The following is a 54,140-nucleotide window of genomic DNA, read 5'->3' as shown; positions in this document are numbered from 1 at the left end:
GTTCGTCGTTGAGCATCTCGACGAGCTCGTTGAAGCTGTAGGCGTCGCCGGTGCCGAGGTTGTAGACGCCGGTGAGTTCGTGGTCGGCCGCGAGCTCGAGGCCGCGGACGATGTCGTCGACGTGGGTGAAGTCCCGCGTCTGGGTGCCGTCGCCGTAGAGGGCGGGCGCGTCGCCGCCGGCGAGGTCGTCGGCGAACTGCGCGATCACGTTGGCGTACTCGCCCTTGTGTTCCTCGGCGCCGCCGTACCCCTGGTAGACCGAGAAGAAGCGCATCCCGGCGACGTCCATGTCGTAGTGGTTCGCGAAGTACTCGCCGTAGCGCTCGCGGGCGAGCTTGGAGGCCTCGTAGCCGGTGTTGACCGCGACCGGCATGTCCTCCGGCGAGGGTTCGGTCTGGCTCCCGTAGATGGAGGAGGTCGAGGCGTAGACGACGGTGTCGCAGCCGTCCTGGCGGGCCTGATCGACGACGTTGACGAACCCCTCGACGTTCACGCGGGCGCCCGTCGTGGGATCCTCCTCGTGCATCGCGTACGACGAGAGCGCGGCGAGGTGGAAGACGACGTCGACGTCCGTCGGGAGGTCGTCCTCGAGGACGCTTCGGTTGCGGTAGTCGACATCGTCCTCGAGGTTCTCGGCCGTGCCGAGGTACTCGTCGTCGATCGCGATGACGTCGTTGTCTTCGGCGAGGTGGTTCGCCAAATTGGAGCCGATAAACCCTGCCCCGCCCGTTATCAGGACGCGCTGGTTCTGCATGTCAGCACAACTGGTAGCCACCTACGAGAACGCTACGGTCTTTCCCCGTCCGCGAGTCTCGTTCGTACTGACGGGGGGCCTCGCTACGAGTAGTGCTTCATTAGGACGAAAGAAGATGCGGGGACTGGCGGCGCGCGTTACCAGAGCTGTGCGGTGGGCGTCTCGCAGGACTCGCAGATTACAGCGTTCTTCCCCTTGTAGACTCCCTGCACGAGCTCTCCCTCGTCGCAGAACGTACAGCGTTTGCCCTCGAGCGCGTCGACTACCGGATGCACGGCGACGGTTCCGTCTACGGCTTCTTGCATATTATCATACACATCGCAACTTGACGTGTTAAATCCATGGGTTAACCCGGATAGTATCCGCTTGTTCCCGACTATTTGTTTTATTTACACCTATTGTGATTTTGAAACACCTCGATACGGATATATTCACTTTTCCCGGCCGCGGACCGACTACCTTCCGGACTAGTCGCCCGTAATCATTCTCGTTTGAGGTATTCACTAACTCGTTACTCCCGTTCCGATACTTTTATCAGCATACTTATTGATATGGCTTCCTTCTCACTTCAAAGGGATATATAACCGCCTTTAACGCCTCTATCGAGATGTTACCGCAGTGCCATATTGTCGCGAGAGCGATTAGTGCGCTAGTACTCAACACTAGCCTAGTTATTTTTTGTGAAATATGAATAGCTACTGTTAAGAGGCCGGTTCTGTACTAGACGGAGCATGCGGAGGCGTTGAGACGGACTCACCCATGGCTTCAAAATCACATTCGGACGGTTCGGCTTCGGCGGAGCAGGTCCTCGAGCATCGATCGGCGGACGAACTCCTGGTTAGTCGCGACAGCGACATTAAACCGGAACTGTCCGTCGTGATGCCGACGTTAAACGAGGAGGAGGGAATCGAGACCTGTATCGGCTGGATCAAGTCGGCCGTCGAGGAATTACAGCTACCGACGGAGATCATCATCAGCGACAGTTCGACGGATCGAACGCCCGAGATCGCCCGCGAGATGGGCGCGATCGTCGTCGAACCCGACCAGCCGGGGTACGGCTACGCGTACCGCTACGCCTTCGAGCGCGCTCGGGGCCAGTACATCGCGATGGGCGACGCCGACACGACCTACGACTTCAAGGACATCCCGCGCCTGCTCAGCCACCTCGAGGAGACCGGCGCGGACATGGTGATGGGGAGTCGCCTCGAGGGCGAGATCAGGCCCGGCGCGATGCCGACGCTCCACCAGTACATCGGCAATCCGTTGTTGACGAAGTTCCTGAACCTGTTCTACCGGGCGGGCGTGAGCGACGCCCACAGCGGGTTCCGCGTGTTCCGCCGGCAGGCCCTCGACGAGATGGACCTCGAGACGACCGGAATGGAGTTCGCCTCGGAGATGATCATGGAGGCCGGCGCGAAGGACCTCGTGATCGAGGAGACGCCGATCATCTACCACGAGCGCGAGGGCGAGGAGACCCTCGAGAGCTTCCGGGACGGCTGGCGCCACGTCCGGTTCATGTTGGTCAACGCGCCGGGCTTCCTGTTCTCCGCTCCCGGGATGGTGATGAGCCTGCTCGGGATGGCCATCATGGGCATCGCGTACAGCGGCGCGTCGCTCGGTGAGGCGTCGCTCGGAATTCACTCGATGATCGCCGGCAGCCTGCTGACGATCGTCGGGTATCAGGTCGCGAGTCTCGGCGTGTTCGCCGCCGTCACCAGCGACCCGATTCAGAAGCCCGAGGACCCGATCACGGAACGCGTGATCGGATCGCTGTCGCTCGAGCACGGCGCGACCGCGGGTCTGCTGGTGTTCGGTGCGGGCGGACTGTACGCCGCGGGCCTGGTCTACCAGTGGGTCTCGAACGGGTTCGCCTCGCTCGAGTTCACGATGGGAGCACTGGTCGCCTTTACCGCGATCGTCATCGGCCTCCAGACCGTGTTCTCGTCGTTCTTCCTGAGTTCCGTCGACCGGTAGCGCTCGAGCGCGTCGGTCGATGACTTTTCGCGTTCGTTCTGGTTCTCGCGCGAGTCGGGAGTATGTAGTTTAGTCCGGTAGAACGGCTGAACCGTTGCCAACAGTCGGTCGTACAGCGCCGGTCAGCAAGCCCGGGGTTCGAATTTCCGCATCCCATCGCTGGTGGCAGTCGAATGCGTGAGGTGTACTCGAGGAGGGCGTAAGGTACGTTCGAGATACTAGTTGGATACTCGAGGTACTAGTGTAATCGATTCGACGACCCTACGCCGTCTCACGGGTCGGTTATGCGACGGCTCGCCGGCTCGGTTCCGACGCGTTCACGGATCCCCACCCGTTCGAACCACTCGATCTCCACTCGTCTACCGTGTCGATTCTGCGGCGCTTACCCGAGGTCACGATTCGCTCCGTCCTCGAGTCCGCCCCGTCTTCGTTAGCGAGTGGAAACGGTTTCCTCGAGCGTCATCTCCGGCCCGACGAGCGCGGACTCGACGTCCGTCGCGCGGATCTCCGTCTCCGTATCGATTACCGATCGTTCGATCGTGCAGTCGGCGATCGTGGCGTCGGGGAAGACGACGCAGTCCCGGAGGGTCGCGTCGGTGACCTGCGCGCCCGCCATGACGTGCACGTTCGGGCCGATCGTCGTCCCCTCGAGCGACGCGTCGGGGTGGATCGCGCTGTCGCCGTCGAACCGCCAGGCGACGGCGTCGAGGTAACTCTCGGGCGTCCCGATGTCGTACCAGGCGCCGTCGAACGTGAACGCGTCGACGCGCTCCCGGTCGACGAGCCACTGGACGAACCAGCCCGGCTCGTCGGGATTGTTCTCCCCGTCCAGATACGTCTCGAGTAAGTCGAGGTCCGCCGCGCGGAATCCGTAGCAGGCGACCGACACGAGCGTGCTCGGCGGGTCGTCGGGCTTCTCCTCGAAGGCGACGATCTCGCGGCCGTCGTCCTCGAGCTCGAGCACGCCGTAGGACGTCGCGCGGTCGTAATCGCCGACGTCATAGGCGGCGAGCGTTGGGGTCTGTCGTTTCTGGAAGAAGTCGACGAACTCGCTGACGCCGAAGCTGAGGAGGTTATCGCCCGCGATGACGATCGTGTCGTCCTCGAGGTTTTCGCGGTCGACGAGCTGGGCGAGGGCGCCGATGACGCCGAACTTCTCGTCCTCGTCGGTCGTGTCTTCGATCGAGAGCTGGGGTTTGTGGTACTCGTTGGTCTCGAGGTGGTCCTCGAACGCGTCCGCGAAGCGTTCGTTCGTCGAGACGTAGACGTCGTCGATTCTAGTGTCGGTCTCGAGGTCCTCGAGCACGCCGTCGATCACGGTCGTGTCGCCGACCGGGAGGAACATCTTGGGCCGGTGTTTCGTGATCGGCCAGAGTCGCGTCGCGTAGCCGCCTGCGAGTACGATTGCGTCCATGGGTGGGGATTCTCCATCGCGTGAAATCCATCTCCGATTGGATATACGTTGGTCTCCAGCGATCGTCCTAGTACCGCCGTCAAAGTGACCCGATCGTGTCCTTCTATCGTACCGATTGCAAAACGTTACTAAGCGGTAGAATGATGTCTCATTCGTATGAAAGCAGTCGTACTCGCGGCCGGCGAGGGAACGCGGCTTCGACCGCTCACCGAGGACAAACCCAAGGGAATGGTCGAGGTCGACGAGAAACCGATTCTCACCCACTGTTTCGATCAACTGGTGTCGCTCGGCGCGGACGAGCTGATCGTCGTCGTCGGCTATCTGAAGGAGAAGATCATCGATCACTACGGCGACGAGTACGAAGGCGTCCCGATTACGTATACCCACCAGCGCGAACAAAAGGGGCTCGCCCACGCCTTGTTGAGCGTCGAGGAGCACATCGACGACGACTTCATGCTGATGCTCGGCGACAACGTGTTTCAGGCGAACCTCGGGGATGTCGTGCGCCGGCAACAGGAAGATCGTGCCGACGCCGCGTTCCTGGTCGAAGAAGTCCCGTGGGACGAGGCCGACCGGTATGGTGTCTGTGATACGAATAAATTCGGCGAGATTACCGACGTCGTCGAGAAGCCCGACGATCCGCCGTCGAATCTGGTGATGACCGGGTTCTACACGTTTACGCCGGCCATCTTCCACGCGTGTCATTTAGTACAGCCGTCCAACCGCGGCGAGTACGAGATCAGCGAGGCAATCGACTTACTGATTCAGAGCGGACGGACTATCGATGCGATCGGACTCGAGGGATGGCGGATCGACGTCGGCTATCCAGAGGATCGAGAAGAAGCAGAAGAACGATTATCTGATCTTGAAGTTAGAAGCTGAATTATATACGCTCATCGGTAAAGGGTCTGGTACATGCGGTCTTGCCAATAGCGCTATTGAAAAACGATATATTTTTACTAAAAGGGAAACCAGAACAAATAATGGCATTTTCTGATAACATATCATTTTTAAAGGAAATTGGGCCGGTATCGTCAATAAAAACCGTGTATTACTCACTAAAGCATACTGGGTCACTATATTCACTTGTTATCGGCCCCAAAACAATCGTTGATATCAATAGTGGTACTGAGTTCGATCTTCCAGAAAGCATTATATTTGGGGCAACAAGTACACGGGAATCAAATCCCTTACTTCGGCGCTCATTGCTTTCAACCGGTAGTGGCGCCCAGATAACGTCAACAGGTCCCCATGCAGCACGTATTGGTCCAGGTACTGTCGTTCGTATTGAAGGCGAATTCTCAATGGGAGATTCATTTATGAATGGTGACTGCCGAATAATATGTGAAGATAAAATCACGATTGGGGATGAAGTTGCGATAGCTTGGGATGTAACAATACTTGACACTGATCGGCATAATCTCATAATCAAAGGAGAACGCACACCTGCTACTTCTCCCATAGAAATTAAGGATCATGTCTGGATAGGCCACGGTGCTACAATCAGTAAGGGTGTTACAATCAATGAAGGAGCTGTTATTGCAAGTAACAGTGTAGTCACAAAAGATGTTCCACCAAGAACACTTGTAGGAGGAGTACCTGCTGAGATTATACATGAGAACATTCAATGGGAACCCTGATCAATACCTATTCATATGTTTTATTTGAATATGTCTCATTAAGAGGGAATATTAGGAGAGAAGAGGTTATTATGATAAAATATGGGGTGTGAATAAGAGACGTAGGTAAGCAAGCGATCGTTTAAGCACAAACAATAAAGTACCATCGCTTAAATAATACATGTATGTATTCGCCAGAATCCATATTTCACGGTTTAAAGAATCCATCACTTATTCCAAGAGAGATCCGTCACCAGATCAAAAAGAAAACACCCCATGACTTTGGTATTCAAGGTAGTTATTACACTGGAAATATTGGTGATCGAGCGCTGGCAGAACAATTTAAAAACCAAATACAGAAAGACGGACACAGCGCTAGGATATTTGGCAGGAATACACGGGATAGTAATACCCCTCATAGAGTACTTGGAGGCGGTGGTGTTTTACATGATTGGTATGGAACCGAACACTTGAAGCGGCGGCTTGCTTATGTAAACGGTGGTGAGAAAGGATTTATTATTGGTGTGGGTGTTCCAGGATTCCAGTCATCTGAAGCGCGTGATCTTGTTTCACGAATATTACCAGAACTGGACCTAATTACAGTTCGTGATGAGTGGTCAAAACGCAATATTAAATCGGTATGTGATGTTGATGTATCGGTAACTGCTTGTCCTGTTTTTCTTTACGAAGATCCCGATATGAAGACTGCTGGACAAACTGGAGTTAACTTCCGCCCTTATTTTGGCCAAGAAGATAAACAGGACAGTGTATTATTGGACTATTTTGGCTATGAAGACATAAGAGAGGCCAAAACTACCTATATAGATAATGCACAGAAAATCTGCGAACAAATTCCTAATCCTATATTCATTCCATTCCATTCTACTGACGAGGAATTCGCACGAAAATATCTTGATGTTCCTATCCTTGATTACGATTTCTCTGTCGAAACGACATTGAAGCGTGTGAGCAGAATGGAAAGAATGGTAGCCACCCGGTATCATTCCCTCATATTTGCAGCTATTTGTGGAAAACCTGTGCTCCCAATAGCTTATGAACCAAAAGTGAAGGCTGTTGCCGAACGGTTAGAAGTACCTTCATATAAACCTCATAAAGAGATCCCTCTTCAGTTCTCACAAGTTTCCAATGTGGATAAGTTGAAATCATTGTCGAAAAGCAATTTCAATAAATTGTATCTGAATATGCAGAAGTGACTGGAAGATCAAGTCTGTACTTTCCTCGATATTAAATCCATAAACATATGAACTAGCTAACATTGGTTCTAACTGTGAACGGACCTTTGATGTAGATGAGTATCCTATTCATGTAGTAATAGCGAGAAAAAGGAGAAGGCCATCAGGGAAAGAACAAGAAGCGATACCACTTGTCTATGGACATTGACTTGGAGTGTTGACCTCTGTTATCTGCCTATTGGTATCTAGAGATAGGCATGTCCCGTTCCCGAATCGACAACCACGCGCACACTATACGTTGAATAGACCAATAGGAGTTTATAGAGTGAAAAGCCAACATGTAGTTATGGCATCGCTTGTCGAAATAGACGCTGGCCCTAGATTAATACTCGATCCAGTTGGCGTTGGTCAAATTGTCCCGTCCGCAAGACAAATTCGGTATACTAGCGCTCCGATTGCCGTTAGGCAGATATTGCTAGCTGGATGAATACTCTCAAGATGCAAATGTACTCAGATCGGCTCCGTGTTGTGCCAGCGCTCCTGCTGATCTATGTTTGGGTGCGAGCGTTAACAGCTGAACCAATTAGCACCTATTCACTCTCTCTGTATCAAGGCCTACCTGCTGACCTGCTCGTAGTGCTTGGACTAGCAGGCCTCTCACTGCTCTTAATTGCCCGTGATCACGCATGGTGGATGGCTCTTCTTGTCTCACAATTTCTAGTCGCAGTAACGGTTGTCCCTAGCCTCCAGACGCAATATCTACATTTTACAACAGATTCATATATGCATATTGGTCGGATGAAACGGATTTTAGAAGTTGGCGTAGCCGCTGATCGAAATCTCTACCCACTGTTGCACTGGTTCTCGGCTATGCTTTCGGAGGTTACTGATCTTTCGCCGACAATCACTGCCCTTCTGGTTGTGACGATGATGAGTGCGATTTTGGGGTTACTGCTCGTTCTGTGTATCCGTCGGCTTAATCTTTTGGAATCAGTGTACCGTCTTATGATTTTTGCTGCTGTATTAGCCACCCTCACTCCTGATCTTTTCAATTTCGCTTCCTGGGGACAATTTGGAAGATTATTTACTGTATTAGTTATATTCGTAGTGTTTTTATCTCTCAAATCAGGCGCGAATAACACAGAGTGGTTACTCACATTATTAGTAATACTTACAGCAGCAGTATTTGCACATCCTCTGATTTCTCTTATTACACTATGTATACTTTGTACTATTCTAGCTTATCAATCTATAACAGATAATATCATATATAGAGTTTCTAATCGTCCAATTCTTCTTCTCCCCCCAGCAATTGGAGTCGTATATTGGTTGCTCAACGCACCAACCTTCAACAACACGTTCGCATCAATTATAGGCTCAATATTTCTTTCAGATGGGGGTGACTCATCACGATTAGCTCGCCGAACAGAACAACTGTCTAGTGCTGATATCGCAACTATTGACATCGTGATCGAGTTCGTCGCGCAATATGGTTATGTCGTGTCCTTCCTTGGATCTTTATTAATAATCATTTCTTTAAGGACAATATTCCTGCGAAATCGAGAATCAGGACTCCAACCGCTCGCGATTGCTGCTGTCGCTTTTTGGGCCCTTGGAGCTGCAATGTTTGTCCTTCCAGTTCCGTTTGGGCCAGGTCGGTTTTGGGCCATAGCTATAATCTTAGGTGTATTCGTAGTTGCTCGTGATTTAACCGCATTCATACAGTGGAGTCCACATTCGCAGAAACCAGCTCTTATCGGCACCTTTGCCATATTGATACTAGTTGCTGGGATCGCTGCACCAACTCTCTACGGTTCCGAATTATCCCGATCTCCAAGTGAGCAAATGACGAAAGCTGAGTCTTCGGGGGTTGAATGGTTATTTGAACATGAAGATGATAGTGAGCCAATTCAATCAATCGGCACTCCTGTTCGAAATATTCGGGCCTATGAAGAAACATCAGATTCATTCCGTACTGGAACAAGACCAAAACCACACTTTCAGGGAATTAGAGAAGACTCCTTTGAGGGCTATTTATTGCTTGCTCCACCTGCAGGGCAGACTTATCCTGCGTATTACTCAGACTATCCAGAGACTTGGGACTACACTCCTATTGACTACAACTGGATAGAGAATGGGACTGATACAGCACGGATTTATACCTCAGGAGACACCTCCGTTTATAGGACGACGTGAAACGTTTTCTGATGTACTTTCTAACCCAAAATGTTGGTCACTTCCAATCACCATTGATTGCTTGTTGATAACATTGCTCTGCCTGTTCAGCCACGGTATTCCAATCATATCGTTGGGCTCGAGTCGTCGGCTCCGTATTCGGTCGATCACCGGAGAGTGCGCGCTCTAGAACATGGGTTATGTCGTCAACTGTCGGTGACGCGAGGAATCCTGCGTCATCGATCACTTCGGAAGCGGCGGATTCAGGATGCTCTGCCGCGATGACGGTACAATCCGCAGCCATTGCTTCTGCGAACGTGATGCCAAAGCCTTCGCGGGTAGACGGTGAGGCGAAGATGTCTGCTGCGCGCATGTGTGCGATAACATCATCGTATTCCTTGAGGAAGCCGAGCATTGTCACTCGGTCGGCGTGGTCCAGGTTTTGGGCTTGTCGCTTGAGAGAGTCTCGTTCTGGCCCATCACCGATGATGCCCAGCGTGATGTTCGGCGCGGTCTCGGCGACTTGATCGAACGCCTCAAGAAGGAGATCGACGTTCTTGTCTTGGATGAGTCGACCCGCATACAGAATATCGAAGCCGTCGTTGACGGGTTGTGTTGATTTGATCTGGTCGACATCGATGCCATTGGGGACGATCTCGATCTCGTCTCGCGACGGTCCGATTTCAGTAAGGCGGTCCGCCGTGACGCTCGAAACGGCGATCGAACAGTGAGGGGTTTTAGCGGTTATGTATTCGACACCTTTTCCAAATAGTGCGAGGTGTTCAAGATAATCCTCCCAGTAGTCGAGCCAAACCTCGTGCCAAGTCGTTATCAGGGGGGTATTGGTTCCGAGAGTAGTGAATTTAGAAGCAAGGACAGGGAAATATGGAAATAGAGATGCAACCACAAGGTCATGATCATCAATATGGTGGCGAAGCGTTGGAATGAGACGAGTCGAAAACTCGAGAGCTTCCGTAATCGAGCGGCGCTCTCCGGTATAGAGTTCAGTACTTGGTGCTACTGCACGGAGAATAATTCCATTATTTGTGATTACTTCAGGACCCTCCCAAAAATGTCGTCCATAAATGGTAACGCTATGTCCATTTGCCACAAGACGTTTCCCGATCTCGTGGATCCGTTTTTCAGCACCTCCCTTCACAAATGGGTAAACAACGTTAGAGACAAAGGCAACGTTCATTGGTATCGCTAGAAGAGCGCGAACTAATTGTCTTTTCGTTCTATCCGTAGAACCTAGTTTTATACCACACACGACTATTAGACAAACATATTGACTATCCCAAGCCCTTGATTAGAAATAAGCAAGTGGAAGTTCAAACCCATTCATATTGATCCATGCACCTGTTAATAATAACACGTGAGTGGCCAGGATATGTCTTAGGTGGCATATCTCACCACATATGTAATCTTTATAACGAAGTCGTCGATAAAGGTCATGAAATTACAGTAATTACGGGAACATGTCCACAAAGCTCTCACGAATTAACTGGAAAGAAGCCACCAGCGAATGAAGTTCATACTGTTCAGTTTGGATATAGAAAAGGATATTATGTCCTATTTCCGATTGCACTTCGTAACTACCTCCAATCTTTTGATTTTGATCCATTCGATGCGTGTATCACACATACGGGGGTCCCGTTTGAGCTTCCCCTTCCAACCGTCTCAAAGAGACATGATTGTTACGAAGCGACAAAAGAATACATTCGTAATGGTCTTTCGTTTCTTGAAACAATTGGTGATCGGTTGATGGGTCCCTTCCGAACGATTGTTGATCGTCGTTCGATTGCAGCAGCTGATTGTCTCATATATAACAGCGCTGTCTGCCGTGCTGGATGGGAATCAGCATATAATATCACGACTCCGTCAATCGTCTCACACAACGGTATTGATACTAGTGTTTTTTATCCAGATAGTGGATATAATAAGGAAGACTATATTTTATTCGTGGGAGGGTCTGAAAGGAAGGGGCTCTCACATGTTATTTCTTTCGCGAGACAAACTAAAGAAGACGTTATTATTGTTGGGCCTGATGAGGTTAATTCACCTCACGTTGATGCATTAGGCCGTTTATCAAGCGATGAATTACGGCAAGTTTACACTAACGCTGCCGTAACCATACACCCTGCTGGCTGGGAGGCATTTGGAAACGTAATTTTAGAATCAGTAGCTTGTGGAACCCCTGTTGTCGCAACTAAAAATTGCGGAGCTGTTGAGGTTCTCCCATCATCAGCATGTGTTGTCACTTCTGAAATTGAGCGAGGAGTTATGAAAGCCAAAAACCTTAATTCTGAAGACTGTATTAAAGCTGCTTCAAAGCAAACTTGGGACAAACCTGCTCAGGATATGATTGATATAGTGAGATCAATCACAAATCCAGAATGTTAAAATAGTATTCAATAGGCATTATATTATTTCTGAGAACAAGTTATCAGCTTGTAACTTGAATTCCTCATAGCTATGCTGCAAAGCTAACTCGCGACCTCTTTCTGCAATCGGACGCATTTGCTTGGGATTGCTAACAAGATCTAGCACCTGACGCGCCAATTCTTCATGATCATTGACTGGGAAAAGATAACCAGTCTCACCATGCTGTATATAGTCGTTGATTCCAAACGTGTCAGATCCAACTACTGGTGTTCCAGTCGCTAAAGCTTCTATTCCAGTCGTCACATAGCCTTCCATCTTCGAAGGAAGGACATACAAAAGTGATTCTTCAAATAGGCGCTGCTTTTCGCTTTCCTCAACATAGCCTAAGAAATCAATGTTAGTTAGACCGAGATCTACTGATAGACGACGGAGTTCGTCCATCTTAGGTCCTGAGCCGGCAATCACTAACGAGACATCACGTTCTGTCTTATTTTCAATAATACGCCATGCACGGAGCAAACAGGACACATTTTTCCGTTCACCAAGTCGGCCAAGATACAGAATAGTACTGGATTCAGGCATAAAATTGTATTCAAACTTATCCATATCGATACAAGGGTGAAGGATATGAGTGGAAGAGTAGCCAGTCTTTCTATGAATCCTATCAGCCGTTCCACTTCCAGCACATATAATCTCCGGATTATTTAAATACGGTAATGTTCTATCGATAAACTCTATTACAGTCCCTCGGAGAGGTCCAACATATTCCCTAGCAGCTCCAAAAAAAGCAGTATGCATGAAAACAGCATTGACGGTCTCCTCTGGGTGAGAGAGGTGCATAGGATAATATGGGAAATGAGAAATGTCATCTAAAATAATGTTATAGTTTTCATCCTTAATAGTTTCTCGATATGTAGATACGCCACGAACAGTATTAATGATTGTCTCAAGAGATGATTGGGGATTCCCATAATCGAATTCAATATAACTAATATCTGATTGGTTATCGTACTCATTAGTCAGTGACGCAGGGGAAAGAATATGAACATCCCAACCTGTTTCTGAAAGTGCTCGAGCCAGGTTTTTCATTAACCGTGCTGCACCACCAGAAACATCGTCCTCTCGTAGCGACGTATGCGATCGAAGTAATATTTTATTTGACATTGGATTATATATAGCCAAGGTCCTCGAGTCTTTGTTGAGCGGCTGCATCTAACTGTTCTTCATCTGAGTTTCCCCGTTCAAGAGTTCCATATTCATCAGGTATTTTTTCATGTAGTCTCTCTACTACTTCTGGGTTTGAATCAGCCACATCATTCAGTTCGCCAGGATCAGATTCGATATTATATAGTTCCTTAGTTCCATCTGATCCCACGATATACTTCCATTCTGTTGTCCGAATAGCCCGCAGTGCCCGATCATATTTGTCAACTATAGTGGAATCAGGCGCTCGGTTACGGAGTGTATCAACTGCTGGTTGGGGAACTAAATACTCTGAAATAGCATATGCGCCATCATCATTTTCTTCATGAATAGCTTCTTCAAGACTACTCTGAGAAATTCCGTCCCGCTTTGGGACTTCTGCTCCAGCAGTCTCTAATATTGTTGGGAAAAGATCGCGTGATTCAACAAGATGTGATATTTTCTTCCCACCGGTAAAGATCTCTGGCCCATTTATAACTAGTGGCACATGTACAAGCGTATCATATAAACTGTATTGGTGATCCATCAGATTGTGATCTCCAATGTTTTCTCCATGATCTCCAACAACAACAACGAGAGTCTCCTCAAGGATACCTCTTTCAGAAAGATGATCTAGTAAATTGCCAATACGATGGTCCAAATATTTTATTTCTGACTTATATAGGTCTTCTAGAATCTCAAAGTCTTCTTCATGCATTTCAATCTCACCACTAACATACCCCCATGCATCTTGGTTCACTTCTTTAGCCTCTGAAGGGCTGATATCATCATCTAAAAACTCACAAAATCTGTTTGGGGGGTTATATTCTAAATGTGGTTCAAGATAATTAATAAACATAAAGAAAGGGTCTTCTTTATTACGCTCTTTATTGAGCCATCTCTTGATCTTCCAATTTGTGAGGTATGCTCCATAATCATACTTTTTCCGTAGGAATTTCGCAAAGAGTGAGTTGAGAATTGATGACGGAAGGTGTTTGAATTCCGTAGATGTGAGTATAGAACGGATTTGATTTGCTGGTGTATCATTCTCCCGCATCGCTCTTGCTAGGTCTTCACCAGCTGGTATCAATTCCCACCCTTTGTAAAAATAATCAAACCCTCTATCAAATCCGAATTCAGGACTTATCCAACTGTTATTTGAAAAAGCAACAGTTGTGTATCCATTTTTATTTAGCAATTCCGGTAGACATGGATCATCTGGATCAAAGTTTTTGTTCCCTGCATTCGTATTGTGGTTTGATGTATGCTTTCCAGTGAAGATTGATGCGTGGGAAGGTAACGTCCACGGAGCGTTTGATATGGTAGACGTGAATTCTACACCTGAATTAGCAAGTTCTGCTAAATTCGGTACAACCTCTTCATTTATGGATGGAAGACTGTTTTTCGCTCTCGCTGTATCCATTACAACAAATAGTATATTCGGGCATTCCATTTCATCCATATCATTGGATGTCTCAGTAAAATTCTTATCGGTATAGAAGATCCGATGATCTCCTCTTCTAGTCAAAACCAGAAACTATTTGGCAATAATTCGATATAAATAAGAAGATAGAATTCAGTGTCCTCACAGATGCAGAAATATTTATAACTGAAGAACTACAATTGCCAAAAACGAAGAGTGAAGCAAGATGAATTGGAAGAAGAACCGCTTGTTTGCTAATCAAGTTCTCTACCATTCAGAAATTTAACATACTGGAGGAGCCCTACAAATGGTAAAAAATACAACAGTTAGTGTTGTAATTCCCACATACAAGCGACCAGAGAAACTATTAAGAGCGGTTAGATCTGTAGAGAACCAAACATACAAAGATTGGGAGTTAATCGTTGTCGATGATGATCCCGAATCCGACATCGAAAATGTAATACCGGATATTGATGATATAAAATACATAAAACATAGGGAAAACCAAGGGGCTCCTATAGCTAGAAATACAGGTATATTAAACTCAGAAGGCAAATATATTGCTCTTCTTGACGATGATGATGCATGGAAACCCACAAAATTAGAGGCCCAAATTGACCGGTTTAAAGACGTTGGAAACGAATTCGGTCTTGTCTATACAGGAAGAGATATTGTGCACGATAATGAGGTAGTCAAAACATACATACCATCTCAAGAAGGGGATATCTATGACAAATTATTATATGAGAATATAATACCCAGTGAAACACCACTCATTCGTAGAGAATGTTTTAGTAAGATAGGTCTATTTGACCCAGAATTCAAAAGCTCTCAAGATATAGACCTGTGGATTCGTATTGCGAAAGAATATAAGGTTGCTGCAGTACCTAAATCTCTTGCAATTTCTTATGAGGGGCATGATGAACGGATAAGCAGTAACATGGAACGGAAATACAGCGGTCAAAAACGACTAGTTGAGAAACATTGGTCTGCTCTTGAATCAAATCCACCAGCACTGAGTCAACAATACCGACATTTAGGACTTTTCGCTACCTTGTCGGGGCGTAATTTAGAAGGAGCTTCCTATCTTCTTTCTTCATTACAGAATAATCCACAAGATTATCAAACAATGTTATATTTACTTCTGAGTATAGCTCCAAACCCTTTGAGGACTCATTTATTTAAGTTACGGGCCAAGATCTCTAATAGCATTTAAACAGTTGATCGCACGGAAAATATCCTCCTCATCAAAACAAACATATGGAGCGAAATAGATTGGTTCATCATGGAATTACTCTATGTCGTCAATCAGTTCCCGAAAATTTCTGAGAGCTTTATCATAAACGAATTATATGAACTTGACAAGCGAGGCTATGATATAACTGTATTCGCAAAACAACGGCCAGATGAAGAGGCTACACATGAGGAAATACAAAAGATGGGTATAACAGTTTACTATGGTGAGGAACCAGCTCTCACTTCACTTCCATATGTCTGCTCGAAAGATATATTGAACAAATCATTATTAAGACAAACTCTATTCATTGACAAACCATCTTACCACATATATGCGTTACATCTTGGAAAACAAATAAGTGAAGTGGTTGAAAGAGTTGGTGGGGTTGATTTGATACACGCGCATTTCGCTACCCCAGACCGACTCTCAGCTTCCTACGCGGCTACGTACCATGGAATACCTTGTACTGTTACTGCACATGCACATGAAATTTTCTCACCACCTAGTGTTCAGCGCCTATCACAAGTACTCTCGCGCTTCAATCACGTGATCGTTCCCTCCAAGTATAACAAACGGTACCTTCGTGAGGAAATCGAAGTTAAGACGGATATCTCGGTAATTCCAGCAACGACAGATGTTGAAAAGTTTGAGCCTTCTGACGGGTGTGTGTCTGGGCGTCTGCTTACGGTTGCCCGCCTTGTAGAAAAAAAAGGGTACAAGTATGCTATCGAGGCAGTAGCCGAACTTATCGAACAGGGCTATAATATAGAATATCATATTATCGGTACTGGAGAACGAAAGGAATCCGTTCAAACTCGAATTTGTGAACTCGGAATAGAAGATCACGTGAAGTTTTTGGGCCACGTGTCAGATGATGAATTACGATCAGAATTGCATGATGCAGAACTATTCATTCTCCCGTGTGTCATTGCTTCAAACGGGGACCGTGATGTAGCTCCAGTGGCGCTTAAGGAGGCTATGGCAACCGAAACAGCATGTGTTTCTACATCGGTTTCGGCTATTCCTGAATTGATTACAAGCGGTGAAGATGGCCTTCTTGTTGAACCGAAGAACTCAACCGCACTTGCAGATACAATTGCTGAGCTACTAGATAACCCAGATAGACGACGTGAACTCGCCAAGAATGGGCGTAACACTGTCCGAAATAAGTTTGATATTTCTGATTCTGTGGATGAACTTACTGAAGTTTTCGATAGATTTGGGAAACAAGATTAACATCCGTGACGACCGACTCGAGCGGATCACCGAGATCAGCGGCGGGACCTATTACTGCCTCCCCGAACACGAGGATCCGCTAGACAGAACCGACGACGTGGCACTCGACCACGGGAACTCCTGCCGATCCAGCACTCGCGGGCTCGTGCTTGTTGCCACGGCAGGACGTGGAGACCACCGAGGCGCCACGGAAGTCACACGACTGAGATTGCCGCCTCCGTCGGCTGTCCGTCCGCAGTATCCCACCTGTACATCTCCTACAAATTCACGAAAATCACTAAATCATAGTGGATGCCATTCCCAGATGAGGCGCTCTGGCGTACCAGTAGACCTCGTTATCGGTTACCTGTCTAGTTGTACCTTGTGCAAAAACTTCCTGATCAGTTCAACCGGAATATAGCCCGCTGTAACGTTCAAAGACAAGAATGTCAGAAGTCCGAATGGTGGGAATACGAGTATCGATACCAGCGGCGAGTAACTGAAGGACGAGACAATCGCGTAGAACACAGTAAGGAATATCAGTTGAACTGCGATCAGTCTGACTACCCACCGGAGGGAAACGATCTCAAGTGGGGATCGCTTCCAGAGCAAGGTGTTCCCTGCGAATATCGCGGCATAGGAGACACCAGTCCCGATACCTGCACCGATGATGCCGTACTCAGGTATTAGGAGAACATTCAATACCAAGTTGATACATAATCCTGCGACGGTGATAGCTTCGGATTCCCGAACCCATCCTGTCGCGTGCAGCACCGGCGTTACGACTCGGGTGGTCCCCAAAAAGAACGTCCCGATGAGCAGGATTTGCAATGTCGTAGATGACGCGGAGTAGCTCGGCCCAAAGTAAATACTGAGGAACGGGTCTGCAAGGGTGAATAGACCAATACCAAATAGTGATAATGCTAGAACAGCATATTTAAATCCTTCTTTTAAATTGCTATTTATTGTATCAATATCACCATTTGACCACAAGTGTGCCGTGTGCTGTAAGAACGCAGCCTGAATAACCGATGGGACGAACCAAATCATCTCCGCTGGAACGATAGCACTCTGATAGAGGGCAGCCGAGGACTGACCCTGAAAGAATTCGACGAGAAGAAGATCTACCTTGTACAGCAACATTGCACTCACACCACCGATGAGCTGGTATCCGCCAAACGAGACGATTTCTCGACCATATTCGGAAACGTCACCCCTCGATGGCATCTTGAAGGGGATAGACCTCCGCAAAACTAGCAATCCAAGGATACATAGGAGCACGAAGGAAAATACGTACCCGGTAAATACACCGACCACATCATACCCAATGTACGCCAATAGCAGTGCAACAGAAGTGTATACCAGTTGGCGACCAATATTAAGTGCTTCAGCGACCGACTCTCGCTGTATACCGTAGAAAGCCGCTCTGGCGACGGCATACACATTGCCGAAGAAGACTACCAGAATAATTGCCCAAGTGTATGGTACATACGTTGCAGGTAGGACGCCCAACTTCGACGATAACAGGACAGCAATTCCGGCCAATAGTGCGTAGACTATGCCGATCAGCAACGAAATTGAGACGACTTTCGATACTCTGTGGCTGTCGTCTTTCCCATCTCCAACTACTTTCCTCGTTGCATCGAACAGCCCACCCTTAGATATGAGTGTGATGATGCTAAATCCGGCCAGTACGGTCGCGTATACCCCGTATTGTGATTGTGAGATAACTCGGACGAGAATAGGGGTAAACAGTATACTGATAACCAGCCCAGCGAACTTCCCGAAAAAAATAGAAATAATCGATCGAAGGAGTGATGCCATGATATAGACTATCCCATTTTCAGAACTTAGTTCAAATGGTTCTATGACGGGGTATTATCTACAAAGATACTTATAATACGAATTAACATATCGAAGTTCTCTTTCATGCTTCTCTGAAGCGGATTCACATTAGGTTGATGGCAACTGGTAAGAGCTACGCTTCCTGTGAGAGATTAGTCATCTGGCTCGTTCAGGTCCGCAGAAGCACCGTTTTCGTCCATTGAATGTTCTTCGCGTTCTCCACCAAGTAGCGTGTACCGTTCTTTCGCGTACTCGCGACCGTACGGATGCTTCAAGACCCCCCAATAGAGGAGCGCCCGGTGAAGTCGTAATCCGAGACACTTCCGGAGGCTCATACGGCTACCTCGCCGACCATCCTAATACGAATGATGCCAACTGTTGTATCTGATAGTTATCTCCGACGAACGAAACTCCAAAGCTGACTATAGTTAACTGAGTTATCGTCGAACAGCTAGACTAGTTCCGGTTCTAGTACTAGTACGCTGTTCTCACTGTCGAGAGCTTACCAACCAGACTTCCGCGGGTGGAACTCGAAGGGGTGACGCGCTCGAGGTGCGAGACGATGTAAGCACCACAGCGAAGCGAGGAGCGTGGTTCGAAAGGCGCGAACGCCTTTCATCATCACGAGAGAGCGACACTCTCTCGAACGACAGCGAGTCGCAGCCAACGAGGAATCTTCGATTCCTCGAGCAGTCGGCGCGAAGCGCCGACGACCTCGAGCGTGTCGTGGCTTTCTGAGTCTATTCGTCTGGCTCGAGTTCACTGACGTCGAGTTCGCCTTCGAGATACGCGTAGCCAGTGTCCGTAAGCTGATAGAGACCAGTACCGATGGATTCCAATAGCTCTGCATCAGCGAGCGTGCTACATCGCTTCCCGACGTATTGGCGATCGTAGTTGATGTTCGCCGCGATTACTTTCGGAGTGACCTGAATCGGATGCTCGTCGAAAAAGAGCAGAATTTCGTAATCAACGGGAGACATCCACGGGACCCGCTCAACCATCTCTGCACGGTATGCTACCGGCGGAGCAGAAAAATTAGTACCATCGCGAGGGGATTAGCCCTGTTTGACGAATACACCTAACGCCGTATGTAGTCAAGACTTATGTCAGAGGAGCATATAGTCGTAGCTACGGAAGCTATACGCGACTCTCGCGAGTGCAGAGTCGCAGAATCGCGGACCGGTGTTTGGGCCACCGGATCCGCACGAGCTCCCGTAACCAACCTACGGAAGCCATGTGCAACGACGATTCGCGGGGCAATGAAAGCTCCGACCGACGGGATGCATCGCCGCGCACGACCGACCATACCGACTACCGACCGATCCTCGAGATCCTCTACACCCACACCACGAACCTCCTAGACACAATAAACGACGACCCCGAATTAGACCCGCCCACCCGCAAAACAGCCAGACGCCACTGCCGCGAGCTCCGGGCGGAACTCGAGTGCGTCCACCGAGAACTCCCCGACCCGCCCGAGACCGTCCGCCCGCCGATCGACGACGCCGAAGCCGTCACGATCGTCAGCGATCCCGCCGAAGCGGCACTCGAGGCGGCCCGCCGACAGTCTAGATCCGCTGACCCAGACGACGCCGGAGGGGCGGACGATGACTGACCGGCCCCTCGAGAACGCGACCCTCGAGACGCTCGTCGAGGAACTCCGCGAACTCCGAGCGCGAAACGAGCGACTCGAGGAGCGCGTCGCCGACCTCGAGCGCCAAGTCGACGATCTCGAGGCCGACGTGGACGACCACGACGACGAGCTCGACGCGCACGAGACGCGACTCGACACCCAGTCCGACCAACTCGAGTCCCGACAAACTGAGACCGACCGCCTCGAGGCGATCACCGAAGCCACCCGCAAACGCACGGGCGCGAACAAGGCCCGCATCGAGGAGCTCCAGACGAGAGAACTCGAGAAGGGCGCCCACCTCCACACGGACAACGTCGACGAACACGAGATCGACGTCCCCGATAACAGACTCGAGCGGATCACCAAGACCGACGACGAACCGTACTACCGCCTGCCCGACCACGAGGACCCGCTGAACCGAGACGACGTGGCCCTCGCCCACGGGGACCTCCTCCCGATCCAGCAACTGGCCCGGATGGACGCGGACATGCGCCGCGCGACGGCCGACGCCCTCCCCACCCGACTGGCCGCCAAACTCTGGGAAGCCAGAGCCGATCCCACAGTGGGAGACGATCCCTGGACGACCGGCTGCAAGTCCGTCCGGGAGTACGTCGCCGCCTCCGACCTGAAACACTGGATCCGCAGACGGGAAGAGGGCATCAGCGAGACCTACGCGAAGAAACTCGTCTCCCGCACGATCGACGCGGCCCTCGAACTCTCCAAGAATCGTCTCGCCGTCCGCAAACGCACCCAGCGCAAGAACGGGCTCGAGTACACCGAACGCCGGCTGATCCTCCCGGCCGACGCCGAGATCCCCGGCGAAACGGCATCCTCGAGGAACGTCGAGCGGAGCACCTCGAGTGCCACCGCAACGCGAAACTCGAGCGACCCGACCGCCCCCGGAGACAGCTGACGTCCGCGGACGACCGTGGACGGCCCCCGAACGATCGCCTCGAGAGAGCGCACGTCTCTCACGGACGACACCGATCCACCCGACGCGAGCGGTTGTTCGCTGGGTTCGGTAGTCGCGGGTCCACCGCCTCGAGCAGTCCTCGGCAGTCTCGCGAGCGACGGTCGCGCGTCGGCGACCGTGGACGACTGCTGTCCACGGACGACCGCCACCGACGCCGGTGATCGGGACTGCGCGAGGGCTGCCCGTCCGTGGCCGCGGGTGCGCTGGCCGCCGAAGTCGTTCTCCTTCCGGTCTATCGCATCGGGCGTGCTCTCGCGGTCGTCACTCTCCCGAACGACCGAAGGACGCACTCACGGGCTCATCGATGACGGTCGGGTCGAAAGGAGATCTGAGGCTCCCTCGATCGCTGCTCTCCGAGCGGGCGTCGGTCCGTGCTGCAGTTCCACCCTGAATTCGGCACCGCTGCTGCCGTTCCTCGAGTACGGGGTTCACCGGACGACACTCGCACGCGCTTCCCGGGGCGCAATACTTATGTCGCGTGGTACCATACCACATACTGTGGGCGAAGCCACGAGGAGTCACCGGACGACTCGATTCGAATGTCCGTACGGGACAGGAAGGATCGAGTTAGGGGTACAACCGAAGATCCCGTAACAGGGAAACGAGGTCGACACCCTCGAGGAGACGAACGCGGCCCGTAACTCGGCCACTACGGTGGTCGAGTGAGAAGGCTCAGTAACGGATCTCGCGTAAGCGAGGTTCGTGAACTGCAGATACCCAGGCCGAAGGGCCGTAGAAACGCGCTCCCGTTCGGATCCAAATCGTGGCTATCGCCCGTGTTATTTTACCGCCGAGAATCCCCTCCTGCTGAGGGAGGCGAGCGAAAGCATCGGGGCAGAACGGCGCTCACTCGCGTCGCTCAGTGAGTGGGCCCGCTCCGCTCGCTCGGCAGCGAGTTGCGTCTCCCCCGGGGTCGCCACCAGACTCGCAGATACGCAGTCGACCGGGTGCCCGGTGGCACCAGGAAAGACAGGGGCCTGTTCGTCCGCAACCACTCCGCCGATCGCAGCGTGACTCTCTGACGGACGGCTGATCCCGTATCGCGGGCCCTCGAACCGGGACGACGACTCCCGAAACTGCGTTCGCGGCGGCGTGGACCGGCCGGGTACTGGACGTGACTCGGGGAGGACGGCCGGATATGCCGACTGGCCGGCCATTCCAGTCAGGTGCCTCGTGACGTCCACGTCTCCCGCGGTGTCTCCGGCAGCGTAGTCCGCTAGTATGACCTAATACAACTATATTCAGATAATGGGAAGACTTAACACTGCACGGTAGACAGAGACATACACGGTAACACACCGCAAAGACAGATGGGACCGGACGAGACGCCTTCGAAGCAGACGGAAACGGAACAGACTACTGACGAACCATCGAGAACGCAGCGAGCACGGAAGCAGCCGCAACGCGAACCGGTACCGGCAGTCCCCGACCGGTATGCGGCGCTCAGTCTCGCCGCGGACGAGACGTTCGTCTACGACCAGCGAAATCCGGATGCATGGATTCAATCGGACGCGGCCCGCTCGCTCGAGCACGCGGCGTAACGCACGTGACCCACCGCCTGCTTCCAGGGGCGAGGTGGGCAGCGAGCGGGTAGTGGATGAACGGTATTCGAATGCCAGGAACGCGACCCGTCCGTCGGCGCCGCGAGCCGCCTACTGCTCGGTCCGGTCCGGGACCGCAGCGATCGCGGGATCGTCCATCGCCCGGACGTGCTCGAGGGCCGGCCGGAGGTCGTCACCGATCGGCGTCAGGGTGATCGCCCCCGCCTCGCGGTCGTAGTCGATAATGTGGAGATCGACCAACCGCGGGAACTGGATGTGGTGGAACCCGACCACGGCGTCGGCGTCGAAAGCGTCCTCGAGGTCCTCGACGAACACCGTCCCCCCGCGGGCCGTCAGGAAGTACAACAGCTGCCGCATCCGGTCAGTCGCGAGGAGCTGGAACAGATCACTGAGTGCGATCGGGAGATCGGCCGCCGCCCCACCCGCGGGCAGCGCTGCCGGGGAGCTATCGGTGGGATCAGGCTGTTGATCATCGCGTTCCATAGAAACTCCCAGTCGTCGGACACGGGTAAATGTTGCCTCAATCGCAGCCAGTCGTCACTCAGCGCGGCTCACGCACGGCCAGACCGGACGGCGCCCGAAGACATCCTACCCCCCATCGGGGCGCTCCCGCCCGTGGCCACGCGACCGGCGCCCGCGCTCGCACGGCCGCCTCGAGGGCGGGCACGCACACTGAACCCATTGGCGGGAGCCAGCCGACCGCGCGATCCGGCACCGAGCGGCGACGGCGGTCCCGCTGCCGGCGGCCGGGACGCAGGTGTCGCCCTCCGTGACCGCGTGGCCACAGCGCTCACTCATCGAAGCCAGCGCTGAGAGGGGGACCACGGCCGGCGACCGAGCCCGGTGCAGCCGCCGCCTGCGTGCCCTGGCACTGGTGCTCACACGTCGTCCACCGCGGTGAAACGCGCGCTGCGCAGGCCGGCCGGGCAGCAGTGCCGGGCGGCCGCGATCCCGCGTGCTGGGCGCGGGCTGGGGCCGGCCGCGGCCCGGCAATCGTTAGCGGTCGCGTTCCGGCTCGCGGCCGAGCACGCTCGCGACGGACTCGACGCGATCCGCGGCGTCCTGCTCGCGGCTCTGGTAGTCGTCGATCTCGAGCGAGGTGATGATTCGGTCGCTGTCGACGGCGTTGTGCGCCGCGTGGACGGCCTCGAACACCTCGTCGGCCGACTCGGCCTCGATCACCGTATCGGTCGCGGTCAGTTCGTACGCGATGTCGAACTCGTCGAGCGCGTCGATGGCTCGGGCGATCTCGTCGGAGAGACTCCCGTCGCGGACGGGGATGACTTCGAATCTGGCGATGACTGTCATGGTGAACACCTCGAATGCCGGCCGCGGGGTGGACCCCCGCTGGCACCCGTGGAGTACGTGCACGAGGCGCATAGTTCTTCGCGGGCTGGTGGCCCCGCCGCAGACGGCCGCGCTGCGCGTCGCCAGCTCGCCGACGTGACTGGCGCAGGCGGCCTCGATCCACCGACCGTGAGATCGGCAGTGGCACGCGTTCCAGGTGCCAAACCGGCGCCGGACGCTCGAGCCAGCCGGCCCGGAGCGCCCGACGTGGCGGCCCGCCGCAATCGCGGCCGACGAGCGGTGTCGGTCCCGCGTGAGCGAGGGCCCCCGAGCGTCGAGACCGGCGACTCGAGCGGCGCCACCACGCGGTGACACGCACGGCGGGCGGCAGGGAGTGGCGCCGAACGCAGCCGGTGGAGGGCAGGAGCGACCGGTGACCGCCCGCAACGGCCTGTGGAGGGCACCGCGGCCGGCGCGACGTGCCCCGGTCCGGAGCGCGGTTCCCGAGGTCGGGCCGAGACCGGCGACCGGCACCACCGCGTTCCCGTGACTGCCACACCTGTCCCGCCGCTACGGTGGCTCGCCCCTGTACTACCGCCCGCGACGACTCGCGCGAGACACCGGTAACGACCAAGATTTATTAACATCGCCAATGAGTGGCGTGATAGTGAATGACGAACACTGTACGACTGAGATCACCCCTGCACAACTTCGGGCACTCCTCGCGACGATTCGGCAGGTAGACGAGCAACTCCTCGAGCCCCTCACCCTGAACGACTCGATCGCCGAACTCGAGCAGACCTACGACCTGTATAAGCGGCTCGCGTCCTCGAACGGGGGAGAACTCGGCTGTGGGCACTGACTTCCCAACTCACGGCCCATACCCGGTCTCTCGACGACAGCGAGCGTAAGGGAGGGTCGCCGATCACGATCCCACCGAGGGGCGGCCGGCGGTAGCGCTCCTCCCGACTGAGACGGCACTAGAGCGTCGACCGCGCCCGAGTCACCCCTCGGTTTCGACGACTTCGATGACGTTCCCGTCGGGATCGCGGAAGAACAGGATCTCGAGACCGAGCTCGATCCGTTGGGGCCGGCTGATGGGGTCGGCGTCCGCGGGCAGCGCCTCGTAGAACGCCTGGAGATCCGGCACTGCGAACCCGATGTGGACGGCCCCGTGCTGGTTGATCGCCGTCGGGTGGGCGTCGTCGCCGGCCGGCTCGTATTCGATGAGTTCGATGCGCGTCCCGTCGGTCCCGGCCGTCAAGTGGGCGAAGCGACCGGTCGCGTCGTCGACGTCGATCGCCGTCGCGATCCCCTCGCCGGCGAGCGTGAACTCGTCCGCGACCTCGAGACCGAGCGTCTCGCGATAGAACTCGAGGGCCTGATCCAGCTCCGTGACGACGACGCCAATATGATGTGTGTCACTCACATTCATCATCTGGAGATATGGTCTCCGCGTATAAAATAGTCAGTTACGAGAGAAGCGAACGCGGCCCGATCGTTCCGCCCGCTACTGCCGACTCGCCCGCGGTGTCAGTGGGTGACGAAATCGCACTGGCCGCGCCGATCTCGCTCCGCACCGGTCCCTTGCGTTCACTCGAGTGGCCGACGAGAACAGAAGACATTTGTCGTGGTTAACTAATCTACGCGAGGAGTAGTATGTCGGAGCCGTACGGGCAGTCTGGTCGCATACTCGCCGGTATCGTGCTCGTCGGCCTCCTGATCGGCTGTTCGATCTGGGCGGGCGCGACAGTCGGCGACCTGACGGAGAGCCGGTATCCGGACGAAACCGACGTGACGCCGGAGCCGGCTGCATACGTCGGCGACGAAGTCGCTCTCGGCGGCTACGTTGTCGACACCGACCCCGTCGTGATCGCGACGCGGGCCAGCGGCTACGGGCGGTTCACGCTCGTAGACACCGACGCTCGACTCAGAACCGCTGACGGCCCGCTCGAGCGGGGCGACCGGGTGACCGCGTTCGGCACCCTCGAGGACGACTCGACCCTGATCGTCGAGCGCGCGGTGACGCGCGAGCCGACCGAGACGCGCTACATGCTCCTCGCCTCGGCGCTGGGCGGGCTCTGGGTCGTCGGGCGGTTCGTCCGCCACTGGCGCGTCGATCGGACCGCACTCGCGTTCGCGCCCCGCGACCGATCGCGTAGCGGCCGGTCCGATCGGGAGAACGGCCCGAGCGGGACCGGGACGCGGCCCGCCGCTCGAGCGAACGACCGTGGAGCCGACCAGTCGCAGACCGACGGCCCACGGACCGACGCCCACAGCGACCAGGGCGATCGCACCGCCGCGACCGGAGGTGAGCCGCGTGCCTGACGTCTTGACCCACGTGCTCGTCGGCTACGTCCTCGGGACGCTGCTCTCGTTTCGCTATGCGCGGCTGCGCCCGGCCCACGTCACGCTCGTCACGGCTGGCGCGCTCGTGCCGGACCTCATGAAGATCCAGCTACTGGTGCCGGACGGGCTCGTCGCTCATGTCCTCGGCGTCCCGTTCGCCTGGAGTCCGATACACACCCTCGTCGGCTCCGCGCTCGTGGTCGGACTCGGCTCGCTCTTCGTTACGCCGGCCCAGCGCCCTCTCGCGGTCGCCCTGCTCGCGGTCGGCGCCGGCTCCCACCACGCGCTCGACCTCCTGCTGGTGACGGTGTCGGGCGAGGCCTACGCCGTCTTCTGGCCGCTGCTCGAGTATCGCCCGCCGGCGGGTGATCTCTACCTGAGCAGCGACCGCTGGCCGGCGGTCGTCGCCGGGGCGGGTGCGCTTTGCGTCTGGCTCGTCGACCGCCGGCGCGACACGGACCGGACACCGCTCGAGTGATGCCCGTCTCGTCGCGACCGACCGTGACAGGTGCAGACGGTCGAAAGTCACCGCGAGTACCGAATAGAATCATATGGCTAGTTGCTGAAGTATCGCTATGCTCGACGAGGGAAGTGTGCCGAGTCCTCGCTCTCGCAGGCAGGCCCCAGTCGAACCGGGGCCGCGATGGGCCAAGTGTGCGACCTGTAACGGCACCCTCCGCCGGGGAGCTATCAGCTGTCCCCACTGCGGCGCGCGGACCCGCCACTGGTGGCTGACCGGACCGGGCGCGTGGCTGATCGCCACGGGGGCGCTCGTCGGCGGGCTGCTCATTGCGGTCGGCTGGCGGCGCGTGACCCAGCGGCTCCGCGCCCGTGGGGCGTGAGCAGTTCGGCGCGGCTTCTGTAGCGGTACAGCGGTAGCGAGGCGAAAGCCGTGGGAGGTGGCCGATCGTCTGGTTCGGCGAAAACGCCTGCTCCTAGTCGTCGAACGAGTCCGACTCGAGCGCCGCCGCACCATCGACCAGCCCGCTGCCCCGCTCGCGTTCGGCGGCCCGGTGACCGCGGCCCCCGTCACCCGATGTTCACCGCGACTCGATCAGCGGCGCCGGTGGCAGCCAGAACAGTTCTGATCTGACCTGCGACGGCACTACCGTGACTACCGAGCGGCGTGCGCGCCGTCCAGAATGATGGTTGACCACGGGAGACCGACGAGTTCGGAACGAGAGCGCGTCGCGACCGCGAGCGACGGGCCGATGCGCTCGAGAGCAGGCGGACGAACACGACGCCGACACGCGACTCGAGCACGCTGCCGCCGACTCGAGACGATCCACAGAGCGGTCCCGTATCGATGGTGAGTCGAGGACGCGAAGCGACCGACGCCGATCGCCCCGACGTCGGGAAACCGAGACGGACGCACCGATGGCGGCCGAAAGTCGCGGCGGTCACGTCGAGACGGCTCGCGACGGGGATTCGACCGCGAGCTATTCCCTGGTAATACCACTTTATTATCGAGCTTTCATTTGTTGATTTTCACGAATCCATGTGTGTCAGTCTCAGTCTACGTTTATGGCGGCACCCGTGGCACGTGGCTGTGATGTCCACGAGTGAACGCCGACTAACAGTTCCGAACGAGCTCGCATCGCCGCAGGCCAAACTGGTCTATCTGGCCGTCCGCGTGACGGACGAGCCGACGGTCACCCAACTGCAGCAGCTGTTAGGGCTCTCCAAACTCACGCTCTTGCCGCTTCTCGCATCGCTCGACGATCGGGATTTCATTCGGCGGACGGAGGACGGCTATGTCGGCCGGTGAGCCCGCCCCGTCTTCGGCCGTCGCGCTCGAGTCGGCGGACCTCCGGATCGACTGCTACGTTCGATCCGGCGTCCCCGCCCCGATCGCCGAGATCGTCGACGGCGTCGTCGGACGACTGGAGTCCCTCTGCGAGGCCGGGCGAATCGACGAGTACCGGGTCTCCGGCTGGCCGCCGGAAACGGGCGCCGCGAGCGCGCCGTCGCGGGGCGAACTCGTGGCCGCGTTCGAGCGCTGGGCCGACCGAAACGGGTGTTCGATCGAGCCGGGATTTCGCCGACGCGAACGCCCGACGTCGCCGCTCGGAACGGAGTCGGCCGCCGCGCGCGAGCGCGTTCGCGTCCCGGTCGTGGCGCTCGCGCTGTCCGCGGACGGGGACGTGACGGATCCGGCGGCCCTCCGCGGAGTCGTCCCGTATACGGAACGGCCGAACACCGCCGACGAGCGGACGTACACCGTCGACGAGTGGCTGTCCGCGGTCGAGTCCGACGCGGCGGACCGCGACGCGCCCGCCGCGGGGCCGGACCCGTCGCTGATTCCAGGGGGACAGCGATGACCGTCTCCCGAACGACGCGACCGGAGACTCCTTCTCGAGGCCGCGCGGCGAGCGACTTCCGATCCGCCGCTCGGATACCGCGCCGCCGAACCCGCCGGCCGTCGACGTCGGGAGGTGACCGGTGATGCCGTCCCGACGGCAGTCCGCCGACGAAGCGGGGGATCGCGTGGCGGTGATCGGCGCGTCGATGACGAAGTTCGGGCAACGCGAGGGGGAGTGGATCCTCGAGCTCCTCGCGGAGGCCGGGCTGGAGTGCCTCGCGGACGCGGGTGCGGAGGCCGGCGACGTCGACCACCTGTACGTGTCGAACATGGCCAGCGGCGAGTTCGAGGGGATGACCGGCGTGATGAACGCCCTCGCTCACGACCTCGGCGCGATGCCGGCGTACACGCAACGGATCGACCAGACGAGTTCCAGCGGCGGCGCGGGAATCTACGCCGCCTGGCAGTCGATCGCCAGCGGCGCCAGCGAGATGACGCTGCTCGTCGGCGGCGAGAAGATGACCCATCGGTCGACCGGCGAATCGACCGACATCATCGCCTCGGTCACCCATCCGGCGGAGTACAAACACGGCGTCACCCTCCCCTCCTTCGCCGGCCTCACCGCCCGCCACTACCTCGAGCGGTTCGACGCGCCTCGCGAGAGTCTGGCGACGGTCGCCGCCAAGAACCACCGGAACGGCGTCGACAATCCCAACGCCCAGTTCCAGAAAGAAGTCGATGTCGACACCATCCTCGAGTCGCCGGTCATCGCCGATCCGTTGCGCCTGTACGACTTCTGTCCAGTTACGGACGGCTCGGCGGCCCTCCTGTTCTGTTCCGAGGAGACCGCGCGAGCGTACACGGACGACTACGTCGTCGTCTCGGGCGTCGACGGAGCCACCGACACCCACGTCGTCCACGAGCGGGAGGACCCGACTGTGATGGGCGGCGTCGTCGAGAGCGGCAAGGGCGCCTACGAGATGAGCGGCTACGGGCCCGACGATATCGACGTCGCCGAACTCCACGACATGTTCACCATCCTCGAGTTCCTCCAGATGGAGGGACTGGGCTTCGCCGAACAGGGCGAAGCGTGGGAACTCGTCGAGGAGGGTTACACTGAACGCGACACGGGCGAACTGCCGATCAACACCTCCGGCGGCCTCAAGTCGAAGGGCCATCCGTTGGGCGCCAGCGGCGTCGCACAGGCGGTCGAAATCTACGAACAGCTGACCGGCGAAGCCGGCCCGCGGCAGGTCGACGCGGACATCGGCCTCTGCTGTAACGTCGGCGGCTTCGGTAACTGCGTTATCACCACTATCATGGAGGCAGCACGATGAGCATGGACGCCTACGAGTACGAGGACGGTTCGATCAGCTACCCCGGCCACCCCCGCAGTCGCGGCGGTGCCGAACCCGTCGGCACGATCGATCTCAGCGAGTACACCGGCGAAGTCGTCACCTGGACGACGAGCACGGCGACGCCACCGGGCGTCCGCGAACCCAACACGCTCGCTATCGTCGAGTTCGAGATCGGCGAGGCGTCGTCAGACGCCTCGAGTAGCCGGACGCAGTCCGGCAACGGCGAGACGGTCCGCGCGCTCGGCCAGGTGACCACCGACGAGATCGAAACCGGCGACGAGGTCGAACCGGTCCACGTCGAGGAACTCCGCGAACCCGACGCCGGCATCCGCGAGCCGGAGAGCCAGGACTGGGACGGCTACCGCTTCCAACCGGTCTGAGAGCCGCCGGTCCTGCAGTAGCCGGCAGTCGGCCGTCGTCTCGCGCGTGATCGGGACGCGCCACCGGTCGCGGGCGCCGGAACCCGACTGCGGAGGCGACCGCGACCCGGAAGGCCGCTCAGTACGAGCGGGAGACGCTCTTCACCGCCCCACGCTCCTTCGGAGGCCGTCCGGCGGTTGCACGACCCTACTCCCTACACCTCTTCGAGCACCGCGAGCGAGTAGAGGTCGATCGCGCTGAGGGCGAGGACGGCGAGCGGGAAGGCCACGTCCGCGAAGGCGACGGTCTCGAGGCGGAGAATCGAGAGGACGAGCGGATCGACGAGCGGGCCGGCGGCGAGGAGCGATCCGGGACTCAGAAACACGAGCGCGGCCCCGCACAGTGCGGCCCAGCAGCAGCCGCGGCGCCACTGCCGGGCGTAGAGGTGCCCGGCGCCCGGCCAGCAGACGGTCAGCAGGTACGCCGGCCACGTCGTCACGCGCGCGTCCAGCGGGAGTAGCGGCGTGGACTGTGCTGACGACACGGATTATCGCCTCCGATACGCCGACGGTCGCTGCTCGATACGGGACGTCTCGACGGGGAGTCGAGTTATCATACCGATCGGGTCAACGGTCGGGGTCAAAAACGTCAGTCAGACGGCCGTACGACGCGCGGCGGAATCGTCGAGCGATCGGACGCCCCGGACGCTCACGACCGGCTTCGCGTTCCGTTCGTCGTGCGTCTCGGTCCCGTCCTCCGTCGCCTTCTCCTGTTTCCACGTGTGATCGCACGGGTTGCTGCCGTACTGGATGTGTCGAGCTCGCTCCTCGAGCCAGACGTCCGTTTCGTCGCAGTTCGGGCATGGCGCTGTGGCTCCCATGCCCCGAGTACTGCAAACGGCCTCACAATCGCGCTGCCCATGCATGCCGTACCGATCCCGCAGTCTCGAGTCTGTGCCGTTCCCAGAGGTCCAGTCGCGGAACGACGCGATCCGCGTCGGATTAGTCCTTCTGATGAGTCGTCGCGGGATCGTCGACAGCGGGTATCTCGCTCCCGTTGGCGTGGGTCGCGAACCGCGCGATGAGGTCGTCGACCGCGAGCGATCCGCTCATCTGCGGACTGTTTCGAGCCAGCGCGAGGCACATCAGTATCCGCTCGATCTCCTCGTCCGTGAACTCGAGTGACACCGTAGACTCCGTCTCCTCTCCCATATAGCGGATAGCTATAAGCAACGCTCCCACTTAGCTCTCTGCAATCAGGTTTTTCTCACCACGAGGTGATCGAATCCGCAGTCCCGCGTCCATCCGTTGAATCACTATCGTCGACGCTCCCGAGCACGCAGCCACCTCGCTCGAGTCCCGGAACGAAGTACCTTTAGGGAGTTCGATGCAACCTCGAAACAATGTGGCCCTGGGGACACCTCGCCGTCGCGTACCTGTGCTATTCGATCGCCCGGCACCGCCTCCGCGACCGCCCGCCGCGCGCGCTGCCGGTGATCGCGCTGGCGATCGGGTCGCAGTTTCCCGATCTGATCGATAAGCCGTTCGCCTGGTCGCTCGAACTCCTCCCCGGCGGGCGGACGCTCACCCACTCCGTCTTCGTCGCCGCGCTGTTGCTCCCGTCCGTCTACCTCGCCGCGAGCCGATTCGACCGCCCCGACGCCGGAGTCGCGTTCGCCGTCGGCCACGTCTCGCATCTGCTCGCGGACGTCCCGCCGAACGCGATTCTCACGGCCGACGCGTCCCAGTTGACGTTCCTCGTCTGGCCGCTTCTTCCCCCGCCGCCGTACGAGTCGGTCGACGGGATCCTCGCGGGCTTCCTGCGCTACTCGATGGGCTGGTACGAGTGGGCGCAACTCGGCCTCGCGTTCGTCGCCCTCCTCGTCTGGTACCGCGACGGACGGCCCGGGCTCGGCTACGTCCGCCGAAGCGTCACGATACTCACGCGAAAAGCCGCGTAGCGGAACGGTTTCGACGGACCCCAACGACTCTTCTCCGACTCTCACCCGTCCACCGGCATCGGCGACTCGGGCGACTCGCGCTCGGGCGACCGCGAGTGACGCCGAGCGACCGACCGGGCCGCGAGAGCCAGAACGATCGAAACCGGTGCGACCCATCGATCCCGGCTGCTGTAGAAGCCCGGAAAGACGACGTCGGCGTCGGTGAGCGGCCAGAGGTACTGGTAGGTGCCCGCCGGCGGCACCAACAGGAGATCGAGCGCGAAGTGCGACAGCGCCCCGAGCGCGAGCAGGAGCGCGACCGCCCGCCGGTACTCAGCCCGGACGGTCAGCGAGGCGATGCAGATCGCGACCGCCACGCCGCCGATCGAGTGCATCGGCCGCCAGGAAAACGACGCGCCGAGCATAGCTTCGATCGTCTCCGGCGGGACAACCCATTTCAACCGATTGAGGTCGGGGAGCATCCCGCCGACCATCGCGACGGTCGCCAGCCGCGCCGTGATCCACGGGTACCGAACCGAGAGGAGCGTCGCGAGCGCGTACGCGACCAGCACGTGCGTCAAGCCGTCGGCCACGTCGATCACTCCCCGCTTCGCGCGACTCGAGTCGTCGTCGATTGTCGATCGGCCGGCTCCGACCCGGCGTCGCCACCGACGGGCAGCCGTCCGGTCGGTTCGAGGGAGAGCCGGCGGATATCGAGCCGCCAGCCGACGAGCGCGCGGCCCGCGACCAGCGCGGCGCCGACGGCCGAGATCGCGTGCGCGTACAGGAGTCCTCCAATGCGACGCTCCTCGCTGCGGTCGGCCGGCGCGACGAGGGTGCTCCCGACCTCGGACGCGACGGCGGAAAGGCCGGCGGTCGCCGCTCGATCGGTCGCCTCGGCCTCGGGGGCCGCCGACGGCCCGGCGTCGCGGTACGCCGCCCCGAGGTCGTAGTCGCCGCCGTCGAGGACGACGAGTTCGTTCGCGTCACCCGAGTCGGCCGCCGGAATCGCCTCGAGGGACCAGCCGGCGCCGCCCAGAACGAGCAACCCGAGAAGCCCTGCGGCCAGCGCCGCGATTCCGAGACCTCGAACGAGCGGACCGGTGTGCATACCTCGTCGTTGGCACGTCGCGGCAATAGTGGTCAGCAGAATATTACGTTCCGAGTCGAACGCCGACTCGAGGCTCGTTTCGGCTCGCGACTCGAGCCGTGAGACGGAGGCGACCGGCCGTCGGTATCCGACGGGTCGGATCACCGATCAGTAGCGCAACTCGTCCGAACCTAATCCTCGCGGCCACGTCGGGCCGCTCTGAATACAATCCGCGCAGAAAAATCACAAACAGATAAGTATCAACCGCCGAAAATAACCCGCGAAAGCGTATGAGTGGGGAACACGTTCAGGGGCAGTTCGTGGATCGGGGAATCGAAGGCGTGGCTGCGATCGCGGTCGCCGGACTCGCGGGCGGGACGGGGTTCGGGGCCGTTCTGTACGCGTTCGGCCTGCTCGAGTCGGTCGGCATCCTCGTCGGACGGCCCGGACTGATACCGGGTCTCTCGCTCGTGGCAGCGGCCAGCGTGGTCGGGGCGTTCGCGTATCGACTGCTCGGAAGGCTGAGTTCCCTCGAGGAGGACATGTCCGATCCGATCACGGGGCTCACGCTCGGCGCGAGTTTCGGCCTCGCGGTCTGGGGCCTCGGCGTCGCGCTCGCGTTGCCGCTGTGGCTCAGACCCCTCGGCTGGACGCCGCCGGTCCCCTACCTCCACTGGCGGAGTCTCGTCGCGCTGCTCGTCTACGGCGCGCTGGTCGGGCCGGCGTCTCCGCTCGCCGAACGGTACGTTCGGTTCTGACGACCCGAGAACGCGAGGAGTCGTGCGAACGAGCGGACTCGAGAGTCGACGCGGCTCATCGCCGTCGCCGATCACACCGAACCGACACGACGTACTATGCCGCCGTCGACGCGACACGACGCGAGTATCGTCACTGCCGGACAGCGACCGAAGAAGGGACTCCGATTCGGGAGCGGGCGAGTCGGACCGGTCAGCGAATTTCCTTCCACTCGGCGTCGCACTCCGGACAGGTGCGGATCGTCTTGATCTGGTCCGGGTCGTTTTCGGTCTTCAGGGCCTTCTCGCAGTCGCCGCAGACGAGCCGGTCGTAGGTGTCCTTGTCGAGTTCGCCGTCGCGGAGCGCCTTCCGGACTGATTTCATGTTCCGCCCCTACGAACGTAGGGTAGAAAAAGACCGGTGCTTTATCGAGATCTGTATCGTGACGACCTGAGTGGCGCGATGCTGTAATCTAGTCATCACGACCGGACGTTCTGGCCGGAGTCGTGGCCGTTTTACCGGTCCGCTCGAACACTCCATCGATGGAGTACGTTCAGGAGCGGATCGCGACGCTCCACGAGTTCGGCGGGACCGCCGGCCGCGACGGCGACCTCGCCCGCGCGGCCGCCGACGCCGTCGCCGAAACGGCCGTCGTCGTCCCGATGACCGCCCGCGAACACGAGAATCCCGCCGCCGAACGCGTTCTCTCGGAACTCGAGTCCCTCGATCCCGCTCCGGCCGCCGTCTTCGTTCCCGTCCGCGCCGACGCCGACGAGATCGGCCCGTTTCGCAACTGGCTCGAGTCGTTCTCGCTGCCGATTCGCGTCCTGTGGTGTAACGCCCCTCGAGTCGACGCCCTGCTGGCCGACGCGGGGTTAGACGGCGAGTTCGGCAAGGGCCGGGACGTCTGGCTCGCGCTCGGACCCGCCGCCGACGCCGGCGAGTACGTCGTCGTCCACGACGCCGACGCCAGGAGCTACGAAGCCGGCCACGTCCCGCGCCTGCTCGCACCCCTGACGATGGACTTCGCCTTCTCGAAGGGGTACTACGCCCGCGTCGAGGACGGTCGGCTCTACGGGCGGCTCTTCCGGCTGTTCTACGCCCCGCTCGTTCGCGCGCTCGCCGACCGCCACGACGCGCCGATCCTCGACTACCTCCGTGCCTTCCGGTACCCGCTGGCCGGCGAGTTCGCCGCCACGGCCGCCCTCGCCCGCCGGCTCCGCGCCCCCCGGGCCTGGGGCCTCGAGGTCGGCACCCTCGGCGACGCCTTCGACGCGGCCGGCGTCGACGGCTCCGCGCAGGTGGATCTCGGGCGCCACGAACACGACCACCGCGCGGTCGCCGGCGAGACCGGGCTCGAGGGGATGAGCCGCGAGGTGGCCGGAGAGCTGCTTCGCGTCGTCGAGGAGCGCGGCGTCGACCCCGACTACGAGACCCTCCGGGAGCGGTACCTCGCGGCCGGCGATCGGCTGATCGAGCAGTACCGCGCCGACGCGGCGTTCAACGGGCTCGCCTACGATCCCGCGGCCGAGCGGGACCAGCTCGCCCGCTACGCCGGCTCGATCGCGCCGCCCGACCCCGACCGCCGGCTGCCCCCGTGGACGGACGCGCCGGTGACGCCCGAGGCGATCGTCTCGGCCACGCTGGCGGTCCGTAACGCGTAACGTCCGTCGGGATGCCGGTGACCGCAACGCTAATCCGACCCTCGTCCGTCGTGGCGTGTATGGACGCGACTGCGGACGAACTGGCGGGCGTCGTCGACCTCTTCGGCGGGCTGACCCGCGCGGAACTCGAGCGGGCGCTCTCCGAGGCGGCGTTCCGGGCGGACGGCCAGTCCGTCGACGAGGCGGCCCTCGAGACGGCGATCGAGGACGCCCTCGAGTCGTTCGCGCTCGTTCGCCACGAGCGGCCGGTCGACGGCGAGCGCCGGTCGCTGCTGGTCGCCGGGCCGACGGCGTTCCCGTCGGTGCCGGACCACGCCGAGGACGTCCCGCACATCCTCGACGTCGACCGGCGGCGACTGGACCGCGAGGCCGTAGGCGAGACGGCCCGCGAGCAGTTTACCGACGCCGTCGAGGCGGCCCTCGAGGCCGAGGACGGCGATCGGATCCGACACCTGATCGACGTCAGCTACGACGTCGAGGCCTGGGCCCCGGTCGAACTCGCCGCCGAACGGGAGCGACTTGAAGGCGCCCTCGAGTGAGCCCGCGCCGTCGACGGCGAGCGCCCGACGACGGATCGCGAACCGAAACGGAGATTCCGATCGGGACCGTCGGTCCGACATCGACAGTGACCTCGCGGCTCCGCGACCGATCGACCGCCGCCGCGGGGCCGCGAAACGAGAACGAAGGTGAGCGTACCCCCGTATGTCACAGCCGACGATGAACCTCGAGCCGGTCGCCGACCACGCGCCCCTCGAGATCGACGACCAGGAACACGACGCGGCCGTCCTCGCGCCGATCATCGAGCGCGACGGCGAGGACCACCTGCTCTTCACGCGGCGAGCCGACCACCTCGGCGAGCACCCCGGCCAGATGAGTTTCCCCGGCGGCGGCGCCGAACCGTTCGACGACTCCATTCTCGACACCGCGCTCCGCGAGGCCAACGAGGAGATCGGGCTCGGGCCCGACGAAGTCGAGATCGTCGGCCAGTTAGACGATATCCGGACGATCACGGAGTACGCCGTCACGCCGTTCGTCGGCCGCGTCCCCGACCGCGAGTACGTCGGCGACGGCTACGAGGTCGCCGAAATCGTCGTCCTGCCGCTGTCCGGGCTGCTCGATCCGGAGAACTACGAGTACGAGCGCCGGGATCACCCCTACTACGGCGACATCGTCATTCACTACTTCCACGTCGACGGCTACACCGTCTGGGGGGCGACCGGCCGCATACTCGTCCAGCTGCTCGAGTTGACGACCGAGTTCGAGCCGCCCGAGCGGGTCGAACGCTCGCAGTGAGAGACGCTCTTACTGATCGCGCTCGCGTGTTCCGTCGGATTCGAGGTGGCCGACCACGGTCAGCGACTCCTCGTCGAGCTCCGCCTCGGCGGTCTCCGCGTCGCCGAAGCCGCCGCTGACCACCCGCGTGAGCGCTTCCTCGAGCGTCTCGTCGAGTTCGGTGAAGTCGTCGGGCGAAACCTCGAGGACGTAGCCCGACGAGATGTTCGGCGACGTCGGGAGAAAGAGCGTCGCGCGGCCGTCGGGCGTCCGCTGGCCGGTCTTGAACGCGGTCATCCACACGCCGTCCCAGGTCTCGACTCTGACCGGCGTCTGGAGGGTCTCGCCCGCGCCGAACGTCGTCTCGGTGGCGGTCTTCGAGGCGTTGTAGACGACGCGGATGACCGGCACCCGATTCGCCACGTAGTCGACGATCCCCTCGAGGACGCCGCCGATCGTCGTGTCAGTCATCTGCCCGACGACGTACATCGCGAGGAGGAGGAACCCGACGAACGTCGCGACGCGGAGGAAGCCGGCGAGTTGGACGCGCGCGTACTCGCCGAGTCCGGGCGCGATCGCCTCGAGGGTCTCCGCGTTCAGCAGGAGCCCCGGCGTCACGCCCGCGATAAACGAGTAGAGGTAGTGGGCGAGGTACAGCGTCACGAGGACGGGACCGACGACGATGAGGCCACGTCCGAAGTCCCCCTTGACCGAACTCATGTGGCCGCGATCACGGTCGATGGCAGGGCGCCCTCCTATGAGTAGATTGTGGACTCCCGGCGGCGGAAACTGCGTCGCTCGGGGATCGCAGCCGGCCGCCGACGGCACCAGCGGAACGCCAGCTTTTTGCGCGCCGGCCGCACAGCACGTCTATATCCGCGTCGACGGGTCGCCGTCCCGATCGCCGTCGCTCGAGGTTTCGGGCCCGTCGGGACCGCCGCGTCGCGCGAAGTGAGCACCCATGTTGACCACGAGCACCGTCACCCGCGCCGGACTGGACGCGATCGCGCTGAAACCCGCCGAGTGCGACGTTTCGACGGCCGCGTCGATCCCGGTCGAGACGATCGCGATCGACTACGAGGGCCGCGAACACCTCCCCGCCCCCGAGACGCTCGTCGCCCTCTCGACGGAGACCGACGTCCTGGTGACGACGCCCGTCCGCGCCGACGGCTTCGACCCGCTTGGCGACGACTCGCTGACCGCCGAACTCCCCGATGCCGTCGGGCGAGTCCTCGTGGCGGGACACCCCGCCTATCTCACCGCCGAGGAACGCGAGCGGGCCGTCGCGCCGCGACTCGGCGCCGCTCTCGAGACCGAACCCGAGGCCTGGGTCGGCACCGAGAGCGTCGAACGGATCGCGATGGCGACCGGCGCGACCCAGTACGAACTGCTCTCGCGGACGACCGAGCGCGACCTGCGGGCGTTGCGGGCGGCCGGCTTCGACGGCGACGTCTCCGTCTACGCCCCGACGGTGCTAACCGAGGACGACGACGCCGTGCTCGACGCCGTCGGCGCCTACGTCGCCCGCCGCCGGCCGGTCGCCCGGGCGTTGCCCGAGGACGCCTCGACCGACGCGACGGCGACCGGCCGCGCTCGAGACGTGCTGCTCGAGGCGGCCACCGACTACGCGCTCGTCGGCGCCCCCGACGAGGTGCGTTCCCAGACCGACGCCCTGCGCGGGGCCGGCGCGACGACGATCGTCGGCTACCCCGCGCGGGGCCTCGGCCCGTTCCTCGAATAACTTTGCCGGACGTCGATCACACAGAGTAAGTATCAGCCAGCCCCAGTGTTCGGCATGACGAGTTTCGGTGACGCGATCGACGCTCGAGGACAGCGCCGCGCACGCGCGCCCACGGCGCGTGATCGGCCATGACCGACATCGACGACGATCCGGAGATCGCGGTCGGCGCCGACGCCTTCACCCAGGCGGGCACCGGGCTCGAGGTCGCCGTCGTCGGCGCCGGCGCCGTCGGCGCGACGACGGCCTACGATCTCGCCCGCGAGGGCGCCGACGTAACCCTCTACGAGAAGGACCGGATCGCGAGCGGCGCGAGCGGTCGAGCAGCGGGGATCTGTTACGACGCCTTCGCGGACCCGCTCGACGCCGAGATCGCCGGCGACGCGATCGAACGCTTTCGGGCGCTCTCGGGCGACGAAACCTTCCCCTTCGCCGAGTGCCCCTACGTCTGGCTCGCTCGCGAGGGCGATACGGAGCGCGCCGACGCCATCCGCGACCAGATCGAGCGAATGCAGGAACGCGGCGTCGTCGCCCTCGAGGCCGACGGCGACGCGCTCGCGGACCGCTTCGACGCGCTCCGAACGGACGACGTCGCCGTCGCCGGCATCGCCGGCGGGGCGGGCTACACCGATCCCGCGAAATACACCGCCTGTCTGGCCGCCGCGGCCGACGGCGCCGGCGCGACGCTCGCCCCCGAGACGCCCGTCGAGGTGGCGACCGATCCCGCGCGGGTCGTCCTCGAGGACGGCACCGAACGCGAAGTCGACGCGGTCGTCGTGGCCGCCGGCGCCCACACGAAGCGACTGCTGGCGGACGCCGGGCTCTCGATCGCGATGAAACCGTACCGCGTGCAGGCGCTGGTCGCCGACGCCGACGTCGACGAGCCGATGTGTTACGACGCGAGCGACTCCTTTTACCTGCGGCCCCACCCCGACGGCCTCCTCGCGGGCGACGGCACGGAGTACGTCGAGGGCGACCCCGACGACTACGACCGCGACGCCGATCCCGACTTCGCCGACGACCTGCTCGAGCGCGTTCGCCACCGGCTACCCGACGCCGACCTCGAACTCGAGCGGGCCTGGGCCGGCCTCTGTACGGCGACGCCCGACCGCGATCCGTTAGTCGGCCGCCTCGAGGACGGGATCTACGTCGCGACGGGGTTCCAGGGCCACGGCTTCATGCGCGCGCCGGCGATCGGACGGCGACTCGCAGAACAGGTGGTGGGCGGCGAGGGGATCGACGCGTTCGATCCGACCCGGTTCGACGGCGACGAGTCGTTCGAGATCGTCGACGGGATGGCGGTCGAGTCGGAGAACTGAGTCAGTCGTCGGCGGTGAGTTCGCCCGGTTCGGTGGCCTCCGTCGCGTCGCCGTCGACGGCGACGTCCTTCGGGATATCGATCCGCAGCGTGCCGGCCTCGGTCAGCGTCGCCGTCCCCGAGTCGGGGTCAACGACCGCGTCGTCGGGTAGCTCGGCTTCGCCGTCGAGTTCCATCCCGCGACCCGGGAACCGCATCTCGTAGCCCTCGTGGTACTGGCGGAACCGATCGATCTGGATCTTGACGTTGCCGTCGAGATACCGAACCTGAACGTCGTCGGGTTCGGCGCCCGGCGCGTCGAAAACGACTCGGTAGGCGGTCTCGGTTTCGAGCACGTCGACGGGGAGCGTGCGGTGGTTCTGGACGTGTCCGCTCGCCCGACCGACCTGTCGGTAGAGGACGCTGCCGACCGATTTGCGGAGATCACTTAGACCCACGGTGACTCACCTCTGGGGGCGCTCGGAGCGGCGACGAGGACCTGGACGCACGTCGAGGACATGGCTTACCAACGGTTACGCTATCGGCATTCATATCTCTTTTGATGGTTCAAAATAAACGTCAGACGGCGTCGGGGTCGACCGTCGTTGGCGGGGTCCCGTCACGCTACAGTTCGACCGTCTCGAGGCAGTCCGTCCCCCCGCAGACCGGGCAGGCGAGGTCGGTCACCTCGAGGTCGTCGGGGACGTCGTACGTGTAGTGGTTCTCGAAGATGTCGAGAAAACAATCCTCCGCGGTGCAGACGATTTCCTCGGTCGGTGGCATACGCGAGTCTAGCGTCACGAGGCCTATCAACGTCGGGGTTGCGGCACTACGGCACGGACGCCGTCGGGGTCGCGTTCGGCGGATACCGCGGCGCGACAGGGCCGCCCGCCGTCTCGACCGGACGCTCGCGTCGAACGGCGATCAGGAGTCGCTCAACGAACGGAGCGACGAGACGATCTCGTCGATTCGATCGGGATCGTACGTCCAGAACCCGTAATACCGATCGGGTTCGCGTTCTTCGGCGAGCAGTCCGCATTTACGTAGATCGCTCCCGCCGCCGTCGAAGACCACGAACCAGAACGCCCCGATCTCACCGCCCGCGTCGGAGACCACGTCGATCGCGTCGGCTATTCGCTCGTCGTACTCGTACTCGTCCTCGACGAAGATCGTGATACCGAGGTTCCGTTCCCGTACCATCCGTTCGTAGACCGAGACTTGAGAGGCGAGCGCCGCCGAATTCTGGAACCCGACGAATAACGTGCCGGCGTCGGTCCGCCAGGCGCGCTCTTCGATCTCGCGACTCGCGGCCAGCATCTGCCGTCGATCGTACGAGGTGAACAGCGTGTTCTCGAGGAACGCGAAGAGATCGGAATAGTCGACGTCGGCGTCCTCGAGCGCCCACGGCGGGTGAATCTCCGGGGAGAGTACGGCCCGGAAGTGGTCGATACCCAATGCGCCGCGGAACTCGCGGTCCGCGTCCCGAACGATCACGAAGCCGCGATCGGCGCTCGACGCGCTCGATTCCCGGACCACGCGAACGTTTCGCGTCGAGAACTGCTGCTCGAACTCCGCCGCCACTCGATCTCGGTCCGTATGCACTTCGAGGAGCTTCCGTCGCGCTTCGATTTCGTCGATCTGATCGCGGAGGCCGTTCATCGTCTCACGTCTCTTTCCGCAGTAGTTCCCTGAGGACGGCGGGGATCTCGTCTCGCTCGACGGTTCGCGTCTCGCTGTCGAACTCGAGGTACCCGGCAGCGTCGAGTTTCGGAAGCACGAGGTGATAGAGGCGAACGCGGATCTCTTCGCGGTCTCCGGGCGTCGCGATAGCGCCCGACTCGGTCGCCGCCAGTCCGGTCGCCGTGTCCGCGAGCGCGTCGAGGGTCGCGGTCGATTCGTCCGAGAGATGGTGCAGTACGTATCGCGCGTACCGATCCGAGAGCACGTCCAGGAGAACGTCCGGAGAGACGTCGCTCTCCATCGCTTCGACCGCCTCGAGGACGTCCCGTAGACTCGCTTCGTCCATTGGTGTGAGATACCGACCCACAGGGTGAAATAGCTATACGGAATATCGGACGGTCCTCGGACCGATCTCTCGTCGGACGGCAAACGCGGTTCGATACCGCGAACACGGACCGAGGTACCGTGTAGTCACTGTTTTACCCTTCGAGGCGCTACCGCTCGGTATGATCGACCCCGAGACGCTGTCCGTGACGATCGTCGACGGTTACGTCGACGAGCCCGCACACTTCGGGGTGCCGCCGTACATCTCGACGTACCCCCGCTACGCGGCGGGGGCGCTCGTCGACGCGGGGGTCCCCCGCGAGCGGATCACGTACCACACGATCGATCGGCTCCGCGACGAACCCGACTACTGGCGGGACGTCGACGAGGCCGACCTCATGATCTACCTGGGCGGGATGACCGTCCCCGGGAAGTACGTCGGCGGCACGCCCGCCGAGCCCGACGAAGTGCGAAAGCTCGCCTGGACAGCTAACGGGACCAGCCTGATGGGCGGCCCCGTCAAGTTCGGCGTCGGCGACGAGAACGCCGGCGCAACCGAGACCGAACGCCAGGACCTGGACTTCGATTTCGTCGCCAAGGGCGACGTCGAGGCCGCCGTCCACGACCTCGTGGCGAACGGTCTCGAGGGATTCAACAACCGAATGCGCGATATCGACGAGGTCTCGCGGTGGGCGCAGGACGGCGCCTTCATCGTCGAACAACACCCTAACCATCCCGACCACCTCATCGCCGAACTCGAGACCTCCCGCGGGTGCGCGTATCGATGCTCGTTCTGTACCGAGCCGCTGTACGGTAACCCCTCCTTCCGGCCGCCGCCGACGGTCGTCGGCGAGGTCGACGCCCTCTCGGATTTCGGCGTCAAACACTTCCGGATCGGCCGACAGGCCGACATCCTCGCCTACGGCGGCGACGGCGAGGCGCCGAATCCGGACGCGCTCCGCCAGCTCTACAGCGGCATCCGCGAGGTCGCGCCTGACCTCGAGACGCTGCACCTGGACAACATGAACCCGATCACGATCGTCAACTGGCCCGAGGAGAGCCGGGAGGGGATCCGGATCATCGCCGAGCACAACACGCCCGGCGACACGGCCGCGTTCGGCCTCGAGTCGGCCGATCCCGTCGTCCAGGAGGAGAACAACCTCAACGTCAGCGCCGAGGAGTGTTTCGAAGCGGTCAAGATCGTCAACGAGGAGGCCGGCTGGCGACCCGGTGAAGAGCCGGAGGACGCCCCCACCTTCGGGGACGACGCCCCGCGTCGGCTCCCCAAGCTCCTGCCCGGGATCAACCTCCTGCACGGCCTCAAGGGCGAGCGCGAGGAGACCTACGAGCGCAACCGCGAGTTCCTCCAGCGAGTCTACGACGAGGGCTACATGCTCCGACGGATCAACATCCGGCAGGTGATGTCCTTCGACGGCACCGACATGAGCGATACGGGTGCCGAGATCGCGAACGAACACAAACAGCTGTTCAAGCGGTACAAGAAGCGGGTCCGCGAGGAGATCGACAACCCGATGCTCGAGCGCGTCGCGCCGCCGGGCACCGTCCTGCCCGACGTCCACCTCGAGTACCACCAGGACGGGCGGACCTTCGGTCGCCAGCTGGGTACCTACCCGCTGTTGGTCGGCATCCCCGGCGAGCGCGAACTCGGCCGAACCGTCGACGTCGCAGTCGTCGACCACGGCTACCGCTCCGTGACCGGCGTCCCCTACCCGCTGGACATAAACGCCGCCTCGATGGACGAACTCACCGCGATCCCCGGCGTCGGCGACAGCACCGCCGGCGACATCGTCGTCAACCGGCCCTACGAGTCGGTCACCGACGCCGATCTGGGAACCGAGGTCGACCTCGAGGGGTTCGCGACGACGCGAGCGCTCGAGGGCGCGGACTGACCGGGCGCCGAACTCACCCGTCACGACGGTCCGCCGACTGACGACTGCTCGAGAATCGAGGGCGTTCGACCACGTTTTTTCACCGCCTCGCCTGCAAATAACGGCCCTCGGTCGGTAGTTCTATTACGGAGGCGCTTCAGAGGTGGAATTGAGGGTCTACCTGTGGAAATATCTGAAAAACTCCTGTGTCTGTTCAGTGCGGACGTCTCGGCAGAGGAGGACCGATACGTCATCGAGGTACCACGTCAAGAAGTCGAAACCGGCGACATCGACCCGGAGGAGGTCTACCGCGTCGCGCTCATCTCCCGCGAGGAGGACGACGCCGAGGAGTCGACGGCACAGCCCCAGACGGCACCGTCGGAGCCGCAGCCACCGGTCGACGTCGGCGAAACGCGCTACGTCGAAATCGAGGACATCGGCAAACAGGGCGACGGGATCGCCCGCGTCGAACGCGGCTACGTCATCATCGTCCCCGGTGCCGACGTCGGCGAACGCGTCAAGGTCGAAGTCTCGGAGGTCAAGTCCAACTTCGCCGTCGGCGAGATCATCGAAGAAACCTTCTAGAGACGAACTTTTTTGCTCGGGTCCTCGCGCGGCCGTAGGCCGCGCTCGAACCACGAGCAAAAAACTTCGATGAAAAAAGGCCGAGCGCGCCAGCGGCGCGCTCGGGAAAACGGCGCGCTCCGCGCGCCGTACGATCGCCGTAGTACACCCTGTCATAGCGTGATTCACGGCTTGTCCGCACGTGGTGGCGCGCACTGGGCCGCGGTGAGGCGAGCGAGACCGGAACGGAGTGACGATCCCGGAACAGCGAACGGGGAGCGAAGCGATCCGTGAGCCGCCGCCGAACCGCGGCCCAGTGCGCGAGGGGTGAGTGAGCGACCGAAGGGAGCGAATGAATCGGTTGGGGAGGTGTGGAAAATCCCTGTTGTCACGATAGCAGAGCGGTCGAACTGATACCGTTTTTACTCCGGGATCGTCTCGAGGAACGTCTCCGGATCGTCGTGGAAACAGTCGCCGACGACGATCGCGTCCGCGCCGGCCTCGAGGATCTCGGTCGCTTTCGCCCGACTGTCGATCCCGCCGCCGTAGAACAGCGCCGTCTCCTCGAGGTAGCGCGCGGCGGCTTCGACGTCCGCGGGGCCGCCGTAGGTGCCCGAGTACTCGATGTAGAAGATCGGAAAGCCGTAGAAGGTCTCCGTCGCCAGCGCCGCGCCGGCGACCTGCTCGGGCGAGTAGGTCGCCTCGACGCCGGAGGTCACCGCCGCCGTGGACTCGAGGTGCTGGATCACGTACCCCTCGCCGACGACGTTCGTGGCGAGATCCGCGACCGCGTCGGCCCCCTTCGAGGAGATCAGATCGCCGACGACCGGCAGGCTCGCACCGAGGAGAGCCTCGGGTTTGCTTCCGACCTCGGTAAAGAGGTCGACGTGTTTCCCCACGAAGTGCTCCCGGTCGCCGTTGTAGACCGCCGGAACGGACAGGTAGTCCGCCGCCTCGATCGTCGCTTTGGAGACGTGGCTCGAACTGTACGGTTCCTGAAAGACGGGGAGCGAGGGGACGGCGTCGTCGATCGCCGCGATCGTCTCGAGCGTGTTGGCCTCGGTGACGTCGTCGGAGCCGCCGACGAGCACCAGGTCGGTCCCCTCGAGCGCGCCGAGATCCGACGGGAGCGGCTTCGCCGGATCGACTTTCGTCACGTGAGTGATCCCGTCCCAATCGATGTCCATGCCGGTCCCTTCGAACAACCGGGTCAATTTCCTATCGGTTCGCGCCGGACGACGAGCGGGCGATCGCGGCGACCGCGCTCACTCCTCGAGCGGCGTCCCGTCGATCCGTTTGGCCCCCTCGGAATCGTGGACGACCACCTCGCCGGGGTCGGGTTCGGCGGGCGCGTACTCGTCCCGGACGGCGATGGCCTCCTCGAGTTCTCGAACGGCGCGTTCCTTCAGCGCGCGGGCCAGGTCCTCGGCGTCCGCGCGAGAGATGTCCCGACCTAATCCCTCGCACTCGTGGGCGCGGACGACGCCCTCCTCGTCGACGGCTTCCCCCATCGGCTGGCTCGTTCCCGCGAGCGCGACGCTGAACGGATACGTGCGGCAGATCAGCGGCCGATCGTCGTGGGCGACGCAGGCGCCCGTGCCCGACTCGTCTTCCTCGTAGAAGGTGCAGTCGCCGCAGTCGTCGGTCTGGAGCGCCCACTCGAAGGTCTCGCCCTCGAGGTCGCCGTCGTCGGTCGCCGAGAGCCCGTACGGCATCGGCCGGGCGACGTCGCGCCAGTCGTAGTCGCCGTCGTACTCGTCGCTCGCTTCCAGATCGCGCACCTCGTCGGGGAAAACGGTCGCCGTGTGGTCGTCCTCGTCTTCGCCCTTGCAGCAGGCGCCACAGCGGGTACACTCGAAGCCGATCGATTCGACGGCGTCCGCGAGGTCGTCGGTGTCCAGCGCGCGGGCCTCCTCGAGTTCGGCTTCGAGCGATTGCACACCCGAGTGTCGTCGCCGGCGCGGAAAAGTCAGTCGCTCCTCGAGCCCGAATCCGGGTCCGCGTCCGTACCGAATCTAGTCCGATCGCGCCGCCGCGCGTTCCCCGTCCCACTCGAGGCGCCCCTCCACGGCGAGTTTCTCGAGGTGGGCGCGGACCGTCGCCCGGGCCAGATCGCGAACGCCGGTGAGGTCCTTCTCGTAGGCCGCTTCGAGGATTTCCTCGAGCGTGTCGGCGCCGCCCTCGACCGCCTCGAGCACCTCGCGCTCACGACGGTATCGGTGATCCAGCAGTCGCTCGAGGGTCGCTCTCGGGTCGTCGATCGCGGGCCCGTGGCCGGGATGGAGCGCCGGCGGATTCCTCGCCCATAGCCGTCGCAGCGTCGTCACATATGCGCGCATGTCGCCCTCGGGCGCGCCCACGACGACGCTGCCCTCACGAACGGCGCAGTCGCCACAGCAGATCGGTCCGCCGCGGCCGGCCTCGAGGGCGACGTGGTCGGGCGCGTGTCCGGGCGCGTCTAGAACCCGGATGCGGTCGTCACCGAGCGGAATCGTCGTCCCGGGCGCCAGCGTCCGATCCGGCTCGCAGCCGGTCGCGTCGCGAAAGCGATCCGCCCGCCCGTATCGAGCCCAGACGGTCGCGTCCGTCTCGTCGGCGTACGCGGCGACGGCGCCGACGTGGTCGGGATGCGTGTGGGTGACGACGACGTGTGCGACCTCGCGCTCGGCGACCAGGCGATCGAGGGCGTCGCTGCGCGCCGCGGGATCGACGAGTACAGCCGGGTCGTCCCCGAGGAGGTAGGCGTTGGTTTCCCCCGTCGGGGCGCGCGTCGCGACCGGAACGGCATACCGAGTAACGTCCATACCTCGAACAACTCAGCGGTCGAAAAAGTGTGTGTCGACGGATCGGACCGGGCGGCCCACCCCACTCCCACTCGGAAGCTGCGGACCGGGTCGCCGCCGTCAGTGCTTGAGGAAGTAGACCTGCTTGCGGGCGTCGCGGAAGCTGTACCGGGAGCCGACGAGACCGACGTCCTCGAGGCGGTTGAGCGCGTAGCGGACGGTGCGGTCGGGCAGCAGCGACTCTTCGGCGAGTTGCCCCTGCGAGAGCGGTGAATCGGTCTCCAGCACTTTCGCGACGAGCTTCGCGCTCGGCGGCAGATCGCGGAGGCGATCGCGGTATTCGTCCTCCGAAAGGGTCTCTTCGGCGGCGGCGCCTCGGTCCTCGGCTGTACTCATGCTCATACCTACGTGAGCGGAATCGGTGGTGGTAAAGCTTCCCTATATGTGGATACGAATAGTTCAGTTTGTATAAGGGGTATGAATGGCGTATTAACACAGCAAAGGAGCCGCTCGATCGCGGGGTTCGAGCCGGTTTCGGTCGGCACCGTCGTCCCGGGTATCGATAGACTCCAGTATCGTTTTATCCTCCCGCTCCTGTAGTTGCGCCCAGTGTGAAAGGACAGGAGTGGTACCAGGCCGACGACGTCGCCGAGGAGTACGACGACAAGCGCTTCTCCCGGGGCGGTCAGCTCATCGACCGTCGGGAGAAGGAAGCAGTCCTCGAGGCGATCATGCCCGTCGAGGACCGGAATATCCTCGAAATCGCCTGTGGTACCGGGCGGTTTACCGTGATGCTCGCCCAGCAGGGCGCCGACGTCGTGGGACTCGATATCTCGGCGGCGATGTTACAGCAGGGACGGGAGAAGACGAAGGACGCGGCCCTCGAGGGAACCCTGGAGTTCCTCCGCGGGGACGCGGGCCGGCTCCCGTTTCCGGACGATCACTTCGACACCGTCATCGCGATGCGGTTTTTCCACCTCGCGGACGACCCGGAGGCCTTCTTGGAGGAGATGCGCCGGGTGTCTCGGGATCAGATCGTCTTCGACACGTTCAACCGATTTAGCGCGCGCAGCATCTACAACTGGGCGCTGCCGATGGGATCGCGGCTCTACTCGAAGAGCGAAGTGGCGATTCTCTTAGCGAAGACGAACCTGACGCTGGAGGACGTCGAAGACGACTTCATCGCTCCGTACGGGCTCTACCGGTCGATCCCCAACGAGCTCGCGACGCCGATCCGGACGCTCGACGAGTTGATCGGGTCGCTGCCGGTGACCGACCACCTCGCGTCGGTCTCCTACTGGAACACCCGCGTCCGGTGACCGATCGCCTGTCCGCTGGCCGCGAGCCGCTCGCAGCGGCGAACCCCGTATTTTTACTATCGATGGACGCTACTACCGCGTATGGAGCTCTCGGTAGTGGTATCGACGCTCAACGACCGAGAGCGATTACTCTCGTGTCTCGACGCGCTCTCCGAGCGGACGCCGTCCGCGACGGAAATCGTCGTCGTCAACGGCCCTTCCTCCGACGGGACGACCGGCGTCGTCCGCGACCGTTCGGACGTCGACGTCCTCGTCGAAATCTCCGAACGGAACTCGAACGTCTCGCGCAACGCCGGCCTTCGCGCTGCGACGGGTGACGTCGTCGCCTTCCTCGACGGAGAGTACGCGATCGAGTACAGCTGGTACGACGCCGTCGAGCGCGCGATCGCCGACGGCACCGACGTCGTCACCGGCCCCGTGACCGGCGGAGAACTCGATTACGACCTGCAGAATCCGCACACTGTCGCCGGGCGCAGCGTCACCCACTTCGACGGCAACAACGTCGCGTTCGATCGGACCGTCCTCGAGGCCCTGGACGGGTTCGACGAGTACCTCGAGGTCGGCGGCGAACGCGACTGCGCCCACCGCCTGGCCGGCCTCGGCTTCGAAACCGAGTGGGACGCGGGGATGGCCGCCAGGTGCGAGGTCGGCACCGACGGCGGGCAGACCGACCGCGACTGGGGGGACACTTACCGCTCCCGGGCCTACCGACTCGCGAAGAACTACGGCGTGCGGCCGACGACGGTCGGCCGAATCGTCGGGAGCGCCCTCCGCGACGGGACCGCGGGCGTTCGGGACGTCGTCACCGGTGACGCGACGCCGACCGACTGGGTCGGAAACGGGACCGACGTCGTCGCAAACGCCACCGGCGGACTCCGCGACGGACTGCGGGCCCGCTGGGCCGACCGATCGTCCCGTCGGAACCCGAACGGGTTGTCCAAACGCCACGACAGAGCGGTGCGGGTCTACGATCGGCGGTAGGACTCGATCGCCGAACGACGTCCGAATCTTCTCGACTCGGGGCCGCTATTCGCCGCGAAACTCCGGCTCGCGGTCCTCGAGACGCGCTTCGAACCCCTCTCGGTAGTCGTGAGTGTCGTCGAGTTCGTAGGCCAACTGGCGTTCGTACTCCAGCCCCCGCTCGAGCGGCAGCTCGAGGGCGGCGTTGAGCGCCCGCTTCGCATTGCGCAGGCCCAGCGGCGCGTTCTCGCAGAGGTCGTCGGCGAACGCCTTCGCGCGCTCGTCGACGGCCTCGGTGTCGACGACCTCGTGGACCAGCCCCATGTCGGCGGCGTCCTCGGGATCGACGAACTCCCCGGTGAGGACGATCTCCTTGGCCTTCGAGAGCCCGACGAGGCGCGGCAGGCGCTGGGTGCCGCCCGCGTGGGGGAAGGTCCCGAGTCGCACCTCGAGCAGGCCGTACTTAGCCTCGCGGCCGATGACCCGGAAGTCACAGGGCAGCGTGAGTTCGAACGCCCCCGCGGGCGCGGCGCGTTTGATCCCGGCGACGACCGGCCGCCGGAACTCTTCGATGGTCTCGAGGACCTCGGGGAAGACGTCGCGATCGATCTCGGCGTCGGGCTCGACCCGGTCGCGCATCATCTCCAAATCCATGCCGGCACAGAAGACGGGTCCTTCGCCGAGCAGCGTCACCGCCCGAACCTCCTCGTCGGCGTCGACCGCCTCGAAAGCAGTGATCAGATCCCGCATGAGCGGGACGGTCATCGCGTTGCGCTTGTCCGGACGGGAGAGGTAAACGTCCGCTCGAGTGCCGTTCCAGTCGATGGCCGCGAGTCCGCTGCCGACGGATTCCATGCTCGTGGTATCAAGTACCACGCTCTTACCGGTAGGGAGTTCCGAGAAATCGTTCGCGATCGGCTCATCCGCGATCCTCGGCGATCGGCCGCTCTGCCGGTCGCCGGCCGGCTCAGCCCTCGAGGACTTCGTAGGTGACGTCGGCGTCCCGGAGCGTGTCGGTGACGCGGCCGACCTCGTCGGTCGTGACGATCGCAGTCACCTCGAGGCCCCGTTCGGCCCCCTCGGCGGCGGTCTCGCCGGCCGCGAACGGTACCGCGGGGTCCGCGCCGGCCTGTCGGCAGGCGACGACGGCTTCGACGCCGGCGGCCACGACCAGATCGGCCGCCTCGCAGCGCTCGGCGACGAAATCGGCGTCGACCGCCCGGCTCCCGCCGCTGCGGACCGCGGGCACCTGCAGGACGGTGACCGAGCCCGGCTCTAAGTCCATCACGCCCTCGAAGCTCGTGACGCCGACGTCGGTGCCCGCCTCGGCGTCGGTCGTCGCGACGCCGGTCGCCGGTCCCTCGTCGCCGGGCTTCGCGTGGAGCAGCCCGTCCTCGACGAACAGCGTCACGGTGTCGCCCTCCGCGATATCGTCGGTCGCGAGGTAGGCCGCCTCGCTCATCGCGTCTAAGACGTCGCCGGTCACGTGGTCGGCGAACCGGCGGATGTCGTCGGCGGTCCGGAACAGCCAGTCGACGCCTTCCGGCGTGACGCGGTACCGCGAGCGGCCTTCCTTCTCGACGAGGTCGTCGTCGACGAGTTCGCGGATGTACTCGCTGACGGCCTGACTCGTCACGCCGACTTCCTCGGCGATCTCACCCTGGCTGACGGCGGGCTGGCGCTCGGCGATCTGGACGAGGATCCGAAACCGCGTCGCGGCCCGCTTGTTGTCGAGGACGTCGACCATACACCGTCACTTTCGGGAGGACGGCAAAAAGGAACGCGGTCGCCGACGCGTCTCGAGTCGATCGACCTGCCGGAGGACGCGCGGTAACAGGTGGCGTTTCCGACGAAAGCTCGCACTCTCCCGACGATGGCCGGCGATTCCCTCGAGAAGCCGAGGCGTCAAGTTGATAGCGGGCGCGTCCTTCACTCAGACATGACTATGCCGTTCGCAACCGCCGCGACCGGGGCAGCGTCGGTCGTCGGCTACGACCTCGTCGGTTCGGCGACGCTCTCGCCCGTACTGGCCGCGGCCGAGGGAACCACTCCGTCGTCGGGCCTGCTGGCGTGGGCCGCGATCGGCGCGTTCCTCGCGGCGTTGCTACTCGCCTCCCAGGGGTACCGCGAACCGGCGCGCTACCTCGGCGCGGGGGCCTGGATCGCCTTCGGCGTCTTCTGGGTGACGATGGTGCCCTACTACTACGGCGAGGCCCAGAGCCCGCTCAAGACGATTCTGGGGCTGCTCGCCTTGCCGCTGTGTCTCTACACCGGCTACCTCCTCTGGGCGGGGCGAGACTCGCTGTTGATCCTCACGAAGGCCGTCGCCTGCATGGGGCTGATCTACCTGCCGGTCGAGACGATCCCGTTCGTCAAGACGTGGCTGATCGAGACGACCGCGGCCCAGACCCACTTCGGGATGGAACTGCTCGGCTACAGCCCCGGCCTGATCGAGGGCAGCAACGGCTACGTGAGCAAGTTCGGCTTCGATCCAAACGAGACCGTGACCGGCCGGACGACCTACATCGTCCTCGCCTGTACCGGGATCGGGAGCATGGCCATCTTCGGCGGGCTGATCGCCGCCGTCACGGCGCCGCTGAAGCGCAAGGTCACCGCCTTCGCGCTGGCCGTCGGCGTGATCTGGTTCCTCAACCTCGTGCGCAACGTCTTCATCGGCCTCGCCTCGCCGTGGGGCTGGTTCCAGCAGGACTGGCTCGTCTCGTTCATGACGACCTACATGGGCGCCGAGGCCAGCCGCGTCTCCTTCCTCGTCGCGCACAACTACATCGCCCAGTCGCTGTCGATCGTCGCCCTCGTCGGGATCACCTACCTCGTCGTCAAGATCCTCCCCGAGATCCTGCGGCCCCTCGAGGAGGCCCTGTTCGTCCTCACGGGCACCGAGTACGACCTCTTCGAAGCGTTAGCGCCGGAGGGGACCCCCGCCCGAACGGACGGCGGTCCCGACGGGGAACAGGCTGATCACGACCGGGACCGATAACGCCTCCAGTGCCCGACGTCGACCTCCCCGTTTCGCCGGTCGAACGCGCCCTCTCCGTCCCCGCAGCCGACGCGCTCGTCGTCGCCGACGTCCACCTCGGCCGCGCCGCCGACTCGAGCGTCGACGCGCCGATCGACGACGGCGGCGACGTTCGCGACCGTCTCGCGTCTCTCCTCGAGCGCACCGACCCCGCGACGGTCGTCGTCGCCGGCGATCTGCTCCACTCCTTCGGGCGGCTCCCGCGAGGCGTCGAGCGCGACCTCGAGGCCCTCGAGGACTGCGTCGCCGACGCCGGCGCCGACCTCGTCGTCACGCCCGGCAACCACGACGCGATGCTCGAGTCGGCCTTCGACGGCGAACGGGCCCCCGAGTACCGCCTCGCGGACGGCGAGACGGTCGTCTGTCACGGCCACGAACGCCCCGAGACGGAGGCGTCGCGGTATATCATCGGCCACGACCATCCCGCCCTCTCCGTCGACGGCCGAAAGCTGCCCTGCTTCCTCTACGGCCCCGACGTCTACGAGGGTGCGGACGTCATCGTCTGCCCCGCGTTCACGACGCTGGCGGCCGGTGCAACCGTCAACGGGATGCGCGCCCGCGACTTCCAGTCGCCGCTGGTCGCCGACGCCGACCGGTTCCACCCCGCCGTCTGGGACGACTCGAGCGGCGAGCCGCTGTGGTTCCCGCCGCTGGGCGAGTGTCGCCGGCTGCTGTAACTGGCTGGGGTGACCGACGGGAGACGAAATTGTGCGACTCGCGCCCGCGACGACCGCGTCAGGCCGCGACGAGAACGACCGCGACGACCGCGAGCCCCAGTCCGAGGACGTTCGTCGTCGCCAGTTGGGCGTCGAAGTAGAGGACGCCGACGATCGCCGGAACGACGAAGTAGAGCGCGGAGATCGCCGACACGATCGCCATGTTGCCGTGGGTGAGCGCGGCGTAGAAGCTGATCGTCGCGACGGCCAGCAGGACGCCGGACAGCAGCGCGAACCCGACGTCCGTCCGCGTCCCGACGACGGGACGGCGGGTCGCGAGGACGTAGCCGCCGACGACGGCGAGACTCGCCACGTAGGACAGCAACACCGCGTTGACGGGCGAGAGCGACCGCGTCGCGACGCCCGCCGATACCGCCCAGCCGCCGTACAGGAGCAATGCGCCGAGTGCGAGGACAATCGCTACGTTGGTCATAGCCCAAGGCGCTCCTTCATCGACAAAAGCGTCCCGCTCTCGAGAATAATTCTCGATAGAGATATATTATCCGAGTGACGGCTGTTATCCGGAGAGGTCCTCGAGCACCGCGCGTGCAGCCTCCCGTCCGCTTCGCATCGCGCCCTGGATCGACGACCAGCGGGTGTAGTCGCCGGCCAGGTAGACCGAGCCCGACGGCTCCCGCGGGTCCGGCAGCCCGTCGTGAATCCCCGGCGGCTGGTCGAACTGCGCGAACGGCACCCGCTCGGTGTGCAGCGCCTCGAGGTTGCCGAACCGCTGGTCCGGATACCACGACTCGAGCGCGTCCCGCGTCCGCGCGGCCAGTTCCGCGTCGCGCTCCTCGGGGTCGCGACCGTCGTCGCGTTCGCTCGAAGATTCGAGGCGCACGCCGTCTCCCGAGGCCCCGAGGTCCTCGCCCTCGAGATACGTCGCGCTGATC

At 60.9% G+C, this 54,140-nt stretch carries 62 protein-coding genes (2 of these 62 cut by a window edge); 32 read left to right on the top strand and 30 right to left on the bottom strand.

Translation table 11 applies throughout. From position 1 onward, the window contains the following. A protein-coding gene (locus HTZ84_RS10710; protein WP_174680667.1) for an NAD-dependent epimerase/dehydratase family protein crosses the window boundary here: on the bottom strand, positions 1-754 show its 5' portion. 167 nt of this gene lie to the left of the window's left edge; only the first 754 of its 921 coding nucleotides appear in the window; its start codon is at positions 752-754; its stop codon lies off the left edge, out of view. Between the two features lie 137 nt (positions 755-891). Further along, on the bottom strand, positions 892-1,059 hold the full coding sequence (locus HTZ84_RS10705) for an HVO_A0556 family zinc finger protein (RefSeq protein ID WP_174680666.1): 168 nt from the start codon (positions 1,057-1,059) through the stop codon (positions 892-894). 454 nt (positions 1,060-1,513) lie between these two features. Between HTZ84_RS10705 and HTZ84_RS10700 the strand changes: the two genes are divergently transcribed. Next, positions 1,514-2,728 carry a glycosyltransferase gene (locus tag HTZ84_RS10700; RefSeq protein ID WP_174680665.1) on the top strand — a complete coding sequence of 405 codons (1,215 nt, stop codon included), beginning with the start codon at positions 1,514-1,516 and terminating at the stop codon, positions 2,726-2,728. 430 nt (positions 2,729-3,158) lie between these two features. Here HTZ84_RS10700 and HTZ84_RS10695 read toward each other — a convergent pair whose 3' ends face one another. Beyond that, positions 3,159-4,142, bottom strand: coding sequence for a sugar phosphate nucleotidyltransferase (locus tag HTZ84_RS10695; protein ID WP_174680664.1), 984 nt, complete (start codon positions 4,140-4,142; stop codon positions 3,159-3,161). A gap of 156 nt (positions 4,143-4,298) precedes the next feature. Between HTZ84_RS10695 and aglF the strand changes: the two genes are divergently transcribed. From aglF to HTZ84_RS10675, 4 genes are all read left to right on the top strand, one after another. Next, on the top strand, positions 4,299-5,024 hold the full coding sequence (aglF, locus tag HTZ84_RS10690) for a UTP--glucose-1-phosphate uridylyltransferase AglF (RefSeq protein WP_174680663.1): 726 nt from the start codon (positions 4,299-4,301) through the stop codon (positions 5,022-5,024). 101 nt (positions 5,025-5,125) lie between these two features. Continuing rightward, positions 5,126-5,782: an acyltransferase gene (locus HTZ84_RS10685; RefSeq protein WP_174680662.1), complete on the top strand. Its 657-nt coding sequence runs from the start codon at positions 5,126-5,128 to the stop codon at positions 5,780-5,782. Between the two features lie 164 nt (positions 5,783-5,946). Then, positions 5,947-6,975: a polysaccharide pyruvyl transferase family protein gene (locus tag HTZ84_RS10680; RefSeq protein ID WP_174680661.1), complete on the top strand. Its 1,029-nt coding sequence runs from the start codon at positions 5,947-5,949 to the stop codon at positions 6,973-6,975. Between the two features lie 477 nt (positions 6,976-7,452). Then, positions 7,453-9,150, top strand: coding sequence for a hypothetical protein (locus tag HTZ84_RS10675; protein ID WP_174680660.1), 1,698 nt, complete (start codon positions 7,453-7,455; stop codon positions 9,148-9,150). 37 nt (positions 9,151-9,187) lie between these two features. Here HTZ84_RS10675 and HTZ84_RS10670 read toward each other — a convergent pair whose 3' ends face one another. Further along, the gene (locus HTZ84_RS10670; RefSeq protein WP_174680659.1) at positions 9,188-10,327 is read right to left on the bottom strand and encodes a glycosyltransferase family 4 protein; all 1,140 of its coding nucleotides are present in this window, start codon (positions 10,325-10,327) and stop codon (positions 9,188-9,190) included. A 155-nt stretch (positions 10,328-10,482) separates the two neighbouring features. Here HTZ84_RS10670 and HTZ84_RS10665 point away from each other — a divergent pair, with 155 nt between their 5' ends. Next, positions 10,483-11,532, top strand: coding sequence for a glycosyltransferase family 4 protein (locus HTZ84_RS10665; protein ID WP_174680658.1), 1,050 nt, complete (start codon positions 10,483-10,485; stop codon positions 11,530-11,532). Positions 11,533-11,550: 18 nt separating this feature from the next. Here the strand turns inward: HTZ84_RS10665 and HTZ84_RS10660 are convergent, their stop codons facing one another. Then, positions 11,551-12,726 (bottom strand): glycosyltransferase family 4 protein, encoded by a 1,176-nt coding sequence (locus tag HTZ84_RS10660; protein ID WP_174680657.1) that lies wholly within the window; start codon positions 12,724-12,726, stop codon positions 11,551-11,553. Beyond that, positions 12,683-14,158, bottom strand: a complete 1,476-nt coding sequence (locus HTZ84_RS10655; RefSeq protein WP_174680656.1) for a sulfatase — start codon at positions 14,156-14,158, stop codon at positions 12,683-12,685. Before HTZ84_RS10655 ends, HTZ84_RS10660 begins: the two co-directional genes overlap by 44 nt. Before the next feature lie 268 nt (positions 14,159-14,426). Between HTZ84_RS10655 and HTZ84_RS10650 the strand changes: the two genes are divergently transcribed. Together HTZ84_RS10650 and HTZ84_RS10645 are read left to right on the top strand one after the other, a co-directional pair. Beyond that, entirely contained in the window at positions 14,427-15,335 is a 909-nt protein-coding gene (locus HTZ84_RS10650) for a glycosyltransferase family 2 protein (RefSeq protein ID WP_174680655.1), read from the top strand. A gap of 69 nt (positions 15,336-15,404) precedes the next feature. Beyond that, positions 15,405-16,592 carry a glycosyltransferase gene (locus HTZ84_RS10645; RefSeq protein ID WP_174680654.1) on the top strand — a complete coding sequence of 396 codons (1,188 nt, stop codon included), beginning with the start codon at positions 15,405-15,407 and terminating at the stop codon, positions 16,590-16,592. 342 nt (positions 16,593-16,934) lie between these two features. Here HTZ84_RS10645 and HTZ84_RS10640 read toward each other — a convergent pair whose 3' ends face one another. Both HTZ84_RS10640 and HTZ84_RS10635 read right to left on the bottom strand, forming a co-directional pair. Beyond that, entirely contained in the window at positions 16,935-18,395 is a 1,461-nt protein-coding gene (locus HTZ84_RS10640) for an oligosaccharide flippase family protein (protein WP_174680653.1), read from the bottom strand. Positions 18,396-19,156: 761 nt separating this feature from the next. Continuing rightward, positions 19,157-19,417 (bottom strand): MarR family transcriptional regulator, encoded by a 261-nt coding sequence (locus HTZ84_RS10635; RefSeq protein ID WP_174680652.1) that lies wholly within the window; start codon positions 19,415-19,417, stop codon positions 19,157-19,159. 233 nt (positions 19,418-19,650) lie between these two features. Here HTZ84_RS10635 and HTZ84_RS10630 point away from each other — a divergent pair, with 233 nt between their 5' ends. From HTZ84_RS10630 to HTZ84_RS23265, 3 genes are all read left to right on the top strand, one after another. After that, a complete protein-coding gene (locus HTZ84_RS10630; protein WP_174680651.1) occupies positions 19,651-20,031 on the top strand; it encodes a hypothetical protein in 381 nt (126 codons plus the stop codon). Further along, positions 20,024-20,962, top strand: coding sequence for a coiled-coil domain-containing protein (locus HTZ84_RS10625; protein ID WP_174680650.1), 939 nt, complete (start codon positions 20,024-20,026; stop codon positions 20,960-20,962). Before HTZ84_RS10630 ends, HTZ84_RS10625 begins: the two co-directional genes overlap by 8 nt. Positions 20,963-22,332: 1,370 nt before the next feature. Continuing rightward, positions 22,333-22,563, top strand: a complete 231-nt coding sequence (locus tag HTZ84_RS23265) for a DUF7331 family protein (protein ID WP_455429268.1) — start codon at positions 22,333-22,335, stop codon at positions 22,561-22,563. A gap of 111 nt (positions 22,564-22,674) precedes the next feature. Here the strand turns inward: HTZ84_RS23265 and HTZ84_RS10620 are convergent, their stop codons facing one another. Both HTZ84_RS10620 and HTZ84_RS10615 read right to left on the bottom strand, forming a co-directional pair. Beyond that, complete coding sequence (locus HTZ84_RS10620) at positions 22,675-23,067, bottom strand: hypothetical protein (RefSeq protein ID WP_174680649.1); 393 nt, start codon at positions 23,065-23,067, stop codon at positions 22,675-22,677. Positions 23,068-23,580: 513 nt separating this feature from the next. Then, positions 23,581-23,892, bottom strand: a complete 312-nt coding sequence (locus HTZ84_RS10615; protein ID WP_174680648.1) for a thiamine-binding protein — start codon at positions 23,890-23,892, stop codon at positions 23,581-23,583. Positions 23,893-24,538: 646 nt separating this feature from the next. On the opposite strand from HTZ84_RS10615, the gene HTZ84_RS10610 reads away from it, so the two are divergent. Further along, positions 24,539-24,733, top strand: coding sequence for a hypothetical protein (locus HTZ84_RS10610; RefSeq protein ID WP_254611735.1), 195 nt, complete (start codon positions 24,539-24,541; stop codon positions 24,731-24,733). A gap of 141 nt (positions 24,734-24,874) precedes the next feature. Here HTZ84_RS10610 and HTZ84_RS10605 read toward each other — a convergent pair whose 3' ends face one another. After that, complete coding sequence (locus HTZ84_RS10605) at positions 24,875-25,306, bottom strand: VOC family protein (protein ID WP_174680646.1); 432 nt, start codon at positions 25,304-25,306, stop codon at positions 24,875-24,877. A 224-nt stretch (positions 25,307-25,530) separates the two neighbouring features. Between HTZ84_RS10605 and HTZ84_RS10600 the strand changes: the two genes are divergently transcribed. From HTZ84_RS10600 to HTZ84_RS10570, 7 genes are all read left to right on the top strand, one after another. Continuing rightward, positions 25,531-26,199 carry a hypothetical protein gene (locus HTZ84_RS10600; protein ID WP_174680645.1) on the top strand — a complete coding sequence of 223 codons (669 nt, stop codon included), beginning with the start codon at positions 25,531-25,533 and terminating at the stop codon, positions 26,197-26,199. Continuing rightward, entirely contained in the window at positions 26,183-26,698 is a 516-nt protein-coding gene (locus HTZ84_RS10595; RefSeq protein WP_174680644.1) for a metal-dependent hydrolase, read from the top strand. The genes HTZ84_RS10600 and HTZ84_RS10595 overlap by 17 nt, the downstream gene beginning before the upstream one ends. A 97-nt stretch (positions 26,699-26,795) precedes the next feature. Further along, the gene (locus HTZ84_RS10590; RefSeq protein ID WP_174680643.1) at positions 26,796-27,062 is read left to right on the top strand and encodes a hypothetical protein; all 267 of its coding nucleotides are present in this window, start codon (positions 26,796-26,798) and stop codon (positions 27,060-27,062) included. 710 nt (positions 27,063-27,772) lie between these two features. Further along, complete coding sequence (locus HTZ84_RS10585) at positions 27,773-27,988, top strand: MarR family transcriptional regulator (protein ID WP_174680642.1); 216 nt, start codon at positions 27,773-27,775, stop codon at positions 27,986-27,988. Further along, the gene (locus HTZ84_RS10580; RefSeq protein ID WP_174680641.1) at positions 27,975-28,541 is read left to right on the top strand and encodes an HTH domain-containing protein; all 567 of its coding nucleotides are present in this window, start codon (positions 27,975-27,977) and stop codon (positions 28,539-28,541) included. The genes HTZ84_RS10585 and HTZ84_RS10580 overlap by 14 nt, the downstream gene beginning before the upstream one ends. 124 nt (positions 28,542-28,665) lie before the next feature. Beyond that, positions 28,666-29,859: a thiolase family protein gene (locus HTZ84_RS10575; RefSeq protein ID WP_174680640.1), complete on the top strand. Its 1,194-nt coding sequence runs from the start codon at positions 28,666-28,668 to the stop codon at positions 29,857-29,859. Beyond that, entirely contained in the window at positions 29,856-30,260 is a 405-nt protein-coding gene (locus HTZ84_RS10570; protein ID WP_174680639.1) for a PhlB family protein, read from the top strand. Before HTZ84_RS10575 ends, HTZ84_RS10570 begins: the two co-directional genes overlap by 4 nt. A 194-nt stretch (positions 30,261-30,454) precedes the next feature. On the opposite strand, the gene HTZ84_RS10565 is transcribed toward HTZ84_RS10570, so the two are convergent. The 3 genes from HTZ84_RS10565 to HTZ84_RS10555 all read right to left on the bottom strand — a co-directional run bounded on the left by HTZ84_RS10565 (position 30,455) and on the right by HTZ84_RS10555 (position 31,451). After that, on the bottom strand, positions 30,455-30,784 hold the full coding sequence (locus HTZ84_RS10565) for a hypothetical protein (RefSeq protein ID WP_174680638.1): 330 nt from the start codon (positions 30,782-30,784) through the stop codon (positions 30,455-30,457). Positions 30,785-30,892: 108 nt separating this feature from the next. After that, positions 30,893-31,120 (bottom strand): hypothetical protein, encoded by a 228-nt coding sequence (locus tag HTZ84_RS10560; RefSeq protein ID WP_174678791.1) that lies wholly within the window; start codon positions 31,118-31,120, stop codon positions 30,893-30,895. A gap of 121 nt (positions 31,121-31,241) precedes the next feature. Beyond that, complete coding sequence (locus HTZ84_RS10555; protein ID WP_174680637.1) at positions 31,242-31,451, bottom strand: hypothetical protein; 210 nt, start codon at positions 31,449-31,451, stop codon at positions 31,242-31,244. Between the two features lie 191 nt (positions 31,452-31,642). Here HTZ84_RS10555 and HTZ84_RS10550 point away from each other — a divergent pair, with 191 nt between their 5' ends. Next, complete coding sequence (locus HTZ84_RS10550; protein ID WP_174680636.1) at positions 31,643-32,200, top strand: metal-dependent hydrolase; 558 nt, start codon at positions 31,643-31,645, stop codon at positions 32,198-32,200. Positions 32,201-32,241: 41 nt separating this feature from the next. Here the strand turns inward: HTZ84_RS10550 and HTZ84_RS10545 are convergent, their stop codons facing one another. Both HTZ84_RS10545 and HTZ84_RS10540 read right to left on the bottom strand, forming a co-directional pair. Continuing rightward, complete coding sequence (locus HTZ84_RS10545) at positions 32,242-32,772, bottom strand: metal-dependent hydrolase (protein WP_309138867.1); 531 nt, start codon at positions 32,770-32,772, stop codon at positions 32,242-32,244. A gap of 5 nt (positions 32,773-32,777) precedes the next feature. Then, positions 32,778-33,290, bottom strand: coding sequence for a hypothetical protein (locus HTZ84_RS10540; protein WP_217468213.1), 513 nt, complete (start codon positions 33,288-33,290; stop codon positions 32,778-32,780). 269 nt (positions 33,291-33,559) lie between these two features. Here HTZ84_RS10540 and HTZ84_RS10535 point away from each other — a divergent pair, with 269 nt between their 5' ends. Then, positions 33,560-34,027 (top strand): hypothetical protein, encoded by a 468-nt coding sequence (locus tag HTZ84_RS10535; protein WP_174680633.1) that lies wholly within the window; start codon positions 33,560-33,562, stop codon positions 34,025-34,027. Positions 34,028-34,217: 190 nt separating this feature from the next. Here the strand turns inward: HTZ84_RS10535 and HTZ84_RS10530 are convergent, their stop codons facing one another. Beyond that, entirely contained in the window at positions 34,218-34,388 is a 171-nt protein-coding gene (locus HTZ84_RS10530) for an HVO_0758 family zinc finger protein (protein ID WP_174680632.1), read from the bottom strand. A 158-nt stretch (positions 34,389-34,546) separates the two neighbouring features. Here HTZ84_RS10530 and HTZ84_RS10525 point away from each other — a divergent pair, with 158 nt between their 5' ends. The 3 genes from HTZ84_RS10525 (at position 34,547) to HTZ84_RS10515 (ending at position 36,961) form a co-directional block, all read left to right on the top strand. Further along, positions 34,547-35,668, top strand: a complete 1,122-nt coding sequence (locus HTZ84_RS10525) for a glycosyltransferase family protein (RefSeq protein ID WP_174680631.1) — start codon at positions 34,547-34,549, stop codon at positions 35,666-35,668. Positions 35,669-35,727: 59 nt separating this feature from the next. Continuing rightward, positions 35,728-36,207: a DUF7109 family protein gene (locus HTZ84_RS10520; protein WP_174680630.1), complete on the top strand. Its 480-nt coding sequence runs from the start codon at positions 35,728-35,730 to the stop codon at positions 36,205-36,207. A 163-nt stretch (positions 36,208-36,370) separates the two neighbouring features. Continuing rightward, positions 36,371-36,961, top strand: coding sequence for an NUDIX hydrolase (locus HTZ84_RS10515; RefSeq protein ID WP_174680629.1), 591 nt, complete (start codon positions 36,371-36,373; stop codon positions 36,959-36,961). A 9-nt stretch (positions 36,962-36,970) separates the two neighbouring features. On the opposite strand, the gene HTZ84_RS10510 is transcribed toward HTZ84_RS10515, so the two are convergent. After that, the gene (locus HTZ84_RS10510) at positions 36,971-37,660 is read right to left on the bottom strand and encodes a DUF502 domain-containing protein (RefSeq protein ID WP_174680628.1); all 690 of its coding nucleotides are present in this window, start codon (positions 37,658-37,660) and stop codon (positions 36,971-36,973) included. A 241-nt stretch (positions 37,661-37,901) separates the two neighbouring features. Here HTZ84_RS10510 and HTZ84_RS10505 point away from each other — a divergent pair, with 241 nt between their 5' ends. Together HTZ84_RS10505 and HTZ84_RS10500 are read left to right on the top strand one after the other, a co-directional pair. Continuing rightward, complete coding sequence (locus HTZ84_RS10505; RefSeq protein ID WP_174680627.1) at positions 37,902-38,681, top strand: DUF7388 family protein; 780 nt, start codon at positions 37,902-37,904, stop codon at positions 38,679-38,681. Positions 38,682-38,809: 128 nt separating this feature from the next. After that, positions 38,810-39,997, top strand: a complete 1,188-nt coding sequence (locus HTZ84_RS10500) for an NAD(P)/FAD-dependent oxidoreductase (protein WP_174680626.1) — start codon at positions 38,810-38,812, stop codon at positions 39,995-39,997. Position 39,998: 1 nt separating this feature from the next. On the opposite strand, the gene HTZ84_RS10495 is transcribed toward HTZ84_RS10500, so the two are convergent. From HTZ84_RS10495 to HTZ84_RS10480, 4 genes are all read right to left on the bottom strand, one after another. Further along, complete coding sequence (locus HTZ84_RS10495) at positions 39,999-40,433, bottom strand: Hsp20/alpha crystallin family protein (protein WP_174680625.1); 435 nt, start codon at positions 40,431-40,433, stop codon at positions 39,999-40,001. A 166-nt stretch (positions 40,434-40,599) separates the two neighbouring features. After that, a complete protein-coding gene (locus HTZ84_RS10490) occupies positions 40,600-40,758 on the bottom strand; it encodes a DUF7559 family protein (RefSeq protein WP_174680624.1) in 159 nt (52 codons plus the stop codon). Positions 40,759-40,899: 141 nt separating this feature from the next. Then, on the bottom strand, positions 40,900-41,634 hold the full coding sequence (locus HTZ84_RS10485; RefSeq protein ID WP_174680623.1) for a DICT sensory domain-containing protein: 735 nt from the start codon (positions 41,632-41,634) through the stop codon (positions 40,900-40,902). A 4-nt stretch (positions 41,635-41,638) separates the two neighbouring features. Then, positions 41,639-42,001, bottom strand: coding sequence for a DUF7344 domain-containing protein (locus HTZ84_RS10480; RefSeq protein WP_174680622.1), 363 nt, complete (start codon positions 41,999-42,001; stop codon positions 41,639-41,641). 160 nt (positions 42,002-42,161) lie between these two features. Here HTZ84_RS10480 and HTZ84_RS10475 point away from each other — a divergent pair, with 160 nt between their 5' ends. Both HTZ84_RS10475 and HTZ84_RS10470 read left to right on the top strand, forming a co-directional pair. Continuing rightward, positions 42,162-43,889 carry a radical SAM protein gene (locus HTZ84_RS10475; RefSeq protein WP_174680621.1) on the top strand — a complete coding sequence of 576 codons (1,728 nt, stop codon included), beginning with the start codon at positions 42,162-42,164 and terminating at the stop codon, positions 43,887-43,889. Between the two features lie 162 nt (positions 43,890-44,051). After that, the gene (locus tag HTZ84_RS10470) at positions 44,052-44,453 is read left to right on the top strand and encodes a TRAM domain-containing protein (RefSeq protein ID WP_008896531.1); all 402 of its coding nucleotides are present in this window, start codon (positions 44,052-44,054) and stop codon (positions 44,451-44,453) included. A gap of 401 nt (positions 44,454-44,854) precedes the next feature. On the opposite strand, the gene HTZ84_RS10465 is transcribed toward HTZ84_RS10470, so the two are convergent. The 4 genes from HTZ84_RS10465 to HTZ84_RS10450 all read right to left on the bottom strand — a co-directional run bounded on the left by HTZ84_RS10465 (position 44,855) and on the right by HTZ84_RS10450 (position 47,617). Continuing rightward, the gene (locus HTZ84_RS10465; protein WP_174680620.1) at positions 44,855-45,619 is read right to left on the bottom strand and encodes a geranylgeranylglyceryl/heptaprenylglyceryl phosphate synthase; all 765 of its coding nucleotides are present in this window, start codon (positions 45,617-45,619) and stop codon (positions 44,855-44,857) included. A 78-nt stretch (positions 45,620-45,697) separates the two neighbouring features. Beyond that, the gene (locus tag HTZ84_RS10460; RefSeq protein ID WP_174680619.1) at positions 45,698-46,372 is read right to left on the bottom strand and encodes a YkgJ family cysteine cluster protein; all 675 of its coding nucleotides are present in this window, start codon (positions 46,370-46,372) and stop codon (positions 45,698-45,700) included. Between the two features lie 75 nt (positions 46,373-46,447). Beyond that, positions 46,448-47,236 carry an MBL fold metallo-hydrolase gene (locus tag HTZ84_RS10455; RefSeq protein ID WP_174680618.1) on the bottom strand — a complete coding sequence of 263 codons (789 nt, stop codon included), beginning with the start codon at positions 47,234-47,236 and terminating at the stop codon, positions 46,448-46,450. Positions 47,237-47,335: 99 nt separating this feature from the next. Then, positions 47,336-47,617, bottom strand: coding sequence for a MarR family transcriptional regulator (locus tag HTZ84_RS10450; protein ID WP_174680617.1), 282 nt, complete (start codon positions 47,615-47,617; stop codon positions 47,336-47,338). Positions 47,618-47,826: 209 nt separating this feature from the next. On the opposite strand from HTZ84_RS10450, the gene HTZ84_RS10445 reads away from it, so the two are divergent. Both HTZ84_RS10445 and HTZ84_RS10440 read left to right on the top strand, forming a co-directional pair. Beyond that, positions 47,827-48,534: a class I SAM-dependent methyltransferase gene (locus HTZ84_RS10445; RefSeq protein ID WP_174680616.1), complete on the top strand. Its 708-nt coding sequence runs from the start codon at positions 47,827-47,829 to the stop codon at positions 48,532-48,534. An 81-nt stretch (positions 48,535-48,615) separates the two neighbouring features. Beyond that, positions 48,616-49,515 (top strand): glycosyltransferase family 2 protein, encoded by a 900-nt coding sequence (locus HTZ84_RS10440; protein WP_174680615.1) that lies wholly within the window; start codon positions 48,616-48,618, stop codon positions 49,513-49,515. Positions 49,516-49,560: 45 nt separating this feature from the next. Here the strand turns inward: HTZ84_RS10440 and HTZ84_RS10435 are convergent, their stop codons facing one another. Both HTZ84_RS10435 and HTZ84_RS10430 read right to left on the bottom strand, forming a co-directional pair. Next, entirely contained in the window at positions 49,561-50,349 is a 789-nt protein-coding gene (locus HTZ84_RS10435) for an enoyl-CoA hydratase/isomerase family protein (protein ID WP_174682569.1), read from the bottom strand. Between the two features lie 112 nt (positions 50,350-50,461). Then, on the bottom strand, positions 50,462-51,241 hold the full coding sequence (locus HTZ84_RS10430; protein ID WP_174680614.1) for a DUF7839 domain-containing protein: 780 nt from the start codon (positions 51,239-51,241) through the stop codon (positions 50,462-50,464). Positions 51,242-51,439: 198 nt separating this feature from the next. On the opposite strand from HTZ84_RS10430, the gene artA reads away from it, so the two are divergent. Together artA and HTZ84_RS10420 are read left to right on the top strand one after the other, a co-directional pair. After that, entirely contained in the window at positions 51,440-52,492 is a 1,053-nt protein-coding gene (gene artA / locus HTZ84_RS10425) for an archaeosortase A (protein ID WP_174682568.1), read from the top strand. Between the two features lie 8 nt (positions 52,493-52,500). Next, a complete protein-coding gene (locus tag HTZ84_RS10420) occupies positions 52,501-53,208 on the top strand; it encodes a metallophosphoesterase (RefSeq protein WP_174680613.1) in 708 nt (235 codons plus the stop codon). Between the two features lie 58 nt (positions 53,209-53,266). On the opposite strand, the gene HTZ84_RS10415 is transcribed toward HTZ84_RS10420, so the two are convergent. Together HTZ84_RS10415 and HTZ84_RS10410 are read right to left on the bottom strand one after the other, a co-directional pair. Continuing rightward, the gene (locus HTZ84_RS10415) at positions 53,267-53,680 is read right to left on the bottom strand and encodes an EamA family transporter (protein WP_174680612.1); all 414 of its coding nucleotides are present in this window, start codon (positions 53,678-53,680) and stop codon (positions 53,267-53,269) included. An 84-nt stretch (positions 53,681-53,764) separates the two neighbouring features. Continuing rightward, positions 53,765-54,140, bottom strand: the 3' portion of a protein-coding gene (locus tag HTZ84_RS10410; RefSeq protein WP_174680611.1) for an NAD(P)/FAD-dependent oxidoreductase. It continues 986 nt past the right edge of the window; the window shows 376 of its 1,362 coding nt (coding positions 987-1,362); its start codon lies beyond the right edge, outside the window; it ends in the stop codon at positions 53,765-53,767.

The sequence above is a fragment of the Haloterrigena gelatinilytica genome, from assembly GCF_013342145.1.
Lineage (GTDB): Archaea > Halobacteriota > Halobacteria > Halobacteriales > Natrialbaceae > Haloterrigena > Haloterrigena gelatinilytica.
Note: the sequence above shows the minus strand (reverse complement) of the source record. Positions and strands in the feature narration are given on the sequence as shown.

What these genes read in the sequence shown, in the direction of transcription:
- HTZ84_RS10700 (WP_174680665.1), top strand. Translation starts at nt 1,514, where the DNA reads ATGGCTTCAAAATCACATTCGGACGGTTCGGCTTCGGCGGAGCAGGTC.
- HTZ84_RS10575 (WP_174680640.1), top strand. Translation starts at nt 28,666, where the DNA reads ATGCCGTCCCGACGGCAGTCCGCCGACGAAGCGGGGGATCGCGTGGCG.
- HTZ84_RS10455 (WP_174680618.1), bottom strand. Translation starts at nt 47,236, where the DNA reads ATGGACGTTACTCGGTATGCCGTTCCGGTCGCGACGCGCGCCCCGACG.
- HTZ84_RS23265 (WP_455429268.1), top strand. Translation starts at nt 22,333, where the DNA reads ATGGGACCGGACGAGACGCCTTCGAAGCAGACGGAAACGGAACAGACT.
- HTZ84_RS10435 (WP_174682569.1), bottom strand. Translation starts at nt 50,349, where the DNA reads ATGGAATCCGTCGGCAGCGGACTCGCGGCCATCGACTGGAACGGCACT.
- HTZ84_RS10475 (WP_174680621.1), top strand. Translation starts at nt 42,162, where the DNA reads ATGATCGACCCCGAGACGCTGTCCGTGACGATCGTCGACGGTTACGTC.
- HTZ84_RS10510 (WP_174680628.1), bottom strand. Translation starts at nt 37,660, where the DNA reads ATGAGTTCGGTCAAGGGGGACTTCGGACGTGGCCTCATCGTCGTCGGT.
- HTZ84_RS10635 (WP_174680652.1), bottom strand. Translation starts at nt 19,417, where the DNA reads ATGGTTGAGCGGGTCCCGTGGATGTCTCCCGTTGATTACGAAATTCTG.
- HTZ84_RS10655 (WP_174680656.1), bottom strand. Translation starts at nt 14,158, where the DNA reads ATGGATGAAATGGAATGCCCGAATATACTATTTGTTGTAATGGATACA.
- HTZ84_RS10680 (WP_174680661.1), top strand. Translation starts at nt 5,947, where the DNA reads ATGTATTCGCCAGAATCCATATTTCACGGTTTAAAGAATCCATCACTT.
- HTZ84_RS10685 (WP_174680662.1), top strand. Translation starts at nt 5,126, where the DNA reads ATGGCATTTTCTGATAACATATCATTTTTAAAGGAAATTGGGCCGGTA.
- HTZ84_RS10660 (WP_174680657.1), bottom strand. Translation starts at nt 12,726, where the DNA reads ATGCAGCCGCTCAACAAAGACTCGAGGACCTTGGCTATATATAATCCA.
- HTZ84_RS10500 (WP_174680626.1), top strand. Translation starts at nt 38,810, where the DNA reads ATGACCGACATCGACGACGATCCGGAGATCGCGGTCGGCGCCGACGCC.
- artA (WP_174682568.1), top strand. Translation starts at nt 51,440, where the DNA reads ATGCCGTTCGCAACCGCCGCGACCGGGGCAGCGTCGGTCGTCGGCTAC.
- HTZ84_RS10670 (WP_174680659.1), bottom strand. Translation starts at nt 10,327, where the DNA reads ATGAACGTTGCCTTTGTCTCTAACGTTGTTTACCCATTTGTGAAGGGA.
- HTZ84_RS10585 (WP_174680642.1), top strand. Translation starts at nt 27,773, where the DNA reads ATGTCCACGAGTGAACGCCGACTAACAGTTCCGAACGAGCTCGCATCG.
- HTZ84_RS10505 (WP_174680627.1), top strand. Translation starts at nt 37,902, where the DNA reads ATGTTGACCACGAGCACCGTCACCCGCGCCGGACTGGACGCGATCGCG.
- HTZ84_RS10705 (WP_174680666.1), bottom strand. Translation starts at nt 1,059, where the DNA reads ATGCAAGAAGCCGTAGACGGAACCGTCGCCGTGCATCCGGTAGTCGAC.
- HTZ84_RS10580 (WP_174680641.1), top strand. Translation starts at nt 27,975, where the DNA reads ATGTCGGCCGGTGAGCCCGCCCCGTCTTCGGCCGTCGCGCTCGAGTCG.
- HTZ84_RS10465 (WP_174680620.1), bottom strand. Translation starts at nt 45,619, where the DNA reads ATGGACATCGATTGGGACGGGATCACTCACGTGACGAAAGTCGATCCG.
- HTZ84_RS10485 (WP_174680623.1), bottom strand. Translation starts at nt 41,634, where the DNA reads ATGAACGGCCTCCGCGATCAGATCGACGAAATCGAAGCGCGACGGAAG.
- HTZ84_RS10605 (WP_174680646.1), bottom strand. Translation starts at nt 25,306, where the DNA reads ATGAATGTGAGTGACACACATCATATTGGCGTCGTCGTCACGGAGCTG.
- HTZ84_RS10415 (WP_174680612.1), bottom strand. Translation starts at nt 53,680, where the DNA reads ATGACCAACGTAGCGATTGTCCTCGCACTCGGCGCATTGCTCCTGTAC.
- HTZ84_RS10560 (WP_174678791.1), bottom strand. Translation starts at nt 31,120, where the DNA reads ATGGGAGCCACAGCGCCATGCCCGAACTGCGACGAAACGGACGTCTGG.
- HTZ84_RS10645 (WP_174680654.1), top strand. Translation starts at nt 15,405, where the DNA reads ATGGAATTACTCTATGTCGTCAATCAGTTCCCGAAAATTTCTGAGAGC.
- HTZ84_RS10620 (WP_174680649.1), bottom strand. Translation starts at nt 23,067, where the DNA reads ATGGAACGCGATGATCAACAGCCTGATCCCACCGATAGCTCCCCGGCA.
- aglF (WP_174680663.1), top strand. Translation starts at nt 4,299, where the DNA reads ATGAAAGCAGTCGTACTCGCGGCCGGCGAGGGAACGCGGCTTCGACCG.
- HTZ84_RS10440 (WP_174680615.1), top strand. Translation starts at nt 48,616, where the DNA reads ATGGAGCTCTCGGTAGTGGTATCGACGCTCAACGACCGAGAGCGATTA.
- HTZ84_RS10480 (WP_174680622.1), bottom strand. Translation starts at nt 42,001, where the DNA reads ATGGACGAAGCGAGTCTACGGGACGTCCTCGAGGCGGTCGAAGCGATG.
- HTZ84_RS10590 (WP_174680643.1), top strand. Translation starts at nt 26,796, where the DNA reads ATGCTCGACGAGGGAAGTGTGCCGAGTCCTCGCTCTCGCAGGCAGGCC.
- HTZ84_RS10450 (WP_174680617.1), bottom strand. Translation starts at nt 47,617, where the DNA reads ATGAGCATGAGTACAGCCGAGGACCGAGGCGCCGCCGCCGAAGAGACC.
- HTZ84_RS10530 (WP_174680632.1), bottom strand. Translation starts at nt 34,388, where the DNA reads ATGAAATCAGTCCGGAAGGCGCTCCGCGACGGCGAACTCGACAAGGAC.
- HTZ84_RS10535 (WP_174680633.1), top strand. Translation starts at nt 33,560, where the DNA reads ATGAGTGGGGAACACGTTCAGGGGCAGTTCGTGGATCGGGGAATCGAA.
- HTZ84_RS10630 (WP_174680651.1), top strand. Translation starts at nt 19,651, where the DNA reads ATGTGCAACGACGATTCGCGGGGCAATGAAAGCTCCGACCGACGGGAT.
- HTZ84_RS10550 (WP_174680636.1), top strand. Translation starts at nt 31,643, where the DNA reads ATGTGGCCCTGGGGACACCTCGCCGTCGCGTACCTGTGCTATTCGATC.
- HTZ84_RS10615 (WP_174680648.1), bottom strand. Translation starts at nt 23,892, where the DNA reads ATGACAGTCATCGCCAGATTCGAAGTCATCCCCGTCCGCGACGGGAGT.
- HTZ84_RS10525 (WP_174680631.1), top strand. Translation starts at nt 34,547, where the DNA reads ATGGAGTACGTTCAGGAGCGGATCGCGACGCTCCACGAGTTCGGCGGG.
- HTZ84_RS10640 (WP_174680653.1), bottom strand. Translation starts at nt 18,395, where the DNA reads ATGGCATCACTCCTTCGATCGATTATTTCTATTTTTTTCGGGAAGTTC.
- HTZ84_RS10570 (WP_174680639.1), top strand. Translation starts at nt 29,856, where the DNA reads ATGAGCATGGACGCCTACGAGTACGAGGACGGTTCGATCAGCTACCCC.
- HTZ84_RS10555 (WP_174680637.1), bottom strand. Translation starts at nt 31,451, where the DNA reads ATGGGAGAGGAGACGGAGTCTACGGTGTCACTCGAGTTCACGGACGAG.
- HTZ84_RS10520 (WP_174680630.1), top strand. Translation starts at nt 35,728, where the DNA reads ATGGACGCGACTGCGGACGAACTGGCGGGCGTCGTCGACCTCTTCGGC.
- HTZ84_RS10515 (WP_174680629.1), top strand. Translation starts at nt 36,371, where the DNA reads ATGTCACAGCCGACGATGAACCTCGAGCCGGTCGCCGACCACGCGCCC.
- HTZ84_RS10430 (WP_174680614.1), bottom strand. Translation starts at nt 51,241, where the DNA reads ATGGTCGACGTCCTCGACAACAAGCGGGCCGCGACGCGGTTTCGGATC.
- HTZ84_RS10540 (WP_217468213.1), bottom strand. Translation starts at nt 33,290, where the DNA reads ATGCACACCGGTCCGCTCGTTCGAGGTCTCGGAATCGCGGCGCTGGCC.
- HTZ84_RS10665 (WP_174680658.1), top strand. Translation starts at nt 10,483, where the DNA reads ATGCACCTGTTAATAATAACACGTGAGTGGCCAGGATATGTCTTAGGT.
- HTZ84_RS10650 (WP_174680655.1), top strand. Translation starts at nt 14,427, where the DNA reads ATGGTAAAAAATACAACAGTTAGTGTTGTAATTCCCACATACAAGCGA.
- HTZ84_RS10600 (WP_174680645.1), top strand. Translation starts at nt 25,531, where the DNA reads ATGTCGGAGCCGTACGGGCAGTCTGGTCGCATACTCGCCGGTATCGTG.
- HTZ84_RS10695 (WP_174680664.1), bottom strand. Translation starts at nt 4,142, where the DNA reads ATGGACGCAATCGTACTCGCAGGCGGCTACGCGACGCGACTCTGGCCG.
- HTZ84_RS10625 (WP_174680650.1), top strand. Translation starts at nt 20,024, where the DNA reads ATGACTGACCGGCCCCTCGAGAACGCGACCCTCGAGACGCTCGTCGAG.
- HTZ84_RS10675 (WP_174680660.1), top strand. Translation starts at nt 7,453, where the DNA reads ATGCAAATGTACTCAGATCGGCTCCGTGTTGTGCCAGCGCTCCTGCTG.
- HTZ84_RS10490 (WP_174680624.1), bottom strand. Translation starts at nt 40,758, where the DNA reads ATGCCACCGACCGAGGAAATCGTCTGCACCGCGGAGGATTGTTTTCTC.